Annotated in this window: 58 protein-coding genes and 4 pseudogenes (1 of these 62 cut by a window edge); 43 read left to right on the forward strand and 19 right to left on the reverse strand. The window is 42.7% G+C overall.

Features of this window, described 5'->3' with window-relative positions; genetic code table 11:
- Positions 1–1,436 carry the 3' portion of a BCCT family transporter gene (locus tag JOC54_RS00520; protein ID WP_204463589.1) on the forward strand. 214 nt of this gene lie to the left of the window's left edge, so the window shows 1,436 of its 1,650 coding nt (coding positions 215–1,650); its start codon lies off the left edge, out of view; its stop codon occupies positions 1,434–1,436.
- 34 nt (positions 1,437–1,470) lie between these two features.
- Here JOC54_RS00520 and JOC54_RS00525 read toward each other — a convergent pair whose 3' ends face one another.
- The 5 genes from JOC54_RS00525 to JOC54_RS00545 all read right to left on the reverse strand — a co-directional run bounded on the left by JOC54_RS00525 (position 1,471) and on the right by JOC54_RS00545 (position 6,392).
- Positions 1,471–1,785: a YxeA family protein gene (locus tag JOC54_RS00525; protein ID WP_204463591.1), complete on the reverse strand. Its 315-nt coding sequence runs from the start codon at positions 1,783–1,785 to the stop codon at positions 1,471–1,473.
- A gap of 16 nt (positions 1,786–1,801) precedes the next feature.
- Complete coding sequence (locus tag JOC54_RS00530; protein ID WP_204463594.1) at positions 1,802–3,724, reverse strand: FtsX-like permease family protein; 1,923 nt, start codon at positions 3,722–3,724, stop codon at positions 1,802–1,804.
- Positions 3,721–4,500: an ABC transporter ATP-binding protein gene (locus JOC54_RS00535; protein WP_204463596.1), complete on the reverse strand. Its 780-nt coding sequence runs from the start codon at positions 4,498–4,500 to the stop codon at positions 3,721–3,723. The genes JOC54_RS00530 and JOC54_RS00535 overlap by 4 nt, the downstream gene beginning before the upstream one ends.
- A gap of 159 nt (positions 4,501–4,659) precedes the next feature.
- Positions 4,660–5,697 (reverse strand): sensor histidine kinase, encoded by a 1,038-nt coding sequence (locus tag JOC54_RS00540; protein WP_204463598.1) that lies wholly within the window; start codon positions 5,695–5,697, stop codon positions 4,660–4,662.
- An 11-nt stretch (positions 5,698–5,708) separates the two neighbouring features.
- Positions 5,709–6,392, reverse strand: a complete 684-nt coding sequence (locus JOC54_RS00545) for a response regulator transcription factor (protein WP_275582657.1) — start codon at positions 6,390–6,392, stop codon at positions 5,709–5,711.
- Positions 6,393–6,544: 152 nt separating this feature from the next.
- On the opposite strand from JOC54_RS00545, the gene JOC54_RS00550 reads away from it, so the two are divergent.
- Positions 6,545–7,468, forward strand: a complete 924-nt coding sequence (locus JOC54_RS00550; protein ID WP_204463600.1) for a DUF2268 domain-containing putative Zn-dependent protease — start codon at positions 6,545–6,547, stop codon at positions 7,466–7,468.
- Positions 7,469–7,684: 216 nt separating this feature from the next.
- On the opposite strand, the gene JOC54_RS00555 is transcribed toward JOC54_RS00550, so the two are convergent.
- Positions 7,685–9,136, reverse strand: a complete 1,452-nt coding sequence (locus JOC54_RS00555; RefSeq protein ID WP_204463601.1) for a carbon starvation CstA family protein — start codon at positions 9,134–9,136, stop codon at positions 7,685–7,687.
- Between the two features lie 224 nt (positions 9,137–9,360).
- On the opposite strand from JOC54_RS00555, the gene JOC54_RS00560 reads away from it, so the two are divergent.
- The 3 genes from JOC54_RS00560 (at position 9,361) to JOC54_RS00570 (ending at position 13,744) form a co-directional block, all read left to right on the forward strand.
- Positions 9,361–10,614, forward strand: coding sequence for an Nramp family divalent metal transporter (locus JOC54_RS00560; RefSeq protein ID WP_204463602.1), 1,254 nt, complete (start codon positions 9,361–9,363; stop codon positions 10,612–10,614).
- 999 nt (positions 10,615–11,613) lie between these two features.
- Positions 11,614–13,077, forward strand: a complete 1,464-nt coding sequence (locus tag JOC54_RS00565; protein WP_204463603.1) for an Msr family ABC-F type ribosomal protection protein — start codon at positions 11,614–11,616, stop codon at positions 13,075–13,077.
- Between the two features lie 202 nt (positions 13,078–13,279).
- Positions 13,280–13,744, forward strand: coding sequence for a GNAT family N-acetyltransferase (locus tag JOC54_RS00570; protein WP_204463605.1), 465 nt, complete (start codon positions 13,280–13,282; stop codon positions 13,742–13,744).
- Between the two features lie 40 nt (positions 13,745–13,784).
- Here the strand turns inward: JOC54_RS00570 and JOC54_RS00575 are convergent, their stop codons facing one another.
- Positions 13,785–14,252: a hypothetical protein gene (locus JOC54_RS00575; protein WP_204463607.1), complete on the reverse strand. Its 468-nt coding sequence runs from the start codon at positions 14,250–14,252 to the stop codon at positions 13,785–13,787.
- Positions 14,253–14,667: 415 nt separating this feature from the next.
- Between JOC54_RS00575 and JOC54_RS00580 the strand changes: the two genes are divergently transcribed.
- Positions 14,668–15,117, forward strand: coding sequence for a hypothetical protein (locus JOC54_RS00580; protein WP_204463610.1), 450 nt, complete (start codon positions 14,668–14,670; stop codon positions 15,115–15,117).
- Between the two features lie 163 nt (positions 15,118–15,280).
- Here JOC54_RS00580 and fabG read toward each other — a convergent pair whose 3' ends face one another.
- Positions 15,281–16,015 carry a 3-oxoacyl-ACP reductase FabG gene (gene fabG, locus JOC54_RS00585; RefSeq protein ID WP_204463611.1) on the reverse strand — a complete coding sequence of 245 codons (735 nt, stop codon included), beginning with the start codon at positions 16,013–16,015 and terminating at the stop codon, positions 15,281–15,283.
- Between the two features lie 101 nt (positions 16,016–16,116).
- Between fabG and JOC54_RS00590 the strand changes: the two genes are divergently transcribed.
- The 6 genes from JOC54_RS00590 to JOC54_RS00615 all read left to right on the forward strand — a co-directional run bounded on the left by JOC54_RS00590 (position 16,117) and on the right by JOC54_RS00615 (position 23,655).
- Complete coding sequence (locus JOC54_RS00590) at positions 16,117–17,511, forward strand: sigma-54 interaction domain-containing protein (RefSeq protein ID WP_204463612.1); 1,395 nt, start codon at positions 16,117–16,119, stop codon at positions 17,509–17,511.
- 115 nt (positions 17,512–17,626) lie between these two features.
- A complete protein-coding gene (locus JOC54_RS00595; protein WP_204463613.1) occupies positions 17,627–18,049 on the forward strand; it encodes a hypothetical protein in 423 nt (140 codons plus the stop codon).
- Positions 18,046–19,533 carry a sodium:solute symporter family transporter gene (locus JOC54_RS00600; RefSeq protein WP_204463614.1) on the forward strand — a complete coding sequence of 496 codons (1,488 nt, stop codon included), beginning with the start codon at positions 18,046–18,048 and terminating at the stop codon, positions 19,531–19,533. The genes JOC54_RS00595 and JOC54_RS00600 overlap by 4 nt, the downstream gene beginning before the upstream one ends.
- A gap of 12 nt (positions 19,534–19,545) precedes the next feature.
- Positions 19,546–20,580: a 3-oxoacyl-ACP synthase gene (locus JOC54_RS00605; RefSeq protein ID WP_204463616.1), complete on the forward strand. Its 1,035-nt coding sequence runs from the start codon at positions 19,546–19,548 to the stop codon at positions 20,578–20,580.
- The gene (locus JOC54_RS00610) at positions 20,577–21,914 is read left to right on the forward strand and encodes an acetyl-CoA hydrolase/transferase family protein (protein ID WP_204463619.1); all 1,338 of its coding nucleotides are present in this window, start codon (positions 20,577–20,579) and stop codon (positions 21,912–21,914) included. The genes JOC54_RS00605 and JOC54_RS00610 overlap by 4 nt, the downstream gene beginning before the upstream one ends.
- 13 nt (positions 21,915–21,927) lie before the next feature.
- Positions 21,928–23,655 (forward strand): extracellular catalytic domain type 1 short-chain-length polyhydroxyalkanoate depolymerase, encoded by a 1,728-nt coding sequence (locus tag JOC54_RS00615; RefSeq protein ID WP_204463621.1) that lies wholly within the window; start codon positions 21,928–21,930, stop codon positions 23,653–23,655.
- Between the two features lie 278 nt (positions 23,656–23,933).
- Here the strand turns inward: JOC54_RS00615 and JOC54_RS00620 are convergent, their stop codons facing one another.
- Entirely contained in the window at positions 23,934–24,467 is a 534-nt protein-coding gene (locus JOC54_RS00620) for a GNAT family N-acetyltransferase (RefSeq protein WP_204463624.1), read from the reverse strand.
- A 388-nt stretch (positions 24,468–24,855) separates the two neighbouring features.
- On the opposite strand from JOC54_RS00620, the gene JOC54_RS00625 reads away from it, so the two are divergent.
- On the forward strand, positions 24,856–25,866 hold the full coding sequence (locus JOC54_RS00625) for an NADP-dependent oxidoreductase (RefSeq protein ID WP_204463625.1): 1,011 nt from the start codon (positions 24,856–24,858) through the stop codon (positions 25,864–25,866).
- Positions 25,867–25,897: 31 nt separating this feature from the next.
- Here JOC54_RS00625 and JOC54_RS00630 read toward each other — a convergent pair whose 3' ends face one another.
- Positions 25,898–26,866: a helix-turn-helix transcriptional regulator gene (locus JOC54_RS00630; RefSeq protein ID WP_204463626.1), complete on the reverse strand. Its 969-nt coding sequence runs from the start codon at positions 26,864–26,866 to the stop codon at positions 25,898–25,900.
- 109 nt (positions 26,867–26,975) lie between these two features.
- Between JOC54_RS00630 and JOC54_RS00635 the strand changes: the two genes are divergently transcribed.
- The 7 genes and pseudogenes from JOC54_RS00635 (at position 26,976) to JOC54_RS00665 (ending at position 30,535) form a co-directional block, all read left to right on the forward strand.
- Positions 26,976–27,512: a dihydrofolate reductase family protein gene (locus JOC54_RS00635; RefSeq protein ID WP_204463627.1), complete on the forward strand. Its 537-nt coding sequence runs from the start codon at positions 26,976–26,978 to the stop codon at positions 27,510–27,512.
- Positions 27,513–27,579: 67 nt separating this feature from the next.
- Positions 27,580–27,858, forward strand: coding sequence for a hypothetical protein (locus JOC54_RS00640; protein WP_204463629.1), 279 nt, complete (start codon positions 27,580–27,582; stop codon positions 27,856–27,858).
- On the forward strand, positions 27,855–28,094 hold the full coding sequence (locus JOC54_RS00645; protein WP_239586515.1) for a hypothetical protein: 240 nt from the start codon (positions 27,855–27,857) through the stop codon (positions 28,092–28,094). Before JOC54_RS00640 ends, JOC54_RS00645 begins: the two co-directional genes overlap by 4 nt.
- A 93-nt stretch (positions 28,095–28,187) precedes the next feature.
- Positions 28,188–28,610: a DUF4181 domain-containing protein gene (locus JOC54_RS00650; RefSeq protein ID WP_204463632.1), complete on the forward strand. Its 423-nt coding sequence runs from the start codon at positions 28,188–28,190 to the stop codon at positions 28,608–28,610.
- A gap of 29 nt (positions 28,611–28,639) precedes the next feature.
- Positions 28,640–28,966 (forward strand): annotated as a pseudogene (locus JOC54_RS00655) (YunG family protein); the annotation flags it as partial.
- Between the two features lie 81 nt (positions 28,967–29,047).
- Positions 29,048–29,569 (forward strand): annotated as a pseudogene (locus tag JOC54_RS00660) (GNAT family N-acetyltransferase); the annotation flags it as partial.
- On the forward strand, positions 29,570–30,535 hold the full coding sequence (locus JOC54_RS00665; protein ID WP_204463634.1) for a phosphotransferase: 966 nt from the start codon (positions 29,570–29,572) through the stop codon (positions 30,533–30,535).
- Positions 30,536–30,577: 42 nt separating this feature from the next.
- On the opposite strand, the gene JOC54_RS00670 is transcribed toward JOC54_RS00665, so the two are convergent.
- A complete protein-coding gene (locus tag JOC54_RS00670) occupies positions 30,578–31,429 on the reverse strand; it encodes an aldo/keto reductase (RefSeq protein ID WP_204463637.1) in 852 nt (283 codons plus the stop codon).
- Positions 31,430–31,815: 386 nt separating this feature from the next.
- Between JOC54_RS00670 and JOC54_RS00675 the strand changes: the two genes are divergently transcribed.
- The 3 genes from JOC54_RS00675 to JOC54_RS00685 are packed head-to-tail and all read left to right on the forward strand — an operon-like array spanning position 31,816 to position 32,831.
- The gene (locus JOC54_RS00675) at positions 31,816–32,085 is read left to right on the forward strand and encodes a hypothetical protein (protein ID WP_204463638.1); all 270 of its coding nucleotides are present in this window, start codon (positions 31,816–31,818) and stop codon (positions 32,083–32,085) included.
- Between the two features lie 16 nt (positions 32,086–32,101).
- A complete protein-coding gene (locus JOC54_RS00680) occupies positions 32,102–32,428 on the forward strand; it encodes a TIR domain-containing protein (protein ID WP_204463640.1) in 327 nt (108 codons plus the stop codon).
- A 19-nt stretch (positions 32,429–32,447) separates the two neighbouring features.
- Positions 32,448–32,831 carry a MarR family transcriptional regulator gene (locus JOC54_RS00685; protein WP_204463643.1) on the forward strand — a complete coding sequence of 128 codons (384 nt, stop codon included), beginning with the start codon at positions 32,448–32,450 and terminating at the stop codon, positions 32,829–32,831.
- A gap of 39 nt (positions 32,832–32,870) precedes the next feature.
- Here the strand turns inward: JOC54_RS00685 and JOC54_RS00690 are convergent, their stop codons facing one another.
- A complete protein-coding gene (locus tag JOC54_RS00690; protein ID WP_204463645.1) occupies positions 32,871–34,091 on the reverse strand; it encodes a sugar efflux transporter in 1,221 nt (406 codons plus the stop codon).
- A 119-nt stretch (positions 34,092–34,210) separates the two neighbouring features.
- Here JOC54_RS00690 and JOC54_RS00695 point away from each other — a divergent pair, with 119 nt between their 5' ends.
- Positions 34,211–35,107, forward strand: coding sequence for an AraC family transcriptional regulator (locus JOC54_RS00695; RefSeq protein WP_204463647.1), 897 nt, complete (start codon positions 34,211–34,213; stop codon positions 35,105–35,107).
- 180 nt (positions 35,108–35,287) lie between these two features.
- Here JOC54_RS00695 and JOC54_RS00700 read toward each other — a convergent pair whose 3' ends face one another.
- A complete protein-coding gene (locus JOC54_RS00700; RefSeq protein WP_204463649.1) occupies positions 35,288–35,755 on the reverse strand; it encodes a DinB family protein in 468 nt (155 codons plus the stop codon).
- A 488-nt stretch (positions 35,756–36,243) separates the two neighbouring features.
- Between JOC54_RS00700 and JOC54_RS00705 the strand changes: the two genes are divergently transcribed.
- From JOC54_RS00705 to JOC54_RS00740, 8 genes are all read left to right on the forward strand, one after another.
- The gene (locus JOC54_RS00705; protein WP_204463651.1) at positions 36,244–37,707 is read left to right on the forward strand and encodes an alanine/glycine:cation symporter family protein; all 1,464 of its coding nucleotides are present in this window, start codon (positions 36,244–36,246) and stop codon (positions 37,705–37,707) included.
- Positions 37,708–37,819: 112 nt separating this feature from the next.
- Entirely contained in the window at positions 37,820–38,311 is a 492-nt protein-coding gene (locus tag JOC54_RS00710) for an NUDIX hydrolase (RefSeq protein WP_204463652.1), read from the forward strand.
- Between the two features lie 9 nt (positions 38,312–38,320).
- Positions 38,321–38,770, forward strand: a complete 450-nt coding sequence (locus JOC54_RS00715) for a GNAT family N-acetyltransferase (RefSeq protein ID WP_204463653.1) — start codon at positions 38,321–38,323, stop codon at positions 38,768–38,770.
- 28 nt (positions 38,771–38,798) lie between these two features.
- Positions 38,799–39,668 (forward strand): alpha/beta fold hydrolase, encoded by an 870-nt coding sequence (locus JOC54_RS00720; protein WP_204463654.1) that lies wholly within the window; start codon positions 38,799–38,801, stop codon positions 39,666–39,668.
- 276 nt (positions 39,669–39,944) lie between these two features.
- Positions 39,945–40,643: a nicotinamide riboside transporter PnuC gene (gene pnuC, locus JOC54_RS00725; protein WP_204463655.1), complete on the forward strand. Its 699-nt coding sequence runs from the start codon at positions 39,945–39,947 to the stop codon at positions 40,641–40,643.
- Positions 40,644–40,664: 21 nt separating this feature from the next.
- On the forward strand, positions 40,665–41,705 hold the full coding sequence (nadR, locus tag JOC54_RS00730) for a multifunctional transcriptional regulator/nicotinamide-nucleotide adenylyltransferase/ribosylnicotinamide kinase NadR (RefSeq protein WP_239586516.1): 1,041 nt from the start codon (positions 40,665–40,667) through the stop codon (positions 41,703–41,705).
- A gap of 1 nt (position 41,706) precedes the next feature.
- Positions 41,707–42,600, forward strand: coding sequence for an SMI1/KNR4 family protein (locus JOC54_RS00735; RefSeq protein WP_204463657.1), 894 nt, complete (start codon positions 41,707–41,709; stop codon positions 42,598–42,600).
- A 67-nt stretch (positions 42,601–42,667) separates the two neighbouring features.
- Positions 42,668–43,465 carry an aminoglycoside phosphotransferase family protein gene (locus tag JOC54_RS00740; RefSeq protein WP_204463659.1) on the forward strand — a complete coding sequence of 266 codons (798 nt, stop codon included), beginning with the start codon at positions 42,668–42,670 and terminating at the stop codon, positions 43,463–43,465.
- Here JOC54_RS00740 and JOC54_RS00745 read toward each other — a convergent pair.
- Both JOC54_RS00745 and JOC54_RS00750 read right to left on the reverse strand, forming a co-directional pair.
- Positions 43,462–43,653 carry a DUF6440 family protein gene (locus JOC54_RS00745; protein ID WP_035417244.1) on the reverse strand — a complete coding sequence of 64 codons (192 nt, stop codon included), beginning with the start codon at positions 43,651–43,653 and terminating at the stop codon, positions 43,462–43,464. The two genes, JOC54_RS00740 and JOC54_RS00745, sit on opposite strands and share 4 nt — an antisense overlap.
- 5 nt (positions 43,654–43,658) lie before the next feature.
- Positions 43,659–43,904, reverse strand: coding sequence for a hypothetical protein (locus JOC54_RS00750; protein ID WP_204463661.1), 246 nt, complete (start codon positions 43,902–43,904; stop codon positions 43,659–43,661).
- Between the two features lie 136 nt (positions 43,905–44,040).
- Here JOC54_RS00750 and JOC54_RS00755 point away from each other — a divergent pair, with 136 nt between their 5' ends.
- Positions 44,041–44,487: an NUDIX hydrolase gene (locus tag JOC54_RS00755; protein WP_204463662.1), complete on the forward strand. Its 447-nt coding sequence runs from the start codon at positions 44,041–44,043 to the stop codon at positions 44,485–44,487.
- A gap of 85 nt (positions 44,488–44,572) precedes the next feature.
- Positions 44,573–45,049, forward strand: coding sequence for a DUF2975 domain-containing protein (locus JOC54_RS00760; protein ID WP_035417248.1), 477 nt, complete (start codon positions 44,573–44,575; stop codon positions 45,047–45,049).
- A 174-nt stretch (positions 45,050–45,223) separates the two neighbouring features.
- On the opposite strand, the gene JOC54_RS00765 is transcribed toward JOC54_RS00760, so the two are convergent.
- The gene (locus JOC54_RS00765; protein WP_204463664.1) at positions 45,224–45,952 is read right to left on the reverse strand and encodes a DUF3784 domain-containing protein; all 729 of its coding nucleotides are present in this window, start codon (positions 45,950–45,952) and stop codon (positions 45,224–45,226) included.
- Positions 45,953–46,059: 107 nt separating this feature from the next.
- Here JOC54_RS00765 and JOC54_RS00770 point away from each other — a divergent pair, with 107 nt between their 5' ends.
- A complete protein-coding gene (locus JOC54_RS00770; RefSeq protein WP_204463667.1) occupies positions 46,060–46,500 on the forward strand; it encodes a GNAT family N-acetyltransferase in 441 nt (146 codons plus the stop codon).
- A gap of 46 nt (positions 46,501–46,546) precedes the next feature.
- On the opposite strand, the gene JOC54_RS00775 is transcribed toward JOC54_RS00770, so the two are convergent.
- The gene (locus JOC54_RS00775) at positions 46,547–46,924 is read right to left on the reverse strand and encodes a VOC family protein (RefSeq protein ID WP_204464417.1); all 378 of its coding nucleotides are present in this window, start codon (positions 46,922–46,924) and stop codon (positions 46,547–46,549) included.
- Between the two features lie 63 nt (positions 46,925–46,987).
- Positions 46,988–47,767 carry a 3-hydroxybutyrate dehydrogenase gene (locus tag JOC54_RS00780; protein WP_204463670.1) on the reverse strand — a complete coding sequence of 260 codons (780 nt, stop codon included), beginning with the start codon at positions 47,765–47,767 and terminating at the stop codon, positions 46,988–46,990.
- A gap of 139 nt (positions 47,768–47,906) precedes the next feature.
- Here JOC54_RS00780 and JOC54_RS00785 point away from each other — a divergent pair, with 139 nt between their 5' ends.
- The 5 genes and pseudogenes from JOC54_RS00785 to JOC54_RS00805 all read left to right on the forward strand — a co-directional run bounded on the left by JOC54_RS00785 (position 47,907) and on the right by JOC54_RS00805 (position 53,878).
- Entirely contained in the window at positions 47,907–49,085 is a 1,179-nt protein-coding gene (locus tag JOC54_RS00785) for an acetyl-CoA C-acetyltransferase (protein WP_204463672.1), read from the forward strand.
- A 51-nt stretch (positions 49,086–49,136) separates the two neighbouring features.
- Entirely contained in the window at positions 49,137–50,792 is a 1,656-nt protein-coding gene (locus JOC54_RS00790) for a sigma-54 interaction domain-containing protein (RefSeq protein ID WP_367617743.1), read from the forward strand.
- A 310-nt stretch (positions 50,793–51,102) separates the two neighbouring features.
- A pseudogene (locus tag JOC54_RS00795) lies at positions 51,103–52,493 on the forward strand (GntP family permease).
- Positions 52,494–52,526: 33 nt separating this feature from the next.
- A complete protein-coding gene (locus JOC54_RS00800; protein WP_204463673.1) occupies positions 52,527–53,240 on the forward strand; it encodes a CoA transferase subunit A in 714 nt (237 codons plus the stop codon).
- Positions 53,237–53,878: a 3-oxoacid CoA-transferase subunit B gene (locus tag JOC54_RS00805; protein WP_204463675.1), complete on the forward strand. Its 642-nt coding sequence runs from the start codon at positions 53,237–53,239 to the stop codon at positions 53,876–53,878. Before JOC54_RS00800 ends, JOC54_RS00805 begins: the two co-directional genes overlap by 4 nt.
- A gap of 113 nt (positions 53,879–53,991) precedes the next feature.
- On the opposite strand, the gene JOC54_RS00810 is transcribed toward JOC54_RS00805, so the two are convergent.
- A complete protein-coding gene (locus JOC54_RS00810) occupies positions 53,992–54,312 on the reverse strand; it encodes a hypothetical protein (protein ID WP_204463677.1) in 321 nt (106 codons plus the stop codon).
- Between the two features lie 194 nt (positions 54,313–54,506).
- On the opposite strand from JOC54_RS00810, the gene map reads away from it, so the two are divergent.
- From map to JOC54_RS00825, 3 genes and pseudogenes are all read left to right on the forward strand, one after another.
- Positions 54,507–55,247 (forward strand): type I methionyl aminopeptidase, encoded by a 741-nt coding sequence (gene map, locus JOC54_RS00815; protein ID WP_204463679.1) that lies wholly within the window; start codon positions 54,507–54,509, stop codon positions 55,245–55,247.
- A gap of 118 nt (positions 55,248–55,365) precedes the next feature.
- Positions 55,366–55,812: pseudogene (locus tag JOC54_RS00820) on the forward strand (HAD-IIIA family hydrolase); the annotation flags it as partial.
- Complete coding sequence (locus tag JOC54_RS00825; protein ID WP_204463681.1) at positions 55,813–56,529, forward strand: class I SAM-dependent methyltransferase; 717 nt, start codon at positions 55,813–55,815, stop codon at positions 56,527–56,529.
- Positions 56,530–56,550: the final 21 nt, after the last annotated feature.

The following is a 56,550-nucleotide window of genomic DNA, read 5'->3' on the forward strand; positions in this document are numbered from 1 at the left end:
GAAAAATTAAGCTAGGTAAAGATGATGACAAGCCGGAATTTGGTTATTTAAGCTGGTTTGCGATGCTCTTTAGTGCCGGAATGGGGATCGGCCTCGTTTTCTTTGGTGTAGCGGAACCAATCTCCCATTTTGCGATTAATTCGCCTACTGTTGATGAAGGGACGGTAGAAGCAGCGCGGGAATCAATGCGTTTTGTCTTTTTCCATTACGGTATTCATGCTTGGGGGATATATGCGATTATCGCTATCTGCTTGGCTTACTTTACGTATCGCAAAGGGAAGTCTGGTTTAATCAGTGGGACGCTGTCACCGCTAATGAACACAGACGGCCTGCTTGGAAAAGTAATTGATACATTTGCCTTAATTGCGACCGTAACCGGTATTGTTACAAGTCTGGGGTTCGGAGCCGTACAGATGAATGGCGGAATCTCGTACTTAACGGATTTACCGATCAGCTTCTGGCTCCAAGCAATTATTATTGTCATTGTAACAATCTTGTTTTTAACGTCGGCAATGACCGGGATTGATAAAGGCATTCGGATTTTGAGTAACTTTAATATGCTCTTGGCCTTGCTCCTATTGCTCTTTATTGCCGGATTCGGTGCGACATTGTATTCAATGAACCTGTTTACAAATACACTTGGTACCTATTTACAGACATTACCTGAACTCAGCTTCCGTATTGCACCTGGAAGTCCAGAAAGCCGCTCATGGATTAATGACTGGACAATTTTTTACTGGGCTTGGTGGATTGCTTGGTCTCCTTACGTCGGTACCTTTATTGCACGGGTTTCCCGTGGGCGGACTTTAAGAGAGTTTACCGTGGCTGTTTTAATCGTGCCTTCAATTGTTGGCTTTATTTGGTTCTCTATTGTAGGTGGTACGGGAATGTCTCTTGAGCTAAACGATGTCATTAGCTTATCCTCACTCGGGGATGAAGAGATGATGTTTGGTTTACTAAGTACAATGCCGATCAGTACAATTACGTCGATTCTAACAATTGGCTTGATTGCCGTGTTCTTCATTACATCGGCTGATTCAGCAACGTTTGTGCTAGGAATGCACTCTACCAATGGATCATTAAACCCACCAAACAAAATTAAGTTCACCTGGGGCGTTATTTTAGCAGCAATGGCAATCGTTCTATTGTACAGCGGTGGCTTGCAGGCGCTTCAAAACGTGATGATTATTGCAGCTTTTCCGTTTTCAATTATCCTGTTGCTCATGGTTTTCTCACTGTTAAAATCGCTTCGCTACGAACAGATACGCGTGACCGTGCAGGAAAAGAAAGAAATTCGTGAACTGCGCCAGTGGAAACGAAAACAAGAAAAAGAAGCAAAAAAAGAAAAATCCGCTAATAAGAAGATGAAAAGAAAAAAAGGCGTTGAGCCTGTTCAAGAGTCTTCTGTAGAAGATGAAGATAAACCTAAGCAGTAGATTCAAAAAACCTGAGCGCATTGCGCTCAGGTTTTTAAGGCATTTCACTTTCCTCAATAAATGTGTATGCTTCCGTATGTGTTCCTTTAGCTAGTACTCTTATGTGTGTGCCACGATCAAGTCTAGCGCTAGTGCTAAACACAACTCGCTTCGTTTCTCCACTTTCATTCATGCCATTCACGTCATATTTATACCTGCCATCATCGTTAATAGGTTCATCTTGAATCTCAACATAGACGTATTCTTGAGCAATAAGTGGATTAAAGCGGTCAAATGTCTCGCGGAAGAAAAAATAAAAGCTCACCATGAGAACAAGCAAAACGAGACATGATACAAGGAGTTTTTTCATAAAGCAACTTTCCCTTCTATAAAGAACTTAGTACAATGCGTTTGTAATATTGAATCGTAAGAGCTGCAAAGGTCAAATAGATAAGAATGTAGGCAACCATGCTGATGATGATTGGCGTGAGCATGCTTGCGGCGATAAGAACAGAACCGACGTTAAGAGCAAACGCAGCATGAATTAAACCAATGCCCAAAGGGATTAAGAAAACGAAGAGCTGTTTGCGAATGATGCCTTTCATCATATCGTTTACTTGGAATCCGAGTTGCCGCAGTGTTCGATAATGGTTTTTCTCTTGTTCAGCCTCGGTCATTTGCTTAAAGTACAAAATACTTCCAGTTGATAGGATAAACACAAAACCTAAGATTCCGGCAATGAAAATGAGAAGTCCAAATGTTTGCAGTGATTCCTCGTATGCAGTGTAAAAGTCAGTAATATACGCATCGCTTTCCATATGTTCTGAAAAGATAGCAGAAGCTGTAGCGGATTGGTCTGTATCCACTAATTGAAATACCTCAAAGGTCAACCATTCTTTAGACTCATCCTCCTGCATACTGTTTCTTACTGTTTGAAAGGTGTCTTCAGAAACAAGCAATTGTTCTCCGTAGAATCTGTAGTTCATGACGTTTTCTAACTGAAACTCAGAGACGGTTATGGCGTTTGTTTCGTTGACTGAAGTGAACTGCACATCTTTTGGAAATGATGTTTCCACCCCTTCGATGATCGCACGGGTATTGTAATAGATAGCCTCACCCTCTTCAGGGCGCTCTACATCTAATCCCGCCTGAACCATCTGTTCTGCTGAAAAAAGTAAAAAGGCTCTATTGCGATTGTTTCCACCTAGTTCCTGCTCAACCCACGTCCCGTCAAATCGGATAGCTTCCAGTTGAAACTGATTAAAAGTAATTTCTTCATCTTCTAAAGCACTTGCGATTAAAGCTGCTTCCTCTTGCATATTTTCCACAGCGAAATCAAAAGGCATGGCTAGGCGCACATCGGTTTCGGTCGAATAATATAACGAGTACGAAAGTGAAATCATCGTAATCGTCATAGCTGATAATACGGTGATGATCGTTAACGAGTTGGCATGCCCCTTCATTCGATGCATTAATGGAGCAACAGACAGGCTATTATATAAGCCGAGATTGCCGTTTTTCTTTTTGCGAAAAACAGATAGAATCCAGCTAATCGTCGTATGAAAAATCAAGTAGGTTCCGAGAATGGTGCTTGAAAGAACAATTAACAGAAGAAACAATAGCAAGTCCGCCTGTTCGACAATGAAGGTTGACATATAATAACCAAACGCGATAAGACCTACTCCAGTTACTCCTAAGAGAGCTGAAACAAGGCTTGATCGTTTCACAATTGAGTCGTGTTGATGATTGGCTTTAAACAATTGCAAGAGAGTGCTGCGATAAACGGTCCAAATGATTTGAATGGACGTGACAACTAGTAAACAAGTAAACACAGCAATGGTTTGCAGAAGTGCTTGACCAGAAAAGGTTAAACCAATCGTATCTTCTAAACCTAAGAGGTTTATGAAGAGTAAAAGAAAGAAGCGCGAGAGCAAGGTGCCAACGAATAAACCGCTCAGTAAAGCTCCTAAACCAAGAATGGTATGTTCCATAATGAGGACACGCGCAACCCATGCCTTAGATAAGCCAATTAATTGATACAAGCCAATTTCTTGACTACGTCTGCGAATAAAGATGCTTGTCGCGTACATCGTAAATACAATTGTAATGAGAATAAGCAAGATTCCAGCGACTTGAAAAGCCGTTGAGAAATTCATGCTTGCTTGAACTAGCTGAACAACCATTTGATCGTTTTGTAAGGTCGAAAAGATAAAGTACAAGCTAATGCTGAAAATCATTGCGAAGAAATAGAGATAATACATTTTGATGTTTTTTCGCATACTGCGTATGACCAATTTCCGTATAGTCATTTTTGGATGCCACCACCAAGAACGGCTTGCATATCAAGAATGTCTTTAAAGAAAGAATCTCTTGATTTCTCGCCTCGATACAGTTCAGAAAAGATGTTTCCATCTTTTAAGAAAACGACACGGTTACAATAGCTTGATGCTAACGGGTCATGAGTCACCATCACAATGCTTACTTTTCTTACCTGGTTAATCTCATGTAAGTTTTCTAACAGATTGGAGGCTGCTTTTGAATCAAGGGCTCCGGTAGGTTCATCTGCAAAAACGAGTGAAGGCGAATGAATTAACGCTCTTGCTGCAGAGGTTCGTTGCTTTTGCCCTCCAGAAATTTCAGAAGGGTATTTATTTGCTAACTCTGTAATTCCTAACATGCCTGCAATGGCTTGAAAGTTTTCCTCAGCTTGATTATTGCTTATTTTTGTTAAGGAAACAGGCAGTAGAATGTTTTCTTTCACTGTTAACGTATCAAGGAGATTATAGTCTTGAAAGATAAAGCCGAGATGCTGGCGACGAATGTTTGAGAGATGCTTGTCTTTCATAGTAGAGATTTCATCGTCATTAATATGAATCCTGCCTTCTGTGGCCCGGTCGATGGTGGCTAACGTATTGAGAAGCGTTGTTTTTCCGGAACCGGAAGGGCCCATAATCCCAACAAATTCTCCTTCTAATACACGAAGGTCGATGCCTTTTAATACGTGTTGAGCATTCCCTTTTGAACCGAATGATTTATAGACGCCTTCAGCGTTTAGAATGGTCTTCGGTGTCTTTTGAATCATCATCTTTTACACTCCAATCGAGTTGGTATAGATACAGTGTAGTGCTTTTTTGATTTATGGTCGTATGCTTTAGATGATAAAATCGGTTCCAATGTGATATTTATGTCACATAGCGCAAAACGAAGTAGCCAGTATGCCCTGACTACTTCGTTTTGCGCTAATTTATAACACCGTTCGTCGTAACTGTTCAAATGAATTGGCTTTCGCAAAAGTGATTGAAATGGATGTACCTGAACCAGCAACGGAAGAAACATCAAGTTGGGTATGTAGCTTTTTGCTTATTTCTCGGGCAAGGTAAAGACCCATACCGGTAGCAGAGTGTTGTATACGTCCATTCTCTCCGGTAAACCCGCGATCGAAAATGCGAGGAAGGTCATGTGCTTGAATACCGGGACCTTGATCTTTAATCGTGACAAAGACGAATTCAGCTTGATCTTGATCGACATGAATCGTAATGGTTCCATGAGAAGGACTGTATTTAATCGCATTGGTTAATAGCTGTCGCATAACAAATCCACACCACTTTTTATCCGTATAAACGGTCATGTCTGATTGTCCGGTTACTTCGATCGCTAGGTCTTTTTCCATACACCAAGTTGATAGTTCGCGAATTTCTCCTTTCAACAAAAGGTCCACCTTCACTAATTCTGGAAGTAAATCTGAATCTATCGTCGCTAAACGAGAGATGTATAACTGTTGGTCGAGCAGTAGATGCATTTTTAACCAACTGGGATTCAGCTTTTGTACTAAATCATTCGAGCGCTGCGCATCCATTGTAATTTTCATTGCCGTTAGGGGCGTTTTCATTTCATGGACCCATGAAGCAAGATCATGCTGTTCTAGTTGGTGAGATGATTGCTGGTTGTGACGTTTCGTTAAATCTTGCTCGTAAATCGTGTGGAAAAACCTAGCGACAATTTTGTCAGGGAAACGGCTCTGAGGAGGGGGAAGGCAATCAAACCAGTCCTCTCCTAAGCCATCTTGAAGGGCAACTAGTGACTTATAGTAGGCCGTTTCTTTTTTGTATCTCCATAAAAAGAAGCACACACAAACAATTAAAAACAAGACGTTTAAATAAATGAGTGATAGGCGCTCCACGCGAATGCCAGCATCGAGTAGGATTAACAGGTTCGTTAGGAGTAGGAGAAACCCGATTAAGGCAAGCCAACTTCTTTTGTAAACGAGGTATGGGATAAACAAAGCGGTTCCTCCTAAAGCGTAACGGCCATATAGCCGAGTCCTTTTTTTGTCACAATTGCATCAGATAACTGAAGCTCGGACAGCTTTTGACGTAATCTAGTCATATTGGCTGTGAGCGTATTGTCATTAATAAATTGGTCATCATCCCAAAGCATTTTCATTAGTTCATGACGAGAGATAATTTCATTCGTTGATTTAACCAAAACCGAAAGAATAAAAAATTCATTTCTTGTGAGATCAACGGTTTTGCCATCTTTATAAATTCCGCCGCTTTTAAAATCGATCATGGCATGGTTCCATTCTATTACATCAGAAGCAGCTTCTTCATACGTATAGGTTCTGCGCAATAGTGCCTGGATCTTTGCGCGCAGGACATCCATATGAAAGGGTTTTTGGATGTAATCGTCTGCACCTAGATTGATGGCCATCACCATGTCCATTGGATGATCTCTTGAAGAAAGAAAGAGAATTGGCACTTTCGAGACAGCGCGAATTTCACGGCACCAATGAAAACCGTCGTACTTAGGGAGCTGAATATCAACGATGACAAGGTGGGGCTGTTGTGCTACGAAGTTTTCCATGACTTGAGAAAAATCATCTGGGGAGCTTACATTGTAAGACCACTGAGCTAGCCCTTCATGTAAAGCTGCTAAAACATGAGCGTCATCCTCAATGATAAAAATCTTCATATTCATCTGACCCCTCCTTTCTAGCTACAAGTCTATTCTAAAGGATTCATGTCCAGAAAACTATGACGTTTCTAGAATGAATTAGAGTATTTGAGAAAAATCGATTGACCTTCACGTTGCGTCATCCTTTATGCTTTCGTTTATAAGGAGGCGAACCGATGACAACCAGCTATACACTCCCAAACACGCTCGAACAGTATAAGCATCTGCTTACGCTAGATAATTTAGAAGAAAGAAAGACGTTTTTCCGCTACACGATGATGGAGCCATTTCAAGAGATGTGGAAAACGATCCAGGTACCGTTACAGGCAAAGCAGGAAAACGGCTACGATGTAATCATGGCAACGGAAATGATGGGTTATGCAAAATTACTCGACGATCGACAAATTAGAGACGCGGTCAAAGTGCTGGAGGATAATGATGTCTTAAAGGTAGCGAATCAAACGCTGGAAACCTGTCTTGCTACAGCGGCGCAAGCAGGACTTTCCATTCAAGGAGATCAGCTGACGTTCGGACTATTTGTAGCTGACCTTGAGAAGTTACAGCTGCAAGGTGGTTATACAGGTTTTGGTGGGATACCTGGCTTTATTGCCGTGCATCTATTTCCAAACGATTATAATCTTCCCAAACTACCTGCGCTGATTGCCCATGAATTTCATCACAATCTTCGTTTTTCCTATTTTAATTGGAATCACGGCAATGTGACAGTCGGTGACTATCTTGTTATTGAAGGCTTGGCAGATTCGTTTGCTAAAGAGCTTTACGGGGAAGAGCAACTTGGTCCGTGGGTAACGTCCATCGAAGAAGATGATTTAACCTACTCCAGCGAAGTGATTGGAGCTGCTTTAGATACAAAAGGCTTTGCTGAAGTAAGCAGCTACCTCTTCGGTGATGAGATCGCGAAGCAACAAGGCTACCGACCAGTTGGACTTTCCTTTGGAGCAGGTTATGCTGTCGGTTATGAGATGGTCCAATCATTTATGCAACGTCAAAAGAAAACGATTTGGGAGGCAACGTTGTTGTCGAGTGATGAGATCATCCGTGGTTCCGGCATGTTCTCGTTGAAAAAAGATAGACTCTAATTCTCAAAATAGCTACAGTGAAGCAGGTCTAGAACAAAGCATTCAAGCTGACTCAACGGTGGAGGCATTTTTTCATGAAAGACTCACAGCTACATGAGTCAAGGCGTTAGCTGCGGCGTTCGTGTCGAAGAGTTTGAAGAGCCCTTAATGAACTTGCAAAAGAAACAGATTTCGCGAAAAAAAGGCAAAGCAGCTAGCTGCTTTGCCTCTTTTACGTTAAGCTGAGTGCTTGTAGTCAGAAACATCAACTTCAAGCGGTAAATTTTGTGCTCTGTTTTTGTGTCCCTTTATAAAGAACAGGACGACTAAGACAAGTGCGCCGATACCGCCACCAACCCATGAAAGAGGCATCGGTAGATTCAGTCCGATTTGCGCGTTTAAGATATAGGTGATGACCATCACAAGCATAAATGTTCCTGGGATAAGCGAGACCCAGTAATTTTTCCGAGCGATATAGAGGTACATCGCCCCAACAAATAAGGCAATAACCGCTGTCGCTTGGTTTGCCCAGCTAAAGTAACGCCAGAGAATATTAAAGTCAATTTGCGTTAAGACCACAGAGATCGCGAATAATGGCAAGGCAATCCATAAACGGCTCATCAATTTCTTTTGAGCGATATTAAAGTATTCTGCAATGATCATTCGTGCACTTCTGAAGGCTGTATCACCTGACGTAATTGGCAAGACAACTACACCGAGAACAGCGATTGTTCCACCGATTGCTCCGAGTAACAAGGTAGACACTTCAGTAACAACGGCACCTGGACCACCAGCCGCAAGCATTTCGTTCAAGCCACCGTAGCCGTTCACAAGGCTCATCGCGGCAGCTGCCCAGATCATTGCGATAATACCTTCCGCAATCATCATGCCGTAAAAAATCTTACGCCCTTGCGATTCATGCTGCGTTGTACGCGAGATAATTGGTGTCTGTGTTGCATGAAAGCCAGACAGCGCGCCACATGTAATCGTGAAGAAAATGAGCGGGAAGATAGGTAAGTTATCCGGATGGAAATTGGTTAGCGATAACTCTGGAATTGGAGCACCTGTAACGAGCATGCCAATCCCAACACCTAAAGAACTAACAATTAAGATTGCACCGAAGTATGGGTAAAGGCGCCCAATAATCTTATCTACTGGAAGAAGTGTAGCTAGAATATAGTAAAGAAAAATAACAGTAATAATAATTCCGAGGGCGATTCGACCATCCATCAACACATGAAGCAAGCTAGCAGGTGTTGAAACAAAAACGGTCCCGACCAACAAAAGCAGCAAAATGGCAAATGCATTCACAATATGGCGCATCGATCTTCCTAAAAACTTACTCGCCAACTGTGGAAGGTGGGCACCTTTATTGCGAATCGAAATCATCCCCGTTAAATAATCGTGAACCGCACCAGCAAAAATACAGCCGACAACAATCCAGATGAAAGCAACCGGGCCATAAAGCGCCCCCATAATCGGACCAAATACCGGACCTGTACCAGCAATATTTAACAGCTGGATTAAGGAGTTCTTTGGTGTACTCATCGGGATATAATCGATATTATCTCGATTTGCATAAGCCGGTGTAGGGCGTGCTTCTTTAACGCCAAAGATCCGTTCGATAATTTTTCCATAAGTGAAATAACCAATAATTAAAAGGACAATACCGATTAAAAAAGTGTACAAGGCGTAGCCTCCCCAGATGTAATAGTAATAAATGATAGCGTTTTCATAAGTATATAAAAAAATTGTCGAATAATCTACATATTCTTTTGTGCTGTTTATTGGAAATAGTATAACAGTCAAGTGATTAAAGATTCAGAATAAGGGTATTCATCACAATAGGCAGAAACCAATTCACGAAAAAATTAACAAAGGCGACTACAGAAGAACGCCAGAAAAGAGGGAAAATGGAACAGCGTAAGGAGATAGCAAGTCCACGAAAGAAGACATTGAGAGAACGGCTAAATGCGATTGGTCCAGGAGCGATTGTGACAGCCTCTTTTATTGGGCCAGGAACCGTAACAACAGCAAGTAGGGCAGGGGCAACCTTTGGGACAGCGCTTTTATGGGCGATCGTTTTTTCGATTTTGGCAACGATTGTCTTGCAAGAAATGAGTGCAAGGCTTGGTATTATGACGCAAAAAGGGCTTGGCGCAGCGATCCGTGATCATTTTAAAAATCCGTTATTCAAGTATGCATCGATGTCACTTGTTTTGCTTGCGATATTAGTGGGCTGTTCTGCTTATATGGCAGGCGATTTGCTGGGGACATCATTAGGAATTTCAACCCTTACAGGATTATCACCTAATTTATTAGCACCATTATTTGGCGTTGTTATTTTGGTAATCGGCCTCAGTGGTAGTTATAAAATCATTGAGAAGACAATGATTGGATTAATTGTTGTGATGAGCGTGACGTTTATTACGACGATGGTCGTGGCACGGCCAAACATGGGTGATGTTTTTCAAGGAGCCTTTATCCCAACGCTCCCAGATTCGTCCATTATTATGGTCATTGCCTTAATCGGGACAACGGTTGTTCCGTACAATTTGTTTCTACATTCTGAAAATGTGATTGAACGCTGGAACAGTCCCAAACATTTAGCAGACTCTCGCTGGGATATTATTATTTCAATTAGTATCGGTGGTTTTATTACTGCGGCAATCTTGATTACAGCAGCGACGATGATTCAAGGAATGGAAATTGGAAACGTTGCGGACATGTCGATTCAACTTGAGCCGCTTCTCGGGAGTTGGGCATTGGTTTTTACAAGTATTGGCTTGTTTGCGGCAGGTTTTTCATCGGCGCTCGCTTCGGCGCTTGGTGCAGCGATTACAGCAAGTAGTGTATTAAAGTGGAAAGGCGGCATGAAAAATATTCGCTTTAAACTTGTGTTTGCTCTTATCATTGTTATTGGGATTATAACATCAAGTCTTGGCTTCGAACCACTTGACGTGCTGCTTACCGCACAAGCTTTAAATGGCTTATTACTACCCTTTGTATCAATAATGTTGCTTATTGTCATGAACAATAAAAACCGTCTAGGTAACTATGTGAATTCAGTTAAGATGAATATAATTGGAGGAATTGTTGTCTTGATTTGTACGGGGTTAGGTTTTTATAGCTTAGTTGATGCTATTAGAGCTTTTATTGGGGCTTAAAAGTGACTGAATCGAGATGTGTGTAAGAAGCATCGGATAAACGAACACTTGACTAATCGTTGGAGAGAGGTTAGGACATAACGAAAAATAGTAGTTGAAAAGACGAATCGAAACGACGCTGAGTAGCACCGCTACAGGAGCATTCTTCGCTTTCCGGGGGCACGGCCTCAGCCTCCTTCGTGGAAAATCACCACTCCAGAGTCTTCAGACACGTGCTTGTCTCCCAGGAGTCTTCGAATTCGCCTTCCGCTCATCTTAGTATAAATTAAACGACGAACGTTTCTATTTTTAGGAGTGTTCGTCATTTTTGTCTGTCTATCTACTGTTGTCCCAGCCTTTTTTCTTGAGGTGTCTGTACAGTTGTCTAATAGAGCTTAATTTGAGGTTGCTTTCTTCACAAAGAGCAGGAGGCGGAACAATAGAAGAACGTTAACCTTTACTTCAGTCCAATTTAAGCTAACTTCTTTGTTTAAAATATACAATTAATTATTTTTTTAAATCTATGACTCGGACTCTTTTACAGCGCTGAAAATAGTGAACAAAGTTGAGAGATGCACTGAAAAAGCATAGAATTATGATATGATGTTTTGGAGAATTGGCATATTGATGTTCTCAAGAATTATCTAAATTGCATGATTGACGTGGTGAAAAACATTCTATATAATCAACAATTAATTAGGGAGAGGAGGATTGTTAAAAATGATGCATGCAGGGAGATTACGTAACGTCGCTTTGAACAATAGGTAATTTCATATGTTCAAAGGCTCTGTTTTCATAAGCAGAGTAAACGGGAGTAGTCTGCACATTTTTAATCATCCTCTACGGAAGCATAAATTTTAAACCGGGAGAAAGGCAGATAGGACTGTCTTTCTTTTTTTTATATGGAGAGAAAGATAGGTTTTTTCCTATTCTTTCGTTTACTCAAACCGACAGACAGAAGCCGTCTGTTGGTTTTTTTATGATTACACGCCTTTCATTAAACGAAAAGGACGTGTAAAAATGGAACAACTAACGTTAGAACTAAAAGAGATTGAGGTCTCCTTTCTAGACAAAATCGTGTTAGATATAAAAAGCTTATCTGTTTATCAGTTTGATCGAATTGGTATTGTCGGAAAAAATGGCCAAGGAAAAAGCACATTGTTAAAAGTAATGAGTGGCAAGGTTGAACCAAATAAAGGCAAGGTGAAGCGGATGGTTGAACTTGGCTATTTTAAACAAGTTGATCCACCGTCAAATCAAGAAGCGGATTATCAAATGCTGAGTCAATTGTCTATTCCGGCACATCAACCAAGTGAATTGAGCGGTGGTGAACAGACGAAATTAAAGTTGGCCCAAGTCTTCTCGAATTATTATGGGGGCTTGCTTATTGATGAACCAACCACACATCTTGATGAGGCCGGTGTTCAATTTCTTATTGAAGAATTGACGTATTACTATGGTGCCTTACTTCTTGTTAGTCATGATCGTTATGTGCTTGATCAATTAGTCACGAAAATCTGGGAAGTAGATTGTGGGAGCGTAACTGAATACACCGGAAACTACTCCGACTATGTTGAACAAAAAGAATTGGAACAAAAGCAGCTGGTGGAGAAGTATCAGAAGTACGAAAAAGACAAAAGTCGCTTGCTGGCTGCCGCTGAAGAAAAAATGAAGAAAGCAGAAAAAGTGACACAAGCGAACGCAGCGATGTCAAAAAAAGAAGCAAAGGCTACAAGCAATCGGATGTTTATGACAAAATCAAAAGGCACGAGTCAGAAAGCGATGCAGAAATCAGCGAAAGCAATTGAAAAAAGAGTGGATCAATTGGAAGAAATAGAAGCTCCAGAAGCAGAAAAAACAATTCGCTTTCAACAACCGAAGACTCTGCAAATGCATAATAAATTTCCGATTATGGCAGATCGCTTACACCTTGAAGTTGGTGGGAAGACGCTGTTAGAAGCGGCGAATTTTCAGTTTCCTCTTGGTAAAACAATCGCAATTAAAGGGAAAAATGGATCAGGAAAATCCACTTTATTGAAGCATATCGTTAAGCGAGGAGAAGGCATTCTATTGTCTCCAAAAGTCGTTTTTGGTTCTTATCATCAACACGATTATCAATTTAAACATGGGAAGACCGTCATTGGCTTAATGGAAGAGTATAGTGAGTATCAAGAAAGTCGAATTCGTGCTGTTCTTCACGCAATGAACTTTACAGGCACCGATTTGCTGAAGGACGTGAGTGAATTAAGCGGTGGAGAAGCAATTCGACTCTCCCTCTGTCATCTTTTTCTAGGGAACTACAATGTGCTTATCCTAGATGAACCGACTAATTTTCTTGATTTACAGAGCATTGCAGCATTAGAAACGTTCCTTGCCGCTTATCCAGGCACAGTTCTGCTCGTTAGTCATGATCGAGTATTTGTTGAACGGGTAGCCGATCATGTCTATGAAATGGAAGAGAAGGAAGTAAAACAAAGATATTAAAAACAGGGTCCGCTAAGGAGACGGAATTTGTTTTCTTAGCGGCAGTTATTTTTTAATGCACCTAGGGCTACGTACTTGTTAAGTAAACGCTAGACAAATAACGATAGCGGTTCATAAAGAGCAGAAATGGAATCGATTGATTAATGGTCATTCCTATAGCGTGTTAGGATAAGTACAAACACGAAGAAAGCGAGTTGAAATAATGAGTCTTCACATCCGTGAAGTTACAAAAGATAATTGGCGTGCGGTGGCTGCTCTGAAAGTAGCCCCGGCACAGAATGAATTTATTGAAAGCAATGCCTTTTCAATTTTAGAAACAGAAATCGAGAAAAACGGGATCTCCGTTGGATTATATGATAATGAAACGCTGGTTGGTTATGCGATGTATGGCTGGCCGTCTCCAGAAAACAATAGTGCCTGGTTTGACCGATTTATGATTGATCACCAGTTTCAAGGGCAGGGTTATGCAAGGCGGTTTATGCCACTAATCTTTCAAACGATGCAAGCGCAATATGGCTGTGAAACGTTTTATTTAAGCTTGCACCCGGATAATCTTAATGCGCAAAAATTATATGAATCATTTGGTTTTCGTTTAAATGGGGAAGTCGATGATGCAGGCCCGGTTTCCGGTGTCGTGATGGAAATGAAACGGAATGAGCCTATTTAAAGCAAGTTGAGAAAAGTGGATTTAGCCACTAAGTACTAGGCTAAATCCCTTTTTTCAATTCCCTTTCCCCCTCCGACCACACGACCGGGTCAAACGCATAGCCTAAGTGAATACTCGTTACTTTTTCATTAAAATGGTAGAAAGAGAGAACGATATTAGGGTCATGGTCCACATAACCAAGCTCGTAAACAGACTGTTCATTATCCGTATAAGTGAAAAAGGATTCGCCATAAGTCTGTTTTACTTTTTCAAGCGAATCGCCAACCATAATACCACCTACAGTCATTGAGGCCGTGTTTTCTTCAAACGTTGATAAGAGGACAATTTCCCCTGTTTTTCGCTCAACGCTGATGATGATGGTTTCATTCCAATATTGATCAACATTTCTTAAAGGCGCATAGTACTCATTGTCAGGATGTGGGGTAACCGTTTCGTTTACAAGTGATTCACCTAGTGCAATGCCATCAAGCTGTTCTGCTGTTAAATGAGTTGACGGAACTTCTATCATGGCACTGCATCCGCTGAGCGCACCGAAGATAATGAAAAGGGTAATGAAGTGAATATATGAGTTTCTTTTAAGTACTTTCATAGTTAATTAAAATGCTTCTTCATGAGCTGATTAAAATCTTTTATAACCAAAATGATTAGCCAACAAGCACCAATGACCATCATGAAAATAGCGAAATAATAACTAAATAACTCAAAATGACCATATCCAATAAAGAAAGTTAACATAAGCACAATGTAGCCAAAGAAAAAGTACAAGTGTGGTAGTATGTAACGGTTTATTAACATCACGTCCTTTTCTAATTAGTGAGCTTATCGATTGAATAAATGCATGAAGTCTATTTATTTTACTCATTAATTTTAAAATTTGCTATTATTTAATAAGAGTATCTCTACCTGAAAAAGGAGAAAGTGCGATGACCGACGACCAATCTATCCAAGAATTACTAGAAAAAAGTGCGAAAAGAAACAGCAAAATCTCGATATGGCTTCCAATTCTATTTAGCGTGACAGTTACCTTTTCGATTTTCTTCAGCATCTTTTCATCAGAAACGGAGGCGGAGGCAGATCAGAAATTCCTTGTGTCGATGAGCGTGGGGTTTTCCGTTATGCTTATTCTATACCTTGTGACTTGGATTCAGTGCTACAAAGGTTTGCAAGAATTAAAGCAGCTGAACGTGGAAGACGACAAGCTAAAGCGGTTGAAAAAATGGTACCGCTACAGCTGTTATTTATTTATGATTCCACCGACGTTTTTTTTCGGCATGCTTGGCTTTTTTAAACTGAAAAAGTTTCTAAGAGGAGATGTTGAGCAAGGGCCGTTTACGTTGGATACGATTATTTACCGGTTTTTAATAAAGAGGTAGAAACATGCTCTTAGTCTAACTAGCTATTTTTAATAGATTCTAATTTTTTATTAATAAATAAGAAAAAAACTGCGGAGGCTCAATCGTTCCTCCGCAGCAACTTCTGCCTAAAGTATATCAACCCCTCTGCCTCTTAGATTGTTCGATGTTCATAAAGCAACTTTTACAACGTTGCTGCTCCGTCAACACTGATAACAGCACCACTAATAAATTGGGCCTCGTCTGATGCGAGAAACAGATACGTATTGGCGATATCTTCTGGCGAGCCTAATTGATTTAAAGGGGAAAGGTTTTTCATATTTGCGAGCACTTTTTCTGGCATTTTAGCGGTCATCTCTGTTTCAATAAAGCCTGGTGCGACGGCGTTCACGCGGATGCCGTACTTGCCAAGTTCTTTTGCCCATGTTTTCGTCATACTAATTAGTCCGCCTTTTGAAGCGGCATAATTTGATTGGCCAAAGTTCCCGTAAAGACCGACGATGGAAGCCGCATTAAGGATGACGCCCGACTGCTGTTTTTTCATATAACCTGCGGCCGCTTGACCAACGATAAAGGCACCTTTCAAATTGACGTTAAGCACAAGATCCCATTGGTCTTCAGTCATTTTCGCTAGTGTTGAATCAGCGGTTACCCCGGCATTGTTTATCACAATGTCAATCTGTCCGTATGCCTCATCAATACGTTCAAACAAAGCGTTCATCGCTGCCGCATCGGTTACATCCGCTGTTGAAATGGAATGATCCCCGGGGGCAAGCAGTTGTTTCAATTCATTCAGCGCATCTTCGTGAAGATCTGTTAAAATAAGAGTAGCGCCTTCTTGGGCAAATCGTTTGGCTGTTGCTTCACCTATTCCACGGGCTGCTCCTGTAATTAGTACGACTTTGTTTTTAAGTCTCATCGTCTTCTCTCCTTCTCGTAATATCGACCTGTTTATTAGAATAATGCAAAATCGATGCCAATAGTGTAAACGCTATCAATTAATAAGGCGGGTGAAAATAAATGATGCAACAAGCTCAGAGAAAACAGTCGGAAGATTACTCGCCGACATTTATCGCCATGCTTGAGCGCATGTTTGATCGAATTCCAGTACCAGTTATTTTGTTGGAGAAAGACACGCGGATCGTCATGATAAACCGCATGTTTGCGGATTTCTTAGGTCGAACCAAAGACGAGATTATCGGTAAGCCTGTGCTTGAAGTCGATAAGATGAGCCGGTTTCCCGACGTGATTGAAACGAAAACAGCTGAGATTGCCTGGAAACATACATTTGAGAATGGTCGAACGGCGCTTGTGCACCGCATTCCCGTTCTTGATGATAACAACGAGCTATTGTTTGGCTTTGGCTTATTGCTGTTTCAGGATATGGCCGAGTTCGAGCGACTCGTTCGTGAAAATCGTAAGCTAGAAGAAGAATTAAAGCAAGCAAAACAGCAGCTGCAGGCATTTCACGGTGCAAAGTATACATGGGGTAACGTCGCTGGTACAAGCAAGCCCATGCTCGATACGGTTACCCTGGCAAAAAAAGCAGCGAAAACTCACGCAACCGTTCTTATATTAGGTGAAAGCGGCACAGGAAAAGAGCTGTTCGCCCACTCAATACATAATGAAAGTGCGAGAGCGAAGGGGCCGTTTGTTAAAATTAACTGCGGCGCAATTCCCGCTGACCTGTTGGAATCAGAATTATTTGGGTACGAGGGTGGTTCCTTTTCAGGCGCAAACCGCAAAGGCAAAATCGGCAAATTTGAGCTTGCAAATGATGGCACGATCTTTTTAGATGAAATTGGCGAAATGCCCCTGGGAATGCAGGTGAAGCTCCTTCGTGTGCTGCAAGAAAAAGAAATTGACCCTGTTGGCGGAACAATGTCAAAACCGATTAATGTGCGTGTGATCGCGGCAACGAATTTAGATCTATTTAAGCGAGTCGAGCAAGGTGCATTTCGCGAAGACCTGTACTACCGCCTCAACGTACTGACGCTGGAAATCCCTTCGTTACGGGATCGAGGCAAGGATGATTTGTATGTGTTGGCAAATCGCTTGTTGCAGACGCTGTCGGAGCGAGTGGAAAAACCAGTGCTGCAGCTTTCCGATGCTGCATGTCAAGTCATTGCTGATTACCATTGGCCGGGGAACGTACGCGAGTTGGAGAACGCCCTTGAGCGAGGGGCGATTTTAGCAGAAGGACCAGTGATCCAAGCGGAAGACTTACCGCGCCATATCAAAAGAGAAGCCGGGCACGGAACGGATTTAAAAGAGCGCTTGGCGAATCAGGAAAAGAAGTGGATCCTTGAAGCACTAATTGAAGCAGGAGGAAACAAACAGCTGACCGCAGCGCGTTTGGGCATTAGCCGTACAACGCTTTATGAGAAAATGGAAAAGCTAGCGATTAAAGTGTAAGGAAATCCGTACGCGAAAACGGCTTTCCTTACACTTTTTTGCCGGAGATGACCGTTCAAACGTCGATTTGAGTTGGCATGGATTTTGCAACAGTTATAGAAAAGGGGGAATTTCATTGAATGACAAAATTGTTGCGCTGTTATTTGGGACTTCTACATTAATGCTTATCGCACTTTTGTTTAATCTTGTTTGGCTTTACGCGGCTTCTTTTCCGATCGTCTTGTTTGCGTGGATGTTTTTGGGGGCGATAAAGAACGGAAAAATTGGAAGCGGTTACATGTTTTCGCTTCTTTCAACACTCGTCATCTGGCTAACCGGCTTCTTAACGATGGTTTATTTGGATGATACGGTGATTCCAACGACTTATATCCTTGGATTTCCAATCCACACATTTGTGATGGTCTATATTGTTTGGCTCCTGCCGTTTTTCTCTGGTTCGCTCTTGTATGGATTGTTTTTTGAGAAGGACGGAATGAATCTGCAGGAGTGGAACCAGTTGAAAGACGAGTTTAACCATAGAGGAGGAAAAGCATCATGACGACGATTGTTGTTATTATCCTCTTGTATTTACTTGTCGTGTTTGGCATTGGTTATTGGTCGATGACTAGAACAAAAACGTCGGCGGATTTCTTTATTGCTGGTAAAAGCCTTGGCTTGTTTGTTTCGGCGATTGCCATTTTTGCTACATCGTTAAGTGGGTTCTTGTTTATTGGTGGTCCTGGGTTAACGTATCAGCTCGGTATGGGTGCGCTCTGGTTTACCTTCCCAACCACAATTTCATTTGCGATGGCTTACTATATTCTTGGAAAACGGATGCGCTTGTTGACGGAAGCGACCGGTGCGATGACTGTCGCTGATGCGGTTTATCATCGTTACAACAGCCGAGTAGCAAGCGGACTGACTGGCGTGGCAACTTTGGTTGGGATCGTCGTTTTTCTTGGTACGCAGGTGCTTGCTTTAGGGACAATTATCGCTTTTATCTTTAATATTTCCGTTTCACTTGGTGTTGTAATTGGCATGCTTGTTATCGCGCTGTATTCAGCAGCTGGGGGCATTATGGCTGGGACGTATACGAGCGTGTTCCAAGGAGCGATTATGGCACTGGCATCGATTGTAATATTTGTGATTTCTCTGCGTGTTGGCGACGGACTTGTCAATATCCAGCAAACGATTGCGGAAACGCCATTTGCTAATATGGGTGAAATCATGCCTGAGTTTATCGGACCGTGGGGACTTGCCGCACCGATCCTGGCGATGAGCTGGTTTTTTGCTTTATCAATTGGAATTGTGGGGCAGCCCCATGTTGTAACAAGACTTTATATGATTCAAGACATTACGAAGCTGAAGTGGGGACCGGCGCTTGCTGCTGTACCTGCTGTACTCGGCGGATTGCTCTTAATTGGCGTGGGGCTCGTGATGCGCTACTTAGTTATGACAGGCGAAATTGCCCCGTTAGCCAATCCTGACGATGCGATTCTTGTGTTTTTAGCTGAATTCACACCGCCATTGCTTGCTGGGCTTGTGTTTGCTGGTGTTGCTTCGGCGATTATGTCGACCTGTGATTCCTTTATTAATATTGCTTCGGCTGCGGTCGTGCGTGATTTACCGTTTGCTTTTGGAAAGACCTTATCTGATCGAAAACAGCTTGTTTACGGAAGAGTTGCTGTTGTAGCGATTTCTGTAATTACGGTGCTGGCCGTTTTAAACCTTGGTGATCAAGGAATTGCCTTGCTTGGTGCAGTCGGTTGGGGAACGTTTGCTGCCGCGCTTGCTCCGGTACTTGGGATCGGACTGAACTGGAAAAAAGCAACGAAGGAAGGCGCGATTGCCTCCATTCTTGTTGGGCTCTGTTTAAGTATTGCGATTGAAGTACTCGCACGTCTAGGAATTTACTCGTTGCCGCATGGCATCTACACCGGAGCGATTGCGATGATTGTTTCAATTCTTGTCTTTATCGGTGTGTCTTTTGTCACAAAACCAGAACCACTTTCAGAAAAAATAGAGAAAGTAATGGATGCGTAGGAGGCGTTTTTTATGAGTGTGAGAGTAGGAATTGCCGGACTTGGCGTCTATATTCCTGAGACGGTGATGAGCGCAAGGGAACTGGCGGGTCGTACAAACGGCCAGTGGACAGAGGAGGCGGTCAGAAACAAGCTGGGGATTGAGCAAAAGACGATTCCTGGTGAAAAGGATGGAACGCAAGAAATGGCGGTATGGGCTGCAAAAGAAGCGCTGCAAGATGGAAAAATAGAAGCAGCTGAAATTGATTTGATTCTTTGCATTGGCGAAGAGTGGAAAGAGTATCCACTGACAACATCTGCGATTTATATTCAGGAACAGATTGGTGCAAGTAGAGCTTGGGGCATTGATGTGCAACAACGATGCTGCTCATGTATTTCTGCATTGAAAATGGCAAAAACGATGATGGTCGGTGACGAGGAGCTGCAGACCATTCTTATCGTTGGCGGGTACCGCAATGGTGATTTAGTTGATTACGCCGATCCAACTTCGTCGATGTTGTACAACTTGAGCGCAGGCGCAGGGGCAATTCTGATTAAGCGAGATCATCCTTTTAATGAACTACTTGAATCTGATGTGATGACCGATGGTTCAATGGCACGGGACGCCGGGGTCGAAGTCGGCGGGACAGTACATCCAATTAATGAGTCGAACTTTATGTTAGCGCACCAGTCGTTAAAGTTACTAAACCCAGACCATATGAAGACACGCTTAAACGCGGTCTCGATGGATAACTGGTTTCGCTGCATGAATCGAGCGTTCGAAAAGTCAGATGTTTCGATGGAAGAGCTTGATTATTTAGCCATTTTGCATATGAAACCTTCGATGCATAGGGTGATGCTTGAGCGCCTTCAGCTTGATGAACAACAGACAACGTACTTAAGCGAGTACGGGCATATGGGACAGGTCGATCAAATCTTGTCCCTCGTGCTTGGATTGCGTGAAGGCAAGATTCACGATGGGTCAGTCATTGCACTTGTTGCCGCAGGCATTGGTTATGCCTGGGCTGCGAGCGTTGTCCGCTGGGGACCTGTAAAGGAGGCTGGATGATGCAAGAAGCAGTGACTCATTCCCAACTAACGTATCAGGAAAAACTGCTTTCTTTTGCGGACGCCGTTAAGCTGGTTAAAACAGGTGATCACATTGTCTCAGCAATGGCTGCGGCTGAACCAACTGGACTGTTATCTCATCTTCATCATGCATCAGCACAGGCAACCAATGTAACGGTATCAACCTGTTTACCGATGCTTGATTATGCCTATTTTACCGATCAGAACTATCTGAACCATTTTCAAATGGAAGGGTGGTTTTATACGCCGACAATCAGACGAATGCAAGATGTTGGCAACGTTTCGTTTATACCCAACCATCTTCATTTTGCCGGAACAAAGCGGCTTCACCATCGCCATGTTAACGTTTTTGTTGGCAGTGCATCGACGATGGATGAGCATGGGTATCTTTCATTGTCGCTAAGCGCTACGTATGAACGGGAAGTGATGGCGAATGCTGATCTTGTCATTCTTGAAGTCAATCCAAACATGCCGCGGACGTTTGGCGACACAATCGTCCATATTCGTGAAGTGGATTATCTTGTCGAGCATGATGCCCCGATCCCTCAGTTTCCATCGCCTGAGCCAAATGAACGGGATCAGAAAATCGGCGCATTTATTGCCGAGGAAATTGAGGATGGTTCGACGATTCAGCTTGGAATAGGCGGCATCCCCAATGCGGTCGCCTCTGAACTGTTGGGAAAAAAAGACCTTGGTGTCCATACGGAAATGTTGACGGATGGAATGGTTGATTTAGTTGAAGCGGGTGTAATTACTGGTGGGAAAAAAACGCTCGTTCCAAACCGGCTCGTGGCGACGTTTGCCCTTGGTACCGACAAGCTTTACCGTTTTCTGCATAACAATCCTGGTGTACAGATGATGAAAGGGACGTGGGTCAATGATCCTTATGTGATTGGCCAGAATGAAAAAATGGTGTCTATTAACACGACGCTTGAAATCGATTTAACCGGGCAGTGTAGCTCAGAATCAATTGGACACAGGCAATACAGCGGTACAGGCGGCCAGGCCGATACGGCGATTGGCGCTCAGCTATCGCCTGGTGGAAAATCGTTTATTGCCCTGTACTCGACGGCGATGGTTATGAACCAAGAGACTGGTCAAAGAGAGCGTAAATCAAAAATTGTCCCTGCGCTGCTTGAAGGAGCGGCCGTAACGCTCTCACGTAATGATGTTGATTATGTCGTGACGGAGTATGGAGCGGTTTGCCTACGCGGAACGTCCGTGCGCGAACGGGTTGAACGACTCATTTCAATTGCTCATCCTGATTTCAGAGAACAGCTGCGGGAAGAAGCAGAAAAAAGAGGGATTCGCTAAGGAGGAAACATAAATGGCTCGAGTGCTCGCAAGTATGATGATGTTGCTCGTTTTATTGTTTATTCCACAAATTGCAGAGGCTGGTACAACGGAATCCGGATCGTTCGGAGGAAAAAGCTACAAGCTTTATACACCGGATTCAATCGTGAACGAGCAAAACAAACCGCTTGTGGTCATGCTGCACGGGTGCACGCAAGATGCGACTCAGTTTGCCGCAGGAACACAAATGAATGCTGTGGCTGACCGTGAAGGGTTTCGGGTGCTCTATCCGGAACAAAGTAGTTCTGCCGACATTCAACGTTGTTGGAAATGGTTTGAGTCAGCTCATCAAGCAAGAGGTCGAGGTGAACCAGCCGTGCTCGCTGGCCTTGTTGAGCAGGTAATTAGCCAAAAAGCGGTTAATCGAGATCAAGTCTATGTCGGTGGACTTTCAGCAGGCGGGGCGATGGCCGGTGTGATGGGCGCAACGTATCCTGATTTATTCAAAGGCATTGGTATCGCTTCAGGCTTAGAGTATAAAGCCGGTACAACGCAGCTGGAAGCACTGACGGCGATGCAGAGCGGAGGACCGGACCCGGCAAGGCAAGGGCGGTTGGCCTTTGAAGCGATGGGAAGCTATGCCCAAGTTGTGCCAACGATCGTCTTTCACGGCACCGCTGATTACACGGTAAACGTCATTAATGGCAATCAAGCTCTAAGCCAGTGGGCAAAAACCAACGACCTCGTTTTAGGTGGTAAAGGCGTGATCACCGATCGAGCAAGTGAGCGCTTTGACCGCCAAGTTCCAGGCGGTAGAGCGTACACAGAGAAAGTGTACACGAATCAAGAAACGAACAAAGAAGTTTTGCGAAAGATTTTGGTAACCGGTATGGGGCATGCTTGGTCAGGTGGAAGTACGCAAGGAACCTACACCGATCCAAACGGACCGAATGCAAGTGAGATGATGTGGGCTTTCTTTTCCCAGGACGAAGGCACCCCAGAACCTGAACCAGATGCACCAACGGTAACGGCGAATCCTGCCGGTGGATCGTTTGTTGATCGAGTGACGGTTGCGCTAACAAGCACACATTCCGCTGACATACGCTGTACGATTGATGGAAGTCAACCAACAAGTGCTTCACCACTCTATTCAACGCCTTTTACTTTTGACCAAACAACGACGCTGAAATGTATCGGCATCTCAAGTGAGGGGATCGAGGGCACTGTGATGACAGAAGTCTATCAAGTTCGCAGCGGTGAGGGCGGTGAAGAGCAGTCAATTGAACTGGACCGAACCCATTCAGGTTTTATTGGCAGGCTCGCCGCTGACGGCATCGGTGGGGACTTAAAAGTCGGTGATAAAGGCATGTATAATACTGACACGTATCGGACGATTGTCTCTTTTTCAGTCGCAGATATAACGGCTTCGAATTCCAGTTCAACAGCGATATTGAGACTGCCGGTTGCCTCACAACAAGGGACCATTTCCGCTCTTGTTGTTGATGCCGCACCTGGCTACTTTGGCAGCTCCCTTCAGCTAGAACGAAACGATTTTAATGCCCGCGCTGCTCTTCCAGCCATAAACAGAGCTACTTTTTCAGCGAATACGTCCTATGTTGAATTTACGCTCTCGGCAGCGGCCCTCGAAGCGATTAAACAGGAATCAACGATCCAGTTTCGCATTCAGGCAACAACCACTGCCGGTTTTCCTGCAAATCTCGTGCAGTTTACGGGCGGAGGACCGACGCTTATTTTGAAATAAAAGAGAAAGCAACCAGCGAGGCTGGTTGCTTTTTGTTTGTTGTGGATTAATGAAAGAGTGAGTTATAGATAATTTAATTTGTTTGCATCTGTTCACGGGAATGGAGTAGCCACAAGAACAGCAACGTATGATGTCGAAAAAGAAATGATAATGTTTAGCACGAATGGTTATTAATTATCAGAGATCTACTCCCATAAAAAAAACTTAAACAGCTAAGTTCATTACTAAAGATGAGAAAGGAAGAAGCGCTCAGACATCGTCTCGCGCTTCTTCCTTTCTTATGACAAAAATGCTTCTGAGTAGTGTACGACACCTTTTATGTTTTTAAGGGAGTTCGGCGTTAATTCAAGCGCCATAAATGCCTCATCAGGAACTTCAAATGGAGCTTGGATCGTCCATAGGCTTGCTGGTTTAAAACCAAACTTAGGATAGTAATCTTTGTGTCCCAATATAATGACTGAATCGTAATCAAGCTCTTTCGCTCGCTTTAAGGCGGCGTGGATTAATTTACTTCCGATTCCTTTACCTTGGTACTCAGGTGCAACCGAAACAGGTGCAAGCGCTAGAGAATCGGCTTCATTAGTACCGTCACTAATTTTTATTTTAGACAATAAAATATGACCGACAATTTCCTCAGTTTGAGTTAAGGCGACAAGTGAAAGCTGAGGAACGAAGGCTTCTGATTTCCTAATCTTATGAACTAGAAAATGTTCTTGCTGGTCGCTTTGTTCTTCATTTTGAAAGGCTTGTTTAATGAGGCTCTCGGTATAATTATAGTCAGATTGAACTTCTGGTCTAATCGTAATGTTCATTTGAATTCTCCTTTTTTGTTCCAACATCTATACAAAACAAATACATGTTTCCTCCATAATAATCGAAGAAAACGTAATCTCTAATTAAAAATGCCATGTAATCGTTATAAACTCAATTGATTTGCACCCTTTATATTCGATAAGAACTAGGTAGCTTGCCCATAGATAAGGTTTGCCTCTAGCAGAATTGCCATCACGTGTTTATCAATTTGTTTACTACAATTATTACCCAAGTAAAAGTTAACAATCTTCTGTTTGAACGAAACGAGTTCATTTCAATCATTTTTGGGAAACCGATACATGTTGAAGAGCTAATGCCAATTTGCATTGTTTAACACCAATGCAAATGAGGAATAGAGCCATGAAGATAAAAGGAGGATGTTTATCTATGAATCAACAGCAAATTCAGTTAAAGAGCCGCCCTGATGGCTGGCCAACTACGGAAACGTTTGATTTTAAGGAAGTTGAAATAGAAGAACCGAAGCAAGGTGAGGTTTCGGTAAAAACCCTCTACTTATCAGTCGATCCGTATATGCGTGGTCGTATGAGTGATGCGAAGTCCTATGTGGAACCGTTTGAAGTAGGTAAGCCGCTAAACGGTGGAATTGTGGCTGAAGTCGTTAAAAGTGAATCGGATCAACTCGCTGTTGGCGACGTTGTTACAGGAGCGCTTGATTGGCAAGAATACAATACCGTTTCTGCTGAGAGCGTGCGTAAATTGAACTTACACGGCGCATCGCCATCAACCGCACTCGGCGTTTTAGGCATGCCTGGATTAACTGCGTATTTCGGCATGTATCATATCGGGGAACCGCAAAAAGGAGAAACCGTTGTTGTCTCTGGTGCGGCAGGTGCGGTTGGTTCCATTGCCGGTCAGCTCGCTAAGCGCAAAGGCGCAAGAGTTGTTGGGATCGTTGGGTCGAAAGAAAAAGAAGACTACATCAAGTCGCTCGGTTTCGATGAAGCCGTCAATTATAAGGATGAATCATTTGCGTCTGCATTGAAAGAAGCTTGTCCGGACGGGATCGATGTCTATTTTGAAAATGTCGGCGGTGACGTATCCGATCAAGTATGGCCGCTGTTAAATACATTTGCCCGCGTGCCTGTGTGTGGAGCGATTTCCGCTTATAATTTGGAACAAGGTGAGCAGGATATCGGCGCACGTGTGCAAGGCTTTCTTGTGAAGTCCCGCGTGAAAATGCAAGGCTTTCTAGTTGGCGATTTCCGTGATCATTACCGTGATGCCTACGCTGAACTGTCAGGAATTGTTCAGTCCGGCGAGCTCACGTTTGAAGAGACGATTCATCAAGGCTTAGATAAAGTGCCAGATGCATTTCTCGGCTTGTTTAAAGGAGAGAATATCGGAAAACAGCTTGTTCAAGTTAGTGAGTCTAAATAAGGAAAATAGAGCGGCGCGAAGAAGCGCCGCTCTATTTGTCTTTCTCTTCATAAAGGGCAACAATTCGCTTGGCTGCATTAAGAACAGCTACCTTGACCTCCTTAGGCTCAATGATTTCTACCTCACTGTTAAAACCAAGAATCCATTCAACTGCTTCCTGCTTTGACTGAAACGTAAGATCGAGAAGGGACGCGACTCCTTCATTCTCTTTAATGGAATAGTCATGAATAAAGATCGGCTGGTACGTTAGTCGGTGTAAGCTGGTATTTGCGATTCGTACCTGTACGTCGTAGCGGGGCAGACGCTTGATGAAATCCGTTTTTGACTGAAGCCAGTAGTCTTTCAGCTGAAAGTGAAGCGGTCGGACAAATGTGTCTTCCAAGATTTCAGCAAAGACAATTCGCGACAGCCGGTAGTTGCGAATCTCTCCGTCTCTCATAGCGATGAGGTACCAGTTTTTTTGCTTCACAACAAGACCCAGTGGTTCAAGGGTTCGTTCCTTTTTTTGCTGATCATGGCCAACGTAATGGATCTTTAATTTACAGTTTGTAAAAACGGCATCTTGAATTACGTCGAAATAAGGTTGGTCCTGAATCGCTGTCTCACGCCATGTTCCTGTGTCGATATAGATCCGTTCCCAAATAACTTTTGTCTGCTCGATCGCGGCATGGGGTAGAGCGTTAAGGAGCTTTTCGCGGACATACTCTGCTTCTTTTGGTATCCCTAAATCATGCATTACTTGATCATGGGGCAACGCTAAAAGCGACTGGAGTTCCTCTGGCTTGAGATAGGCTAGTTGTTTACTGAAACCTTCTAACAAGGACCAACCACCATGCTTTCCACGAGCTGAATAAACAGGGATGCCGACTAGGCTAAGTGCATCCATATCACGTAAAATCGTTCGAACGGATACGTGTAGTTCGGTCGCCAGCTGTTCTGCTGTGAGCCGTTCGCTATTTTGTAAGCGGATGATAATTTGTAGCAATCGTTCTGCTCGCATTTGTTCACCTCATTTCTGTATTCTTTCCTAAATAATAGCCGATTAATAGGACAGAGGATGTCATATTTCACATGTATACTGATTGTATCTTAAAAAAAGAGGTGTTCACATGCAAAATGAACGAAAGGTTGTCTTATTTATCGCAACAAGTTTGGATGGTTATATTGCCACAAAAGAAGAGTCACTGGAATGGTTGTTTGAAGTAGAAGGAGAAGGAGATAATGGCATAGCGGCATTTTATGATACAACCGATACCGTCATCATGGGTCGAAAAACGTATGACTGGATTAAGGAACAGGACGATAGTGCGGACGAGCCATACAGCGATCGGCTGAGCTATGTTTTTACGCGCACGCCAAGAGAAAACAGTGGCCATTCACAGTTTATTACGGAAGATCCGGCCTCATTTGTAAAGCAGTTGAAACAAGAGGAAGGTCAGAAAATATGGCTTGTTGGTGGCGGCGAGCTAATTGCAAGCTTTATTCAAGCAGGCTTGCTTGATGAAATCATTGTAACGATCGCTCCAAAACTTATTGGCGCAGGTATCCCGTTATTTTTACAAAGAGATTCGCAATTGAATTTGCGTTTGCAAGGCGTTCAGACGTTTAACCAATTTGTTGAGCTTCATTACCATGTCGAGCACTAGTATAGTGAAACTTATTGAGCGTAGTCCCGTAAATGGAGGTAAGGATTGAGAAGGTGGGGAAGCGGGAATGGAACAGACAAAGGGAAATAAAGAAGGAACGACTGTACTGCAAGTGAGTTTGTTGCTCTTAACGATACTGGTAATGTCCGTGTTGATTTGGGCGGGCTTCACTGGTCAGCAAGAGCTATTTCCATTATTACTGGGCATTACCCTAACTTTATCAATGAGCAACCTCTATTTACTTAACCGAGGAACAAAGCTCGGAAAATGGTACAAAGGAGCAATGATTATTGCGAGTCTTAGCATTGTTCTCGGAATCTTAAATTTGGTTTTTCTGAAAGGATGACAAGCAAATGTTGTGGATTATTACGCAAAACAAAACAGAGCGTTATTAGCGTAACTGAAGTAACGATTAGCGGAAAGAAGATTCAAGGAATTGGCACAACAGGATTAAATGAATGGGGTAAACTGCTCGGTAAATATGACTCGAAAGAAAGAGCAGAGAGCATCGTGGAAGAAATCTACCGCACGCTTGCCGAAAGCGATCGCTTTTCGATTACGTATACGATGCCAAGAGATTAATGGCGTATTGCTATTATAAAAATGGCCCCTGATGTGTGAGCGCAAAAGGGGTAATTTGGTTTTTGCGCTTTTTTCAAAAAGGAGGAGATGAAGATGTACGTTTCTGAACAGAACTTCTGGGGACCTTTTTTGCTTATAATGCTCGTTTTCCTGTTGTTATTATGGATCTTTAATTGGGTGACACGGAAGCTGTTAAAGGTGGAAAAAAAGCCGCTATTTTCGTACAACCATATCACGGAGAAACATAAAAAAGTTGACTGGACCATACGGATTACGTTTATCGTCTCTGTTTTCGTGAACGTATTTATTACTGTTTCAATACCAGGCTGGCCAGTCCAACCTGGTGTCTTAATAATCATCTTTATCATCGTACTTGAAATAGCCAGAGCCGTATTTGAAAAAAAGTATGCCGAAAATGAAAATGATTACAAGTTTACGTTGTATCAGCTTGGATTTATCGTCCTTCTGTTTTCAATTATTTTATTCTCGGGCGTATTTGAACGACTATTTTTCTAAGGAAATAGGGTATGCGGAGGATGTGGCGAATGAATAAATTAACTAGTTTTCAAGTTTCACAGGCCGTCTCGCAGGCATGGTCAAGTCAGTCAAGCTCAAAGTGGACTGAAGCCAATCCAGCACGTGGCCAGTGTGGTGTGACAGCGATTGTTGTGCAAGAGCTGTTAGGTGGGGATATTTACAAAACGAAGCTGACAGATGGCTGGCATTATTATAATCGAATTGAGCAGAAACGGTATGATCTGAGCAAATCTCAGTTTCAAATAAAGCTGGATTATAGCGATACGCCGTCAAGCCGAGAAGAGGCCTGGACTGATACAACTGAACAACAATATCGGAGTTTAAAAGAGCGAACATTGGTGCATCTTGATACAATCAAACAAGGGAAGATTTTGTTTAACGGCACCCCGCTCCTACATACGGGGCGTCTGTTGTTAAGACGATTTACCCATGAAGATGTCAGCAGTGTGTTCGCGAACTGGATCTCCGATGAACGGGTGACGGATAACCGCGTCAATGGCGCTCATAAGTCGATTGCTGAAACGGAACAGCGTGTTGCTACGATTCTCTCATCCTATCAAAATGAGGACTTCTGTTATTGGGCAATCACGTTAAAAGGGACGGGCGAGCTGATTGGTGAAATCGACTTATACGATTTTGGGAAGATGACATCGAATTGCGCAGTTGGCTATTCGATTGGCTTTAAGTGGTGGAGCAGAGGCTACTGTACCGAGGCACTAAAAGCAGTCGTTTCATACGGTTTTGAGCAAATGAATGTCCACAAAATTGAAGCAGCTCATAATACCGATAACCTAGCTTCCGGCAAGGTGTTAAAAAAAGCAGGCATGCAGCAGGAGGGGGTTGTCCGCGATATGATCCGCAATTCAAAAGGTCAGTATAAAGACTGCGCGATTTGGGGGATTTTGCAGACCGATTACGTAGGTGGTGGGGATAAATAAATGCAAGATTTTGAAGCGAAAAGAGCAAAGGTGCTAGAGCTAGGCAGTTACTTGGAAAATGGAAGCTATCGATTCAGCACAGACCTCAGGGTGATGTATAAAGAGACGATGAAAGAAAGTCCGATTCTATCCAGTTTTGAACCAGACACACAATCTATACATATAAATGACGATCGTCCCAAGCTGTTTACTGGGACAATTCTCTGGTATTGCAGCAATGGCGACATAAAACTATTCTCAGAAACGGAAACGCTTATTCTTTGTGCCAATAAAGAAAATTACTCGAGAAAAATCAACAATCAAGCGCATTTCGCTCCTCATTTTCGGACGCCAAAACTGCTTCAACAAGATGATAAGGCTCTTTTGCTCGTAGAAGAGTTTGTCCCGTTTAGACCAAAAAAAGCGCAGGATCATTCGTTCATCCTGAGCACAATTTATGAGGATTATACTCGTTATTTTACCGAGATGAAGCATCAGTCAAAGGTAACGTACCGAACGATGAACGAGCTGCTTCAAACGAGTCCACATGCGCTTTATTTGCAAGATTATCAGCAGATTGTCACTGAAATTGATCGTGCCTTATTTGATGTGAAGTTTCCATTTCTAAAGCTGCATGGCGACTTGTGGACAGATAATCTGCTGCTAGGAAGTGAGGGGTTGTGGTACATCGATTGGGACGAATCTGCTGAGTACATCTTCTTTTACGATTTCTTTAAGCTTATCTGGAATGAGCTTGATGTTCATCAGGATACCAGCTTTTACGACTCCTATATCAATGGTCAGTTTGATAGTCAGCTTGAGCGGATTTTCAATTTGTTTGGCATGGATTATCAGCCTGAGCTCAAGCAATCGTATTTCTGTCTCTTTTTCTTAAACTATATTCTTAATGATAAAAGCTTGATGACGTATGAATTGAAGCGTGTTGAACTTGCAGATTTCAAACGGAAAGTGTTGAGTGGTTGGTGAAGAAAAAAAGGCCATCAAGCTGATTTGCTTGATGGCTGCTACTTAAATATCTCTTCTATTTGTACCAATCGCCTTGACCATTTTCGGATCGCGATGAGAAAAAAATAAGCTTTCGTTTGTATCGAGTGATTGGATTTCCTTCATATCTTCTTCCGTTAAATCGAAGTCAAAGATTGCTATGTTTTCTTCCATTCGATTGAGGTGAACCGATTTTGGAATGGCAACAACATCGCGCTGTCGTAACCAACGCAGGATGATCTGTGCGGGTGTTTTTTTATGTTTTTCTCCTAAACCTAGCAGAACGTCGTTGTGGAACATATTATTTTTACCTTCAGCAAAGGGTCCCCAAGATTGAATCTGCACGTGATGCTCCTGCATGATCGCCTGGCTTTCGAGTTGTTGGCAAAAGACATGTGTTTCAACTTGATTAACCGCAGGAGTGACGCGGTTATGCGTAATTAAATCAACCAAGCGATCAGGCTGGAAATTACTAACGCCAATTGCTCTTATTTTTCCCTCTTCATACAATTCTTCCATCGCTCTCCACGAACCGTAGACATCACCAAATGGCTGATGAATCAGATACAAATCCAAATAATCAAGCTGCAGACGTTCGAGCGAACGAGCAAATGCTTGTTTGGTCTTTTCATATCCACTGTCTTGAACCCAGAGCTTTGTTGTAATAAACAATTCATCGCGAGGAATGTCGCTTTGTCTAAGCGCCTCACCAACAGCTTGTTCATTCATGTAAGAAGCGGCGGTGTCAATTAGACGGTAGCCTGAATCTAATGCGTTAACAACCGCTGTTTTACATTCATCGGCATCTTGTATTTGAAAAACACCAAAACCAAGTATGGGCATCCTGACTCCATTGTTTAATGTAATATGTTCCATATGCACTCTCCCTTTCTGTCTAAGCTCCTTTAAGTTTACAGTTTTTCAATCTCTTTTCTATGTCAAATCCTTGCTGTTTCTTGCCTATTCCTATTAAGTGTAAACGTTACTTCTTACTCTCTTCTTTGTAATACTGATAGAAAAGATAACAGGCAATCGCAAGTAATATAAGAGGAAACAACAGCAACCCAGTAGAAAACAACAAAGAATAGTTCTGAGCGACGCCAAGTAAATAAGTAAATAGGACAAATGAAAAGGAAAGACTGATTACACCAGCAATTCATTTCATCTAATTATGCCTCTTTTCGGAAAAATGAGTTGAAAGTTATTTCTTTCCATTATACGATTAATTTACCTAGAAGATAGGATAAAGAAAGGTGAATTTAATGAAAACACGCAATCAGAAAATAATCGTGCTAAATGCAATCCCAAGCTTGATTCTAGCACTCTTCGTTTCAACCTTTTTTGCAGCGGGAGGGATTGCTGAGAACTATACGGATAGCTACTTTGTCGCACCGTTCTTCTTTATTATTCTCCTTGTTTGGCTGATTGGCCTGATTTTAGGACTTGTTACGAGGAATGTGCTGCTTTCTGTTCCTCTGATGTATTTGTCGATCGTAATTGGGTTTGTTATCTCTTCATTGATTTATAATTAAGTAGAGGTGAATAAAAATGGTCGTAACGACATTGTGCGGGTCAACCAAGTTTAAAGAGGCATTTCTAGAAATGGAAGCCGCACTAACGTTTAACGGACATATTGTTTTAAGCGTTGGTTTTTTTGAGCAAAGTGATGGACTCCATTTAACAAAAGAAAAAGTAATGATGCTTGGACAAATGCACTTTAAGAAGATTGATATGAGCGATGAGATTTTTGTGGTTGATGTCAACGGGTATATTGGGGAAAGTACGAGCAAAGAAATTGACTATGCTCGTAAGCAAGGAAAGAGGATAAGGTACTATTCGAAAGAGATAGAGGCTGTAACGGCATTTATAAAATAAGTGGAAGGGGATATGAATCATGGGTGCTTGGGGAACGGGATTGTGGGAAGAGGATTTGGCCTGCGATATTCAAGATGAATGGAATGATCTAATGGATGATGGCACCAGCCCGCGAAAAGCAACGAAGGAGCTACTTAGCACTTGGCGGGCGGAGCTTTCTGATTACAATGATAAACAAGCGAAGCAAGCAGATGAGTCGATCTTATATATCTCCCTCGCGGCGCTGCAAATGCGCCATCAAGCATTAACATCTTCGGTAAAAAAGAAGGCATTGCATCTGATTGAGCAAGGAGCAGACTTGGCCCTGTGGGAAGATGGCGACCAACAAGATTACCAAGATAGACAGGCGGTGCTGACGCAGTTTAAGCAAAAGCTTGTTCAAGCAAAGGCGAGCTTTTTTTAAGAGGAACGTACACCACTTGGTGAACGTTCCTTTTCTTGCTTAACCCGTGTCTTCGGTTGGCGCCGTTTTCTGTTTACCCGCAGTCGCTGGTTTTTTGGCCATTAGAACGAGTGCTGCTAGCGTGACGAGTAAGCAGAACCAATTAATAAAGCGGAAGCCCAGTAAATCGGCTCCAGCCCCTCCTGCGACATTGCCGCCTAAGCGTCCAAGCGTTGTCGCGTTAGCGTAAATGGTTGCTGCTACGCCAGGTGATTGAGGCAGAAGGTCGGCGAAATAGCTTAAGCCATTCCCCATGACAATTGCCACAAATGTCGCTTGAAAAATCTGAGCGCCAACAAGATGCCATGTTTCCGTTGAGAGCCCGAGAATCATGAAGTAAATCGCGCCAACAGCACAGCCAAGTTTTAACAGGGACTGGTTGGAGATGCGTGTGCTTAACGCTCCAAAAAGCAGCATAAGTGGTATTTCTAAGCCTGCACAGAGCGCGACTATAAACCCCACATCACCATAGGTACCACCAAGCTCATGAATAATTAGTAACGGCGTGTTAATCGTATTTACGGCATTCACAGAAAACAACAGGATAAACGCAAGAAACGGAAGAATCATCTTTCTCGTCTCAGGCGAGGAGAGGATTGATAATCGTTTCACTGGTTTGGCGTTAGCCTGAATTTTTTTTCTTGGAAGCAATACGGTAACAAGGATGCCGATAATGATAAAGATAAACGTTGTGCCAAGAAAAAGACCTCTGTAATCAAACGCAGCAAGCAGAACGGTGCCAATTAGTGGCCCGATTAAAAAACCTAAAGAAAAGAGTGAGCGCAGCAGTGACTTAGCGAGTGTTTTGTCTTTTACCTGACTGTCATTTGCTGATTCTTGAGCATAGGCAAACAGCTGCGGCATCGCGGCCGCCCCGATTCCAGTAAAAAAGCTAACCGCAAGCAATAGACCAATAAAGGAATCAAAGAAAAGGTAGGATGAATAACCGCAAGCTGAAGACAAAACGGCGGCAACAATTAGCCATTTTCGATCCATTCCGCTGTCCGAATAATTGGCTATAATTGTATTGGCGACAACACCTGCGAGAGAACTAGTCGCAATCAAAAAACCAAACGCCGTTACGCTCATCCCAAGCTCGCTCGTCGCGTAGAGCGATAAGTAAGGCATTGTAATGGACACGCTTGTGCCAATCAGCAACATACAGATTATAAAAAGGCCGAAATGATTAATTTGAAAAAGCTGTTTAAAGCGAACGAACAAGTGTATTCCCTCCACAACGGTCATCTGACTTCATTCTAGTATTGCAGAGAAAGAAGAACACATGGTATCGTAATCGTATCAACTAATTGCCTAATACTCTCAATAAAAGAGGTGTTGTCATGAATGTAGAAACTGGTATGAATCAAAAAAAAGTGCTCCAGCAATTAATTGCTGCAAAGCACCTGACAAATGGAAATATCGCAACGCCCGTTCCATCGTTGTTTTTCAGCCGACAAACGGCATCTGACGAGCAAAAGTATGGAATGACAACTCCGGCGCTTTGTATCATTGTCCAAGGAGAAAAAGAACTGCGTTTATCTGAAAAACGCTTTCTATATAGTCCACAAGATTATTTGTTTACATCAATGCGTCTGCCTGTTGTAGGACGCGTTATAAAGGCATCGGCAGACCAACCATATCTCGCCTTGAAAATAGAAATAACCCCATCAGAATTATATGAGGTCATCCAAACAAGTCAGCTTAAGACTGATTCTGCTACAAAACAAGTGGAACGTGGAATATTCGTCAGTCAGCTCGATTCATCTTTACTTGATGCAGTCGCTCGGTTTGCTCAATTAGTCGAACGTCCGGATGACATTGGAATGCTTGCTCCACTTTATAAAAAAGAAGTAATTTATAAGCTGTTGCAAGGTCCCTACAAAGAAGTCCTGCAAAAGATTGCAACGGAAGGAACACCAACAAATCAGATTGAAACGGTCATCAATTACGTATCCGTCAATTACCGGGAGCCATTAAAGGTCGATGAACTAGCAAAGCAAGCCAATATCAGTACGGCCACGCTTTATCGCCAGTTTAAAGAGGTGACGTCCATGAGTCCGATTCAGTTTCAGAAGCGACTAAGACTGCACGAAGCCCGGCGCTTATTACTGACGGAAACAATTGGAGTAGCTGATGCAGCCTATGTAGTCGGATACGAAAGCCCTTCCCAGTTTAACCGAGAGTACGCGCGCATGTTTGGTCTGCCCCCACGTAAAGATACAGCAACCTTGTCATGATGTAGAGTTGGACAAAAAGTTGAGTTCTACTCGAACCACGCAGATTTCAAAGGTACGGAATCTGTGTGGAAAACGACCACAACAAAGTCTCCAGACTCCCACTAGCCCATAAGAATCCTAGGTTTCTCTCACGCTTTCAATCAGATGTGTTGCGCCACAGGCTGACATGCTAATCACCTTTTATGCAAATGAGCGAATCAATAAATCACAGTTCACTGGATTAATCCCAATCTCCCGCGACCAAACGGACAGCTGCCCAATATGGTGGACTTCATGGGTCACAATGTGCTGAAGGACTTTTTTATATGTAAATGTATACTCTTCGTTTTTGCCTGATATTGTCACGGTTTTGTTGTGATAATCCCCGCTCTGCCTTTCCAAAAAGGTTTCCGTAATTTTCTTAGTGTATGCGGAATAGGCTTTGACCTCGTCTAAGTTTGTCATCGTTTCTTTCTGAGGATAGCGATTTGTTTCGCCAAGCAAATGATTCATCCACAGCAGTTCACAATCAATGATGTGAATCAGATTCTTCACTATACCGCCCATTCCTCCGGTTCGCGTCTTGTTCAATTCTTCTACGTTTACTGATTCACACCAGTTAAACCAGTCTTCTCTCACTTGCCAATTGTAATGAAACAAATCTAGCATCCGCTTTCTCCTTTAATTGGTTTTACTCTATTGTAAGATGTAATCAAATGAAATTGAAGACGCATATTAGACTGTTTTCTTAAAGACAAAAACGACGATGCTCTTAATGATAATGACTAGAAGCATGATCGGGACAATACCAAAAGCAAGTAAGAGTGGAATCATAACCGCTGTTGAACCATTGATAACACTAAAAACAATAGGTACCCTCCTTACAAAAAAGTATGCTAATCAGGGTGGAGTGAACGATAAGTAGGACGTCCAAACAGAAACAATTCAATGATAACGAACGCTTAGCAAATTACCCGGAAAAACTAGCCGTAGCCTGCTCGTTATTATCAATTAATTGCGACTATTTACCTAAAGGTTTTGTCAGATTATTTAACATATTATATGCCAAATGACTCTTTTCTCTTTCATTTTAGAAGTATATGATTAACACTATCTTTTCTACTAGCAAGTAAGACATACCTTTAGGAGGTACGAAAGTGCAATCATTCTTAGAAGCTATAAATGGTATTTTATGGAGTACTCCAGTTATTTACTCATTACTTGGTGTCGGACTTATTTTCTCAATATTAACTCGATTTCTACAGGTTAGGCATATTAAGGATATCTTTAAGCTTATGTTTACTGGAAAAAAATCAGATACTGGAATTTCCTCCTTCCAAGCGTTATCGCTAGCGTTAGCTGGTCGGGTTGGGACAGGTAATATCGCCGGGGTTGCTTCCGCTATTTACTTTGGTGGACCGGGGGCGGTGTTCTGGATGTGGGCAATTGCCTTCTTAGGTGCTTCAAGTGCCTTCATTGAATCAACGCTCGCTCAAGTATACAAAACTAAGCAAGGCGGCCAGTATCGTGGGGGACCTGCTTATTATATTGAGAAAGGGCTTGGTCAGAAATGGTTTGGAATTGTTTTTGCGATTGCGGCACTTCTGGCAATGTCTCTGTTAATGCCGGGGGTGCAGGCAAATGCGATTTCGGCTGCGATGACGGAAGCTTTCTCTATTCCTAATTGGGTTACTGGTCTATTTCTTGTTCTTGTTCTTGGTGCAATTATTCTTGGCGGAATTAAATGGATTGCCAATACGGCCTCTTTTATTGTCCCATTCATGGCAATTGCCTATATGATTATGGCGATTATTATTATTGGGATGAATATTAGCCTGATCCCTGAAACAATCGCGCTCATTTTTAGCAGTGCGTTTGGAATGGACTCGATTTTTGGTGGCTTACTAGGTAGCGCAATTGCCTGGGGCGTTATGCGAGGTGTCTACTCCAATGAAGCCGGGCAAGGTACAGGTGCTCATGCGGCCGGGGCAGCGGAAGTATCGCATCCGACAAAGCAGGGACTTGTTCAAGCGGGCTCGGTTTATATTGATACGCTGCTTGTCTGTTCAGCGACAGCCTTCATGATTCTGTTCACAGGTATGTACAATACGCAAGGATTAAATGAAGGCGATGCTGACATAGTCAATGCACTGCCGGCAATACCGGAACCTGGTCCTGAATACACTCAGGCGGCGATCAATAGCATCTTTCCTGCATTTGGAACAGGCTTTGTCGCAATTGCTCTTTTATTCTTTGCTTTTACAACAATCATGGCCTACTACTATATCGCGGAAACAAATGTTGCCTATTTAATGCGAGGCAAGAAAGCAGCAGTACCGATGTTCATCATTAAGCTTGTTCTACTCGGAGCGACTATGTTTGGAACGATGAGGACAGCAAATAATGCTTGGCTCTTAGGTGATATTGGACTCGGATTAATGGTATGGGTGAACGTTATTGCGATTGTTCTGCTCGCCAAGCCAGCGCTACAATGTTTGAAAGACTACGAAGCTCAGAAAGCGCAGGGGCTTGATCCTGTCTTTGATCCGAAGAAACTAGGTATTAAAAATGCCACGTTCTGGGAAACATATGAAGATCCAGCGAAGAGAAAGAGTGTCTAATGATTGAAGGAAGCCTGCCGTGTGCAGGCTTCCTTTTTTTTGTATGAATGGAAATGGGATAATTTATTAAGGAATTATTCTGTTAAAATTAAAATGAGAGGAAGTGATGAAGATGACCTCAAGAATAGTTAATTGGGATGGAGAAGTTCATTTAACGTGGTTCGAGACAAACCAACCGCCGCTGCAAATTGAACATGTAACGAGTGTACATGGCTTTTGTTTTGATGGGGCTACAATATTGCTGGTGGATTTAGATAAGCGAGGCTGGGATTTTCCAGGTGGGCATGTTGAGGCAGGTGAACGTCCAGAAGAAAGCTTTGCGCGAGAAGCGATGGAGGAAGGGTATGTTGAAGGTGATTCCTCGCTTTTAGGTTACATTATTGTCGACCATAGCCGCAATGCAAACTGGAATGAAAAAAGCGTGTATCCGCAAATCGGCTATCAACTATTCTATAAGATGAACATCACTAAGGTGCATCCTTTTCTGGGGGAGTTTGAATCGTCAAGACGCTTATTTATTTCACCGGATCAAGTGAATCAATTCTATGATGGTTGGCATGAACTGTATCACGAGATGATAACATGCGCGACTAAGGATAAGTGAGGGAAACGAATGATTATTAGAAGATACGAGCAAAAGGATGAAAAACATGTAATAGAGTTAGCTAAACGCTTTGATGGAGTCTCCTATATGAATTATCGAGATCAAGCTAAGATGGAAGCAAAACAACGTGATTTAGCGTTAAAAGCGGTTAATGAGAATACGGAAAACATCTTTGTCGCAGAAGATCAGGGAGAATTGTCTGGCTACATTGAACTAACGATTCAAGAAGACTATTTTACAAAAAAGAGACAGGCTTATATCTCAGCGATCTCGGTAGCGTCTCATGGTGAGGGAAAAGGCGTCGGCAAAGCTCTGATGAAACAAGCAGAGGAGTGGGCTCAGAGCCACGGCTTAACGGAAGTGATACTGGATGTATTTAAAAACAATGAGAGAGCGATTGGACTTTATGAACATTTAGGTTATCAACAAGAGGTTGTTAAGATGGTTAAGGAATTATGAGATTCTAGAACTAGAAGAGGTGGAAAGCATGTGGAAAAGAGAGCTGGTTCAAACTGATAGAGGTGTGTTTGAAGTATTTAGAAAAGGAAAAGGCACACCACTTTGCGTGACGCATTATTATTCAACATTCAATGAAAGCGGAGATTATTTCGCGGATGTTTTCACTAAATCACATTCAGTTATTCTCATTAATTTGCGAGAAAGTGGATACTCAGAACAAGCAAAGGAACCTCATCAACTGAGTTTCATTGAAACGGTTTTAGACATAGAAGGTATCCGCCAAGCTTTAGGGTATGAAAAATGGAGTTTTGCTGGTCACTCAACCGGAGGAATGCTTGGTTTAGTATATGGCATTCACTTTTCTGAATCACTGGTGTATACGATTATCGTCGGAGCAGCTGCTCGAGATTATCAGACATTCTCTGTCAATTGTATCTACTATAACCAGCACCCGTTATTTGAAACGATGCAGACACTCCTTCAAGTAGTAGCTGACCCGACTAGAACAGAGGAGGAGAAAGAATCTTTCAAAATTGAACGAACAAAACTCTCATTGTATCAACCAAGCAACTATCTTTCCTATTTTAATAAATCGATTCGTAAAAGAATAAATCCAATTCGCTTAGCTTTTCTCAGTAGGGAAATGACTGTATTTGATCTGACAAGGAAGCTGTCACTAATTGAAATTCCTTCATTAATCGTGTGCGGCGAGCACGATGTTCAGTGTCCCGTTGAGTATTCAATTGAAATGGCAGAAGCAATCGTTGCTTCTAAGCTTGTTATTTTTGAGAAAAGTAACCATTATCCGTTCCTTGAAGAGGCAGAGAAATTTGAACAAGAAGTACATACATTCATTAGAGAAGTTAATCTTACAGGTCAGCCTAAAATTCAATTATAATTATTTTACCACTTTCACAAAAAATGAGACTGTTAGAAAAATAAGATAGTCTATTTTCAAACTTTGATTTATAATGAAAAAACAGAATGAAAACAAAGCGCAAAACATACGTTAATCGGAAACCAATGATTCGCTGTTCTTGTGCTTGCTTAATTATGTGAATTGTTCACAATCTACCTGTGTGAAGGAGGAAGGTTTTCATCAAATTAAATCGACATTGCCAAAGTATGTGAAATAAGTAACAAACAAAATCAGATTGAAAGAAGGCGTAAGCTCATGTTTACTGGCTGGACGATGTTTGAGAAGATTTGGTTGATTACGTTTACAGGGATTACGGTTTATCTCTTTTTTGCATGGCAGGATTCATTAATTGGATTGATTTCTTCCATCTCAGGGATGTTGTGTGTGGTGTTAGTCGCAAAGGGGAAGGTGTCGAATTACTATTTTGGAATGGTTCAAACGAGCACGTATGCGTATATTGCCTATACATATAGTTTGTATGGAGAGTCGATGTTAAATGCGCTCTTCTACCTACCAATTCAATTTATTGGTATCTATTTATGGCGCAAGAATCGTACAGCGAACAGCGTCAGCGGCGAAGACGTCAGCGTGAAGAAACTGACAAAGTCCGGCTGGCTCTACGTTGCCTTAATTGCTGTGGCGGCATCGCTTCTTTATGCGGAAATATTAGCGGCGATTGGTGGTCAGCAAGTGCGGATCGACTCAGTTGCTGTCGTCTTGTCCATCATTGCCCAAATCTTGATGCTCAAACGTTACGCAGAACAGTGGGTGCTGTGGATTGTTGTAAATGCATTAACCATTACGCTGTGGATCATTGTTTTAGTTGAGACAGGTGGAAACGATTGGTCAATGCTCGTGATGTGGACGGCGTTTTTATTTAACAGCATTTATGGCTATCTAAATTGGTTAAAGCTGGCGAAGAAGCAAGGTGAGAAGAAGCAGGAAGTTGCGTAGGTCAAAGAGGGAGGAATCCAAATGAGTATAGGGAGAGTGGGGATGTTTGGTGGGAAATTCTTACCGTTTCCCCATCTTGGTCATGTGTACGCGATGATTCAAGCATCAACAATGGTCGATGAGCTTCACGTTATCGTTTCGCATGACGCTGCTTTTGAAGAAGCGCTTTGTACCGGAGGAAAAACGAGATTTGAAAGCGCTACAATGCGTTTACGCTGGTGGACGCAATTGACGAAAGACCTGCCTCATGTGCAGGTGCATGCTGTCTATGAAGAGCAGACTGGCGCCTTTTCTGACTGGGAAAGGGGCAGAGACGGTATTCTTAAGGCAATCGGAAAAGAGATTGATGTTGTCTTTAGTTCCGAGCATGCTTATACACCGATTTTTTCAAAACTATACCCTCAGGCTAAGCACATTATTATTGACGCCAAGCGAGAACAGTATGCGATATCGGGCACCAAAATTCGAAATGAAGGCGTCATGAAGCACTGGGCGATGATTCCGAAAGTGGTTCAACCCCACTATGCGAAAAAAGTCGTTGTTGTCGGTACGGAAAGCTGCGGTAAATCAACGCTGGTGAAAAACTTAGCAACTTTGTATAACACAACCTATGTCGAAGAATATGGGAGAACCTTTTATGAGAAGCTCGGTGGGTGCGAAGGAATTACAATAAAAAGCGACTACGCGGAGATTGCGTTTGAGCATAAGTATCATGAAAAAATGGAGCTGCAAAAAGCAAACAAAGTGTTGTTTATTGATACAGAAGCAATCGTTACGCAGTATTTTTCACAAGCGTATCTCGATCAAACTCAGCCGATCCTTGGGGCGATTAGTAAGATTCAGCACTATGATCTGTGGTTGTTTTTAGAACCAGATGTGACTTGGGTTGATGATGGGACAAGGTCGTTTGGTGCAGATAATATCCGCGAGCAAAATAACAACTTGCTGAAGGAGCTTCTTGCGAAGAATAAGATCGAGTACAAAGTGATAAAGGGAGATTTTCAAACCCGCTTAAATGAAGCAATGACGCATGTAGATGCGTTGGTGACAGAGGAGAATTAACATGGCGGCTTTAATGAAAAATGCGCTTCGCTTTATGCAACCAAAATCGAAACGGAAGGGTGTGTCCTTAGCCGATATTAAGCGAGGAGAAAAGACGTTAGGTGCGCTTTTTCCCGACGAGTACAAAGCGCTTTTCCTTATGACAAATGGAGGGATAGTGGGGGATTGGACGTTACTGCCGCTGGCAAGTTGTGAAAAGACAACCGCTATCGATGTCATTACTTATCAACGTGAAATGCGCCCAGAAGGGATACCTAATGATCTGATTGTTATTGGCACAAGCCAAAGTGGGGAGTTCCTCTGCTATCGCGTGAGGAAGCGCTTTATGCAAGAATTAGTCTTTATTTGGAACGAGAAGACTGGAAAAACGGATTGTTCAGCACTGACATTAGAACAATTCTTTGATTGGTATGCAGCAAAGCACAAGACGAAGGAGAAGTTAGGAACATTTCCGGTAACGGGCACAAAGCTGCTTGTGACCGATGCAATAGACGGGATGAAAGAAGAAGATGGGAACATGGTTTTTACCAATGTAAAAGCTGGAGACTGGACGGCATCGCTAGCCTACATGGAAGATCAAACGGTTAAACACGTAACTGTTTTTTATGGGAAAAAGCTCTCAAGTGGGAAATGGCATGAATTTAATAAACCAATTGTCGTTGATTCTGCATTAGTTGGTATGTTTGATTATGATGCTTATCAGAAAGTAGATGACGCTGTTCATGAAAAGATGTTTAACTCTGATGAGCAAGCTTGGCTTATGCCAGAAGGTGTTGTAGCACTATCCGGATACGGCGATGGTATATATACGATTCAGCTTAAATACAATGTCGCTAAACAGCTTGTAGGATTGAAAATAGATTTTGCTGAAACAGAAGGAGAATACTGGGAATAAAGTTATCTTTGTTTTGTTACGATTGCTATTATAATAGCAATAACAGTAGCTAGAAAGGAGGGGCTTTATGCGATCGAACGAAAGTAAAGAGGAATTACTTGCAGGAGGAAACATCTCAAATGTCTATCGAATTTCTAATACGGTCCGACGCGATTTAAAGCCGAACAGTACCAATGTGCACAAGTTACTGCTTCATCTTGAACAATCAGGATATGCTCATTCACCAACGTTTAAAGGAATGGATGAACAAGGAAGGGAAATTCTGTCGTTTATCGAAGGAGAAGCAGGACATTATCCATTAAAAAAGTTTATGTGGTCGGATGCTGTTCTGAGGGAAGTGGCGACATTACAGCGAGAATACCACGATGCCGTCAGCAATTTTCCATTTGGCGAGTGGGAGCCGATGAAAGGAACACCCAGTCCATTTGAGGTAATCTGCCACAATGATTTTGCGTTCTACAATCTGATCTTTAGAAACGAAAAAGTAGTGGGGATAATTGATTTCGATGTAGCAGCACCGGGGCCGAGGCAGTGGGATATCGCCTATACCTTGTATACATGTGTTCCTTTAAGCAGGCAGTGGCATGACGAAACAGGAGCGCTGGTTCCTTATGATGCAGAGAGAGATGGAAACCGAATCAAGCAGCGGATAAAACGGTTTTTAACCAGTTATGGGATGCAAGAAATGAAGCAGGGAATTTTTGAAATGGTCATCCTCCGAATTGAGAGTCTATGTGCATATATCGAGAAAAAAGCCAACGAAGGTGACGTGGCTTTTCAGAATATGATCGATGAAGGTCATCTGATCCACTATAAAGAGGATCTTATGTTTATTCGAACGCAGTATCAGGACTGGATGGATTAAGGTTTTTCAATGACAACCTTACCGTTATCATCTAGCAGTGGCGTAATGCTACTGCCGGCACCAACCCATGACTGCAAGTAATGAACGCCGGTCTGTTGATCAACAACAACAGAGAACTTGCCAAGCGTTGGTACGTTTTCTGTTGATTTAACGAGAAAGCGGTTGTTGTCATTTTTTTTTGTAAACATCGCACTCATCCCTTTTCTTGTTTTAGTTCATCAACTAGCTTTTTTCCATCAACGAGAGATAAGCCGTATAGTTCTCTCGCTCGTTTAATGGCGTGTACATCCTTGTCTTGTTCCAATAGCTCCTCAATTTCACGGAAACGAGGATGTTCTTTTGCTTTTGCGACGGTGATGTTAACGGAAGGGTTTGCAGGTTTACGTCTGAAAATGAACAGCAGCAGGATGATGATAACAGCAATTAAGAGATATTCCATTGTTTTCATCCTTTCGCTATGCAGAATTTCTTCTATCATAACGAACGGGTCTTTTTAGCGTCAAGGGTAGTGTGAATAATTTGAATTGAGTTGGGACAACTTAGTTCGCAACTTTTTCGTATTGGGAGGAAGAAGAATGAAACAAGACTCTATCGTCTTAGTCGCAAGTGTAACCGTTATGCGTGATGACAGCGTCCTACTTATTAAAGAAAATAAACCGACTGCAAGGAACAAGTGGAACTTTCCGAGTGGTCGGATTGAGAGAGGCGAAGAGATTTTTCAAGCCGCTTTAAGGGAAGTAAAAGAAGAAACGGGGCTGGCCGTTAAGCTAATGAGCACAACTGGGGTATACCAATTCCAGAGTAATACGAATGACCAAGTGATCCTCTTTCATTTTATGGCTGAAGTTGTTGGTGGGGAGTTATCATTTTCAGAAGAAGAAATTATTGAAGGGAAATGGTTTAGGATAAATGAGCTATCAAGATTGGAGAAAGATGAGTTAAGAGAACCAACAGTCCTTACGCAAATTATTAACAATGTTGTTAACGGGAAGACGCACACAATCGATTTATTTCACAATTAAGACAGAAAATAAAAACTCCATAAATAATTTATTGATAAACAATAAATATATTGGTAAGCTAAAGGAGAAAAGAAGGAGGTATCTTATGAATGTTAGCGGAATTCCATTATTAAGAACGACAATCATTTTGATTGGTATCATCATATTAGTTGCATCAATCTTTTATTTACCGTATTTAGCAAATGAGACAGCAACAAATTTTCCTGAATATGCGCACTTAAAATACCCCATATTAATTGGTCTATACCTTACGTTGTTGCCGTTTAATTATGCGCTGTATCAATCGTTGAAACTGTTAACACATATAAAAAGAAATCAAGTATTCACGGTGCTTTCTACGAAAGCGTTAAGAATGATTCGTAATTCAGCTTTCATCATTATTGGCATTTATCTTCTTGGTGGCTTGTTTCTTTTCATCCAAAATGCACTTCATCCCGGCATCATCCTGCTTGGACTGGTCATCGTCTTCACGTCAACGGTCATTTGCGCATTTTCCGGTTTGTTGCAAAAGGTTTTACAAAAAGCAATTGATATGAAAAGTGAAAATGAGCTGACAATTTAAGTCGCATTTGAACTTCAGATCATAAAAGACAGGAATACATGTATGTGACGCAGTGAAAAAGACAAATGCCCATTTCGAGATTTGTCTTTTTAGCCTGCGGTTTTTAGAGGAAGGAGAACCGAGAACTTGGTAATTGAGATTTCTTCGCTACCTATGAAAAGCCAAGGTTCAGATTCAATGCATCTTGTCTTGAATCTCATCATATAGCAACCACGTCGCGTCACTGTTCGCCTCATTAATAAAGACATACGTCTCGTCTGTCTCGAGATAAATATAAGGTCCTTCATTGCGGTTTTCTAAAAATAATCGGCCTCTGCCTAAGCCCTCAAGCGTGTAATGACCGTCGCTTTTGTTCGCAAGCGATCGTCCATTATTTCGCAATTGAATTGTTGGCAACGTTTCAACGAGCTCGATTGATGAAACATCTTCCCAGTTTAGCTCAATAGAATAGAGCCCGCTGATGGAGAGTCCTCCTTCTGAAACGTTTTTGGCCGTGGGGATAAACAATGTAGACCCAAGCGCAATGAGCAGAAGGACTGACCCCCCGAGAACAATGTTATTAGTCACTTTTTTCTTCCCTCTGTACATCTTATTCGTGATGATGAGTAGATCAGTGAATAAGTAAATAAGAAAGGCGCCGTACGTAATCTCCATCGAATAAGGAATTCCAAGAAGTACGAGGGGCATGGTTATAATGAAAATAAGGCCAGAGACAATCATAACGCGAGCGTTCGCTTGCGGATAGCCAATGGAAATGAGGCGTTCTTGTTCTTCTTTTGAGTATAAATAAAATCCTTTAAGCAGCCCGTATTTTTTCTTTTTAACAATTAAATAGGCAAAAGTGAAAAATAATACGATCAGCATTGTATTAATTAAAATCATAATCCATGTAAAGTCTGCCATGATAACAGCTCCCTTTCATGTTTGCTTTTTTTGTATACGGTTTCTTAAAAGGGTAGGTTTCATAAGGGGAATGTTGTAAGCTGTTCCATATAGAGAGGGTGGGGAAAATGAATGTAAAACAAGCAACCATTGATGATTTAGCAGCAGTAGCAAAGCTATTTGACTTGTATCGGCAATTTTATCAGCAGGAGTCGAATCTTGCTGGAGCAGAAGCGTACATAATGTCTCGGATTGAAAAGGAAGAGTCCGTTATTTTTGTCGTGCAGGACGAGCAGGAGTTTGTCGGCTTTACTCATCTCTATCCGACGTTTTCCTCGATTTCCATGCAGAAAGCCTGGGTTTTAAATGACTTATATGTGGAAAAGAGTGCGCGAGGTAAAGGTGTTGGAGAGCAGCTCTTACACAAAGCAGAAGCTTTTGCTAAGGAAACGGGCGCAAAAAGCCTAAGTCTGAGTACTGCTCCTGATAACGCAAGCGCACAACGACTCTATGAAAAAAATGGCTATAAACGCGACTCGGAGTTTTATTATTATGAGCTGGTGTTATAAAGAAGAAAAAGGATTGGCCACTTAAGTGCCAATCCTTTTTACTATTTTATTCGCTCTCCACTTCGCTCATGAAGGCATGTGTATTTCCCTCAGTATCGTTGAAAAATGTCATCCATGTTTCTGTCGCGCCCATTTTGGCGACGAGGTGGGGTTCGTCAATAAATGAGATGCCTACTTTTTGATAGTCGTCGTACGTCTTTCTTATATTCTCCACTTGAAAGTAGACAACCGAGCTTGGAAAGGTGAACGCTTCATTTTCCGGTAAGCTAAGAAGAAGACGCGTACCGTTACAGTCGAAGAAAGCCATCGTGTCTGTTGAAAAAAGCAAAGGTAGATGAAGAGATTGATAGAATGCAATCGCTCGCTTCATATCTTTAACCGGTACACCTATTTGATTGATTTTCTGAATAGGGTTCATTTCAATCACTCCTTGTGTATTTGGTTTCAGTATACCGGAAGCTTCCTATCTGAGACAGTGATTCTGCGCTTATTGCACAGTATAACCACCGTCAATGACCATCGTTTGTCCAGTGATTCCTCGCGCTTCAACACTAGAGAGGTAAAGTGCGATACTTGCAATCTCTTCAACTGTAATTAAGCGCTTTTGCGGGACAAGAGGATAAATAACATCTTCTAGCACTTTTTCGTGATCGACCTTGCGCGTGCGGGCCAAATCTTTCATTTGATTACGGACGAGTGGTGTATCAATATAGCCTGGTGCAATGCAGTTGACGGTGATCCCGTTCTCGGCTGATTCAAGCGCTGCTACTTTGGATAAGCCAATAATGCCGTGTTTAGCACTGTTGTAGGCTGCTTTACCAGCAAAACCGATGAGCCCATTAATGGAAGACATATTAATAATGCGGCCGAAATTCTGTTGTTTCATAATTGGCATCGCGTGTTTAATCGCCATAAAAGGCCCAACTAGCATGATATTAATAAGCAGCTGGTAGCGCTCTGTGTCAAACTCCTCAATCGGTGCGACATGCTGCATGCCGGCATTGTTGATGAGCACGTCGAGGCGACCGAACTGATCAGTGGCTGTGTTAATCATCTTCTTCACATCTGCTTCTTTTGTTACATCTCCAGCGACAGCAACCGCTGTAAACCCTCTTTCGCGAAGAGAAGCTTCTGCTTGCTTTACCCCCTCGGCATTCATATCTGTTAAAACGACCTTTGCCCCTTCTGACGCGTAGCGCTCGCCAAGCTGATAGCCAATCCCGCTCGCTGCTCCAGTAATTAAGACAACTTGTTCATTTGTTTTCATCGCTTTTCCCTCCATCGATCTCACTTATGTTTTCACCTTTATTCATGCAATAATGATGCCAATAGCCATGATTTAGTTGTTCGATTTTGGCATGTATTTTGCATAGATAAACATGAATACATTAGAGGAGGAAATGAACATGAGAGAAGTTGTGATTGTCAGTGCAGCTCGGACGCCGATTGGTCGGTTTGGTGGGCAGTTTGCTTCCGTATCTGCGGTTGAATTAGGTGTTATTGCGGCAAAGGAAGCGATTAAGCGAGCGGGGATTGATCCAGCTGAAATTAATGAAGTATTAATAGGGAATATCCTTTCAGCGGGTCTAGGTCAAAATGTGGCTAGACAGGTCGCGATTCATGCTGGTTTGCCAGAAGAAACGCCAGCATTAACGGTTAACAAGTTATGTGGATCAGGCTTACGGACGGTCATTATGGCAGCCCAGTTTATTGCGCTTGGTGATGGAGATGTGATCCTGGCTGGTGGAACGGAGAGCATGACAAACGCACCTTATCTGCTACCAAATCAACGTTTTGGCAAGAAGATGGGGAATGCTGAAGTCATTGATTCAATGGTTCATGATGCGTTGACAGACGCTTTTGACCAGCAGCATATGGGGATGACGGCAGAGGAAATAGCTTCACGCTGGAATCTCTCTCGAACAGAGCAAGATGAATTTGCATTAAACAGCCAGCAAAAAACCGAGCAAGCGCAAAAAAAAGGTCGTTTTCATGAAGAAATTGCCCCGGTTCATGTGCAAAAACGTCGGGAAGAGGTCGTCATCGATACGGACGAGTATCCACGGCACGGTACAACAATTGAGCAGCTAAGCGCATTGCGCCCTGCTTTTAAGAAAGACGGTACGGTCACGGCGGGGAATGCTTCTGGAATCAATGACGGTGCGGCAATGGTTGTGTTAATGGCAAAAGAAAAAGCTGAAGCGCTCGGTCTACCTTGGCTAGCAACGATTGAAGGGTATGGAAACGCCGCCCTTGATCCAAAAATTATGGGCTATGGACCTGTTCCAGCTTCAAGAAAAGCGCTGGAACGTGCAGGAACAGCGGTGGAAGAGATCGATTTGTTTGAGTTAAACGAGGCTTTTGCGGCTCAATCCCTTGCTGTTATGAAAGACTTAAAACTTGATCCAGCTAAAGTGAATGTGAACGGCGGCGGAATTGCTCTCGGACATCCAGTGGGAGCTTCCGGTGCGAGAATTCTTGTGACGTTGCTGTATGAATTGAAGCGTCAAGAAAAAAATAGAGGGCTGGCAACGCTTTGTATCGGCGGTGGTCAAGGTAGTTCATTAATTGTAAACAGAGGCTAAATTGGTTGTGATATACTTGGGGAAAACAGCGTAGAAAAAGGAGCTGAAACGGTGGATACTCAACAACAGCCTTCGTTTCTTGAAAGCGGTACCGAGTACGAAGCGACCGCTGTCTTTGCCGTGCGTGATGACCGCGACCTTATTGCTTCAAATGAGACTGGCGATCAGCTTTTAGAACGCAGTGGTTATTCATCCCAAAAAGAATACTCATTTGAAAAGGAATGGATTCCTCGTTTATGTGCGTTGATTGAGCAGGCTGGTGACAACGTATACGTTCATAAAGAAAACTGGCGAGTCAATGGCGAAGAAAGCCTGCTTTATTTCTTGAGCGTAACCAAGCAGGAAGCTGCTTTAAAAGGGGATTCGCAGGAACGCAAACTGCTCGATATGATTGAACATACATATGATGGACTCGTGATGGTCGACCAAAATGGTTACGTGCAAATGTTTTCACAAGCCTATGCCGATTTCATCCAAGTGAATCAGGCTGAATCGATTGGAAAACATGTGACAGAAGTCATTCCCAATACGCGCATGCACATCGTCGCCAAGTCTGGGGTAGAAGAAACCGCGCAGCTACAAAAGGTCGGCAATAACTACATTATTGTAACAAGAACGCCGATGTACAAAGGTTCTGAGCTGGTTGGTGCTGTCGGAAAGCTGTTGTTTAAAAATATCGGGCAGTTCTCAGCCTTGTTCAGACGTTTAAATATGCTCGAAAAAGAGGTACGCAAATATAAAGGTGAGTTTCGCGATCGCAACAAAGCGTCCTATTCGTTTCAAAACTTGATAGGAAATAGCCGAGCGTTTACCCATGTCATCAAACAGGCGAAAAAAGCGGCGGAAGGGAACGCGACGATTCTACTCCTTGGTGAAAGTGGAACAGGAAAAGAGCTCTTTGCCCATTCGATTCATCAAGCAAGCTCCCGGGCGATGGGGGTGTTTGTCAAAGTTAATTGCGCAGCTATCCCAAATGATCTGCTGGAAGCGGAGTTATTCGGCTATGAAGAAGGCTCGTTTACGGGGGCAAAAAAAGGCGGCAAGCTCGGTAAATTCGAGGTCGCTGATGGAGGAACCATTTTTCTAGATGAAATTGGTGAACTTCCTCTCCACATGCAGGTGAAGCTGCTTCGTGTCTTGCAGGAACGAGAGGTGGAGCGGGTTGGTGGGTTAACTACAAAACCTGTTGATGTCCGCGTCATCGCGGCGACAAATCAATCCTTGCACTCACTTGTTGAAAAAGGCGAGTTTCGACTTGATTTGTACTACCGACTGAAGGTAATTGAACTTCACATTCCCGCACTGCGAGAGCGGACTTCAGATATTGAGCCACTTCTTTACTTTTTGATAAAGAAGTATGAAGCCATTCTCGGTATTGAAGTTACAGGTATTGATCCACAAACCGTACAGCTCCTTCGTGCCTATCATTTTCCAGGAAACATTCGCGAGTTAGAAAACATTGTTGAACGGGCATTGAATTTAATGAACAGCGTTGATTCGTTCACGCCACTCTTATTGCCACTGGAAGTCATCGGTAAAGAAGAAGAGGACGACGTTCTGACACTTGCTGCACAACTAGAGGAAGCTGAAATAAAGGCTATCGCCCAGTGTTTAAAGAGGACAAAAGGCAATAAATCCGAAGCGGCTAAACTGCTCGGAATTAGTCGAACAACGTTCTACGAGAAAATGGCAAAGCATCGGTTTTAAAAAAGACCTCTTTTTCTTACAAGGAAAAGAGGTCTTTTTTTGCTGAAATCGCCGAACTGTTCGGTTTTCTGAACAACTTTATACTAGGTTTACGTTTGCTGTACTGATTACCGGACAGTAAAAGCGTATTTACTTTCATCCTGCGCGGGCTGGTTAACAAATGGCTGAGATGGAGGAAGAAAAAGAGTCCAATTTGGCTGAAAACCGTACAAAAAACGTTGGCATGGTTTTTGCTTATGTAAAAAGAGGAAGCGCAATCGATTAGTTGGTAACGCTTTCTAATTGATTTTTATAGAGAGGAGTGAGCCAAGTGTTCATTGATATTCTTGCGATTGTGCTTGCGCTTGGACTATTAATTTTCTTAGCTTATCGAGGTTATCCCGTTATTATTATTGCTCCCCTTGTAACGCTGTTAGCCGTTGTGTTATCAGGAGGAGCGCTACTGCCGAGCTACACGGAAACCTACATGACGAACGCGGCAAACTAAACTACATTAAAACGTTCTTTCCAATTTTCCTATTAGGTGCCGTATTCGGAAAGGTGATGGATATGACCGGGGCTGCCGCTTCAATTGCCCATCGTATCGTCCAATCGTTCGGGCAAAAGCGAGCCATTCTCGCCGTTGTGCTTGCCTGTGCGGCATTGACGTATGGCGGCGTTTCCCTATTCGTCGTTGCGTTTGCAGTCTATCCGTTTGCGGCGGCTATTTTTAAAGAAGCCGGTATTCCGAAGCGGTTGATTCCAGCAACAATTGCCCTTGGAGCCTTTACGTTTACAATGGATTCCATGCCCGGAACACCGCAGATTCAGAACATCATACCAACAAGTTATTTTGGAACAGATGCATACGCAGCTCCGCTTGTCGGCTTATCCTGTACGGTTATGATTCTTGGAATTGGGATGTGGTGGTTGGAACGCCGCCGCAAGCAGGCGTTAGCGATTGGAGAAGGATACGGAACCAATCATAAAAACGAACCAGAACCAATTGACGAAAAAACGTTGCCACCATTTTGGTTATCAATTGTGCCGCTTGTTCTTGTTATTATCTTTAACTTTATCTTCAGCCGCACATCACTATCGGTTCGTTACTGGTATGATTCAGCGTTGCTTGAGAACACATACGGAATTGTTGACGTTGGAACGGTTGTATCCAACTGGTCGTTAATCATCGCGCTATCGATCGGAATTTTGGCGGCGATGCTGCTTAATGTGAAGAAGATTCGCCTAACGCTCGCCCAAGGTTTGACGACAGCAGCGACAGGCGCGCTACTGGCGATTTTTAATACGGCATCTGAAGTTGGTTTTGGAAACGTTGTCAGTAAGCTTCCTGGTTTCAGCGCGATTTCCGAGTGGGTCTTCCAAGCAAGTGACAACCCGATTCTATCGGAAACAATCGCGGTTAACGTGCTTGCGGGAATTACAGGTTCCGCCTCCGGTGGACTGTCAATCGCGCTTGAACTGATGGGGTCTTATTACTTACAAGTGGCAAATACGATGGGCATTAGCCCTGAGCTTCTGCACCGTTTCGCCTCAATGGCCTCAGGCGGGATGGATACACTGCCCCATAACGGTGCGGTTATTACGTTACTTGCCATTACCGGATTAACGCATCGTCAATCATATAAAGATATTTTTGTTATTACAATTTTTAAAACAGCGATTGTCTTCTTTTTAGCTATCATGGTATCGCTGTTTATTTAAAAAGAGAGAGTTTGTAGAGGAGAGGAAATCATTATGAGTAAAGTTGTAGAGTCCCTATCGGACGTGATGCACCATATTGAAGACGGCTTAACCCTAGTCGTTGGCGGATTTGGCTTATGTGGAATCCCAGAGAATTTAATTCAAGCCGTGAAAGAAAAAGGCGTTCGTCGATTGACTGTTGTCAGTAACAATTGTGGGGTTGATGACTTTGGACTTGGTCTTTTATTAGAAGAAAAGCAAATTGATAAAATGATTGCTTCTTACGTCGGCGAAAACAAGCGCTTTGAACAACAGTTTCTCAATGGCGAGCTTGATGTCGAGCTTGTGCCTCAAGGAACGCTTGCTGAGCGTCTCCGAGCAGGTGGGGCAGGTATTCCAGCTTTTTATACAGCGACGGGTGTCGGAACGGAAGTGGCTGTCGGAAAAGAAGAGCGGGAGTTTGCGGGCAAGTCCTTTATTCTCGAAGAAGGTATCGTTGGTGATGTCGCGCTTGTTCATGCGTGGAAAGCTGATCCATTTGGCAATCTTGTTTTCCGCAAAACAGCGCGAAACTTTAACCCACTTGTTGCTGCTGCTGGCAAAGTAACGATTGTTGAAGTGGAACAACTTGTCGGAGTGGGCGAACTTAATCCTGATGAGATTCACACACCCGGCATCTATGTACAGCATGTAATTGTCGCAGAGAAGGTAGAGAAACGAATTGAAAAACGAACCGTTGCTGCTGTAAAGGAGGATGCTTCATTATGAATCAATCAAGACAACGGATTTTAACGCGCGCGGTAGAAGAAGTGAAAGATGGCATGTGCGTCAATCTCGGAATCGGCATGCCAACGTTAATTGCGAACATCATTCCAAGTGACGTTCATGTTATGTTGCAATCAGAAAACGGGCTGCTTGGCATTGGTGCCTATCCAGCTGAAAGCGAAGTTGATCCAGATTTAATTAACGCTGGCAAAGAAACCGTTACGGCAAAACAAGGTGCATCTTATTTTGACAGCGCCGAATCATTTGCGATGATTAGAGGCGGACATATTGACCTTGCGATTTTAGGCGGTATGGAAGTATCGGAGACGGGTGATCTTGCCAACTGGATGATTCCAGGAAAAATGGTGAAGGGCATGGGCGGGGCAATGGACCTCGTTCAAGGCGCGAAAAACATCGTCGTCATTATGGATCACACAAATAAATACGGAGAATCCAAAGTAAAGCGTAGCTGCACGCTTCCGTTAACAGGCAAAGCTGTTGTTAACCGCTTAATTACCGATTTAGCTGTATTTGAATTCGCAAACGGAGAAATGACGCTGCTCGAACTACAAGAAGGTGTCTCGATTGCGGAACTGAAAGAAAAGACAGAGGCCCAGTTTTCATTGGGGCGATATCAGTAAAGAAAATGAATGTAATTGGCTCCCTTCAACGTAAACACTAAAAGAGTGTAACCGATGAAGAGAGCTTTTTTGCCAATGTGTCTAATAAGCAAAATCGATTTATGGTTAGAGTATTAACCACCTGTCGGAAAGTAATCAATCGTTGAGAGTTCTCCAACATTTTCTTCATCATGCGTTAGGTTCATTTCGTACTGCACATTTAATTCAATTAAACTCCAAACGTTGCTATCCTGTACATCAATCGTATACGTTACCCTAGGGGTTGATTCAGCAATCGTTTCTGCCGTTATGAAAAAAGAATCATCCTGCTCAAATTTGTCCGTAACTTCAACGATAGCGAATGTTTGCCAGAGCTCGTCATCAGAAGTGCATGATGATAAAAAGAGTAAAAAAAGGACAGGGAAGAATAAAGGATAAAACGATTTACGTTTCATATAGACCCTCCTAAATTGTGGTTATTACGACTTTAACATAGGTAGAAAGATAATTTCCTATTTTTAGTAGAATTGAAGCATATTAAAACAAAAACTGCTGTAACAGAGGCTTCTTGCAAATAAGAAGCCTCTTTTTTGCAATCAAGTTTATGCTAAAATGAAGAAATATACGAATAAAGAAAGTAGGCTACCCGATGATTGCAAAAACAGAACAAGACATACAAGGTTTAAAAGAGATTGGCGCGGTTGTCGCTGCCATTAGAAATCAACTTGTGGAGCGCACAAAACCGGGCGTAACAACGAAAGAGCTGGATGATGTGGCAGGTGACTTGTTTGAACAAGCAGGCGCCGTTTCTGCCCCGAAAAGCCAGTATGATTTTCCAGGCTATACGTGTATTAGCGTCAATGACGAAGTCGCTCATGGCATACCGGGCAAACGGGTCATTCAAGAGGGGGACTTGGTCAACATTGATGTGTCTGGGTCAAAAAACGGCTATTTCGCGGATACGGGCGTTTCGTTTGTGGTTGGTGAAGGAGATGCGAACTTAACGAAGCTATGTGATGTAGCGAAACAGGCATTTGACGCTGGTCTTAAGGAAGCAAAACCAGGCGCGAAAAAAAGTCGCCTCGGAAAAGCCGTGTTTAATACAGCAAGGAAGAATGGATTGACGGTTATTAAAAACCTGACAGGGCACGGGATTGGGCAAGATATACACGAAGCACCTGACCATATCTATAATTACAACGACACGTGGGATGACGAATTATTAATGGATGGGATGGTTATCGCGTTTGAACCGTTTATTTCAACAGCGGAAGAAGAAGTTTTTCAGAAAGAGGACGGCTGGACCTTTGCTACAGAAAAAAGCTACGTCGCTCAATATGAGCATACGATTATATTAAAGAAGGATGGTCCAATTATTACGACGCTGTAATTGTACTGGAGGAGGATGTATGGTCCAAGAGATACAAGCTGTGTTCATTGATCGAGACGGGACAATGGGTGGAACGGGTCACTTTATCCACCCTAATGATTTTTAGCCGTATCCATTCACCCAAAAAGCACTAGAAAAGCTAAAAAATCACGGCGTGAAGCTATTTGCTCTTACGAATCAGCACCGGATTAGTAAGGGCGAGGCAACAGTAGCGGACTTTCAAACGGAATTTGACGAGCTGGGCTTCGATGATTCATTTATCTGTCCTCATAGTCCAACTGAACGGTGCGGATGTCATAAACCTGAGATTGGCTTGCTTTTAGAAGCTCAACAAAAACATCAGTTAGATCTAAAAAAGATCGTTATTATCGGAGATGTAGGTTCAACGGATATGTTAGCTGCACATAAAGTTGGTGCATACAAAATATTGGTTGCAACAGGCTGGGGCAGGCGCTCGAAAAGTGATTATCGCCAGACTTGGCTAGAGACAGAGGCTGACTATTATGCAGAGCACTTGCTTGATGCCGTTAATTGGATTCTAAACAAGGAAAAAGGTGCCAAGTAGATGATACCACTCGTATATGATCAAGTTAATCAGTGGGGCAAAGACGATGAATTCTTTTTACAGTTGTTGAAAAAGGTACAGCCGCAGAAAGTAGCCGATTTAGGCTGTGGCACAGGAAGGTTTACAATCCACCTAGCAAAAGCTGGCTACGATGTAACCGCAATTGATCCGAATGCTGAAGCAATTGCTTTAGCGAAGGAGAAAAAACATGCCGCCGAAATAAACTGGATGATTGGTGATAGCGCCACGCTACCATCAGAGACGTTTGATGCTGTCATCATGACGGCTAATGTCGCCCAGGTCTTTTTGACGGATAAAAGCTGGCAACAAACCCTTGCCGACGTGTACCGCTCTTTAAAACCAGATGGACACTTTCTCTTTGATGCACGTAACCCGAGCGCAAAAATATGGGAAACGTGGGAACAAGACCAAACCCCTGACCGGGCAGTAGACGAGGCAACTGGTGATCCACTTGAAGTCTGGACAGCGTATGATGGTTTTATCAATGGTGTGTATACGTTTTATGAAACAGTTAAACATGCAACAACAGATGAAATTCTTGTGCACGAAAAAATGCAGCTAAAATTCCGCACTGAGGAAGAGATTACGAATTCGCTAGAGCAAGCTGGTTTTGCACAAGTGCATGCTTATGGTGACTTTGACTGGAAAGCAGCAGGAGCGGAAACGAAAGCATTTGTTTTTCACAGTGTAAAGTAAGTCGTAACCAATCGAGGAGGC

It is taken from the genome of Shouchella xiaoxiensis (genome assembly GCF_016907895.1).
Classification (GTDB): domain Bacteria; phylum Bacillota; class Bacilli; order Bacillales; family Bacillaceae_D; genus Shouchella; species Shouchella xiaoxiensis.

Coding starts and splice junctions, on each gene's coding strand:
- JOC54_RS00735 (WP_204463657.1), top strand. CDS start 41,707: ATGGCGGCTTTAATGAAAAATGCGCTTCGCTTTATGCAACCAAAATCG.
- pnuC (WP_204463655.1), top strand. CDS start 39,945: ATGTTTACTGGCTGGACGATGTTTGAGAAGATTTGGTTGATTACGTTT.
- JOC54_RS00800 (WP_204463673.1), top strand. CDS start 52,527: ATGAGTAAAGTTGTAGAGTCCCTATCGGACGTGATGCACCATATTGAA.
- JOC54_RS00560 (WP_204463602.1), top strand. CDS start 9,361: ATGGAACAGCGTAAGGAGATAGCAAGTCCACGAAAGAAGACATTGAGA.
- JOC54_RS00770 (WP_204463667.1), top strand. CDS start 46,060: ATGAATGTAAAACAAGCAACCATTGATGATTTAGCAGCAGTAGCAAAG.
- JOC54_RS00750 (WP_204463661.1), bottom strand. CDS start 43,904: ATGGAATATCTCTTAATTGCTGTTATCATCATCCTGCTGCTGTTCATT.
- JOC54_RS00755 (WP_204463662.1), top strand. CDS start 44,041: ATGAAACAAGACTCTATCGTCTTAGTCGCAAGTGTAACCGTTATGCGT.
- JOC54_RS00640 (WP_204463629.1), top strand. CDS start 27,580: ATGGAACAGACAAAGGGAAATAAAGAAGGAACGACTGTACTGCAAGTG.
- JOC54_RS00605 (WP_204463616.1), top strand. CDS start 19,546: ATGAGTGTGAGAGTAGGAATTGCCGGACTTGGCGTCTATATTCCTGAG.
- JOC54_RS00810 (WP_204463677.1), bottom strand. CDS start 54,312: ATGAAACGTAAATCGTTTTATCCTTTATTCTTCCCTGTCCTTTTTTTA.
- JOC54_RS00675 (WP_204463638.1), top strand. CDS start 31,816: ATGAAAACACGCAATCAGAAAATAATCGTGCTAAATGCAATCCCAAGC.
- map (WP_204463679.1), top strand. CDS start 54,507: ATGATTGCAAAAACAGAACAAGACATACAAGGTTTAAAAGAGATTGGC.
- JOC54_RS00620 (WP_204463624.1), bottom strand. CDS start 24,467: ATGAACATTACGATTAGACCAGAAGTTCAATCTGACTATAATTATACC.
- JOC54_RS00700 (WP_204463649.1), bottom strand. CDS start 35,755: ATGCTAGATTTGTTTCATTACAATTGGCAAGTGAGAGAAGACTGGTTT.
- fabG (WP_204463611.1), bottom strand. CDS start 16,015: ATGAGACTTAAAAACAAAGTCGTACTAATTACAGGAGCAGCCCGTGGA.
- JOC54_RS00535 (WP_204463596.1), bottom strand. CDS start 4,500: ATGATGATTCAAAAGACACCGAAGACCATTCTAAACGCTGAAGGCGTC.
- JOC54_RS00650 (WP_204463632.1), top strand. CDS start 28,188: ATGTACGTTTCTGAACAGAACTTCTGGGGACCTTTTTTGCTTATAATG.
- JOC54_RS00575 (WP_204463607.1), bottom strand. CDS start 14,252: ATGATAGAAGTTCCGTCAACTCATTTAACAGCAGAACAGCTTGATGGC.
- JOC54_RS00685 (WP_204463643.1), top strand. CDS start 32,448: ATGGGTGCTTGGGGAACGGGATTGTGGGAAGAGGATTTGGCCTGCGAT.
- JOC54_RS00570 (WP_204463605.1), top strand. CDS start 13,280: ATGAGTCTTCACATCCGTGAAGTTACAAAAGATAATTGGCGTGCGGTG.
- JOC54_RS00720 (WP_204463654.1), top strand. CDS start 38,799: ATGTGGAAAAGAGAGCTGGTTCAAACTGATAGAGGTGTGTTTGAAGTA.
- JOC54_RS00765 (WP_204463664.1), bottom strand. CDS start 45,952: ATGGCAGACTTTACATGGATTATGATTTTAATTAATACAATGCTGATC.
- JOC54_RS00745 (WP_035417244.1), bottom strand. CDS start 43,653: ATGTTTACAAAAAAAAATGACAACAACCGCTTTCTCGTTAAATCAACA.
- JOC54_RS00635 (WP_204463627.1), top strand. CDS start 26,976: ATGCAAAATGAACGAAAGGTTGTCTTATTTATCGCAACAAGTTTGGAT.
- nadR (WP_239586516.1), top strand. CDS start 40,665: ATGAGTATAGGGAGAGTGGGGATGTTTGGTGGGAAATTCTTACCGTTT.
- JOC54_RS00630 (WP_204463626.1), bottom strand. CDS start 26,866: ATGCGAGCAGAACGATTGCTACAAATTATCATCCGCTTACAAAATAGC.
- JOC54_RS00590 (WP_204463612.1), top strand. CDS start 16,117: ATGATGCAACAAGCTCAGAGAAAACAGTCGGAAGATTACTCGCCGACA.
- JOC54_RS00780 (WP_204463670.1), bottom strand. CDS start 47,767: ATGAAAACAAATGAACAAGTTGTCTTAATTACTGGAGCAGCGAGCGGG.
- JOC54_RS00680 (WP_204463640.1), top strand. CDS start 32,102: ATGGTCGTAACGACATTGTGCGGGTCAACCAAGTTTAAAGAGGCATTT.
- JOC54_RS00670 (WP_204463637.1), bottom strand. CDS start 31,429: ATGGAACATATTACATTAAACAATGGAGTCAGGATGCCCATACTTGGT.
- JOC54_RS00760 (WP_035417248.1), top strand. CDS start 44,573: ATGAATGTTAGCGGAATTCCATTATTAAGAACGACAATCATTTTGATT.
- JOC54_RS00710 (WP_204463652.1), top strand. CDS start 37,820: ATGACCTCAAGAATAGTTAATTGGGATGGAGAAGTTCATTTAACGTGG.
- JOC54_RS00645 (WP_239586515.1), top strand. CDS start 27,855: ATGACAAGCAAATGTTGTGGATTATTACGCAAAACAAAACAGAGCGTT.
- JOC54_RS00740 (WP_204463659.1), top strand. CDS start 42,668: ATGCGATCGAACGAAAGTAAAGAGGAATTACTTGCAGGAGGAAACATC.
- JOC54_RS00565 (WP_204463603.1), top strand. CDS start 11,614: ATGGAACAACTAACGTTAGAACTAAAAGAGATTGAGGTCTCCTTTCTA.
- JOC54_RS00825 (WP_204463681.1), top strand. CDS start 55,813: ATGATACCACTCGTATATGATCAAGTTAATCAGTGGGGCAAAGACGAT.
- JOC54_RS00785 (WP_204463672.1), top strand. CDS start 47,907: ATGAGAGAAGTTGTGATTGTCAGTGCAGCTCGGACGCCGATTGGTCGG.
- JOC54_RS00695 (WP_204463647.1), top strand. CDS start 34,211: ATGAATGTAGAAACTGGTATGAATCAAAAAAAAGTGCTCCAGCAATTA.
- JOC54_RS00625 (WP_204463625.1), top strand. CDS start 24,856: ATGAATCAACAGCAAATTCAGTTAAAGAGCCGCCCTGATGGCTGGCCA.
- JOC54_RS00805 (WP_204463675.1), top strand. CDS start 53,237: ATGAATCAATCAAGACAACGGATTTTAACGCGCGCGGTAGAAGAAGTG.
- JOC54_RS00615 (WP_204463621.1), top strand. CDS start 21,928: ATGGCTCGAGTGCTCGCAAGTATGATGATGTTGCTCGTTTTATTGTTT.
- JOC54_RS00600 (WP_204463614.1), top strand. CDS start 18,046: ATGACGACGATTGTTGTTATTATCCTCTTGTATTTACTTGTCGTGTTT.
- JOC54_RS00610 (WP_204463619.1), top strand. CDS start 20,577: ATGATGCAAGAAGCAGTGACTCATTCCCAACTAACGTATCAGGAAAAA.
- JOC54_RS00665 (WP_204463634.1), top strand. CDS start 29,570: ATGCAAGATTTTGAAGCGAAAAGAGCAAAGGTGCTAGAGCTAGGCAGT.
- JOC54_RS00715 (WP_204463653.1), top strand. CDS start 38,321: ATGATTATTAGAAGATACGAGCAAAAGGATGAAAAACATGTAATAGAG.
- JOC54_RS00545 (WP_275582657.1), bottom strand. CDS start 6,392: ATGAATATGAAGATTTTTATCATTGAGGATGACGCTCATGTTTTAGCA.
- JOC54_RS00550 (WP_204463600.1), top strand. CDS start 6,545: ATGACAACCAGCTATACACTCCCAAACACGCTCGAACAGTATAAGCAT.
- JOC54_RS00525 (WP_204463591.1), bottom strand. CDS start 1,785: ATGAAAAAACTCCTTGTATCATGTCTCGTTTTGCTTGTTCTCATGGTG.
- JOC54_RS00530 (WP_204463594.1), bottom strand. CDS start 3,724: ATGACTATACGGAAATTGGTCATACGCAGTATGCGAAAAAACATCAAA.
- JOC54_RS00580 (WP_204463610.1), top strand. CDS start 14,668: ATGACCGACGACCAATCTATCCAAGAATTACTAGAAAAAAGTGCGAAA.